The 57,671-nt window shown below is 72.8% G+C and carries 43 protein-coding genes, 3 tRNA genes and 1 pseudogene (1 of these 47 running past the window's edge); 13 read left to right on the top strand and 34 right to left on the bottom strand.

All coding sequences use genetic code 11. The annotated features are described in order from the left end of the window. The 6 genes from IF651_RS06440 to IF651_RS06415 form a co-directional block, all read right to left on the bottom strand. Positions 1 to 2,073, bottom strand: partial view of a GH92 family glycosyl hydrolase gene (locus IF651_RS06440; RefSeq protein ID WP_206715203.1) — the beginning only. 3,384 nt of this gene lie to the left of the window's left edge; 2,073 of the gene's 5,457 nt are visible here — the first part of the coding sequence; its start codon is at positions 2,071 to 2,073; the stop codon falls past the left edge of the window. Positions 2,074 to 2,233: 160 nt separating this feature from the next. Then, the gene (locus IF651_RS06435) at positions 2,234 to 3,343 is read right to left on the bottom strand and encodes a LacI family DNA-binding transcriptional regulator (RefSeq protein WP_206715201.1); all 1,110 of its coding nucleotides are present in this window, start codon (positions 3,341 to 3,343) and stop codon (positions 2,234 to 2,236) included. A 1-nt stretch (position 3,344) separates the two neighbouring features. Continuing rightward, complete coding sequence (locus tag IF651_RS06430; RefSeq protein WP_191828285.1) at positions 3,345 to 4,556, bottom strand: sugar ABC transporter permease; 1,212 nt, start codon at positions 4,554 to 4,556, stop codon at positions 3,345 to 3,347. Beyond that, positions 4,553 to 5,380 carry an ATP-binding cassette domain-containing protein gene (locus tag IF651_RS06425; protein ID WP_191828284.1) on the bottom strand — a complete coding sequence of 276 codons (828 nt, stop codon included), beginning with the start codon at positions 5,378 to 5,380 and terminating at the stop codon, positions 4,553 to 4,555. Before IF651_RS06425 ends, IF651_RS06430 begins: the two co-directional genes overlap by 4 nt. Then, positions 5,377 to 6,501 carry a substrate-binding domain-containing protein gene (locus IF651_RS06420; RefSeq protein WP_191828283.1) on the bottom strand — a complete coding sequence of 375 codons (1,125 nt, stop codon included), beginning with the start codon at positions 6,499 to 6,501 and terminating at the stop codon, positions 5,377 to 5,379. Before IF651_RS06420 ends, IF651_RS06425 begins: the two co-directional genes overlap by 4 nt. Then, the gene (locus tag IF651_RS06415; RefSeq protein ID WP_338403806.1) at positions 6,498 to 7,619 is read right to left on the bottom strand and encodes an ROK family transcriptional regulator; all 1,122 of its coding nucleotides are present in this window, start codon (positions 7,617 to 7,619) and stop codon (positions 6,498 to 6,500) included. Before IF651_RS06415 ends, IF651_RS06420 begins: the two co-directional genes overlap by 4 nt. A 361-nt stretch (positions 7,620 to 7,980) precedes the next feature. Here IF651_RS06415 and IF651_RS06410 point away from each other — a divergent pair, with 361 nt between their 5' ends. The 5 genes from IF651_RS06410 (at position 7,981) to IF651_RS06390 (ending at position 19,214) form a co-directional block, all read left to right on the top strand. Beyond that, complete coding sequence (locus tag IF651_RS06410) at positions 7,981 to 9,273, top strand: ABC transporter substrate-binding protein (protein ID WP_191828281.1); 1,293 nt, start codon at positions 7,981 to 7,983, stop codon at positions 9,271 to 9,273. Between the two features lie 118 nt (positions 9,274 to 9,391). After that, positions 9,392 to 10,294 carry a carbohydrate ABC transporter permease gene (locus IF651_RS06405; protein ID WP_191828469.1) on the top strand — a complete coding sequence of 301 codons (903 nt, stop codon included), beginning with the start codon at positions 9,392 to 9,394 and terminating at the stop codon, positions 10,292 to 10,294. Next, positions 10,291 to 11,199, top strand: a complete 909-nt coding sequence (locus IF651_RS06400; RefSeq protein ID WP_191828280.1) for a carbohydrate ABC transporter permease — start codon at positions 10,291 to 10,293, stop codon at positions 11,197 to 11,199. Before IF651_RS06405 ends, IF651_RS06400 begins: the two co-directional genes overlap by 4 nt. 91 nt (positions 11,200 to 11,290) lie before the next feature. Beyond that, positions 11,291 to 15,001 carry a glycoside hydrolase family 97 N-terminal domain-containing protein gene (locus tag IF651_RS06395; protein ID WP_191828279.1) on the top strand — a complete coding sequence of 1,237 codons (3,711 nt, stop codon included), beginning with the start codon at positions 11,291 to 11,293 and terminating at the stop codon, positions 14,999 to 15,001. 214 nt (positions 15,002 to 15,215) lie between these two features. Continuing rightward, entirely contained in the window at positions 15,216 to 19,214 is a 3,999-nt protein-coding gene (locus tag IF651_RS06390; protein WP_191828278.1) for a discoidin domain-containing protein, read from the top strand. A 169-nt stretch (positions 19,215 to 19,383) separates the two neighbouring features. Here IF651_RS06390 and IF651_RS06385 read toward each other — a convergent pair whose 3' ends face one another. The 6 genes from IF651_RS06385 to IF651_RS06360 form a co-directional block, all read right to left on the bottom strand. Continuing rightward, positions 19,384 to 20,373, bottom strand: coding sequence for an SDR family NAD(P)-dependent oxidoreductase (locus tag IF651_RS06385; protein WP_191828277.1), 990 nt, complete (start codon positions 20,371 to 20,373; stop codon positions 19,384 to 19,386). A 53-nt stretch (positions 20,374 to 20,426) separates the two neighbouring features. After that, the gene (locus IF651_RS06380) at positions 20,427 to 21,062 is read right to left on the bottom strand and encodes a GyrI-like domain-containing protein (protein WP_191828276.1); all 636 of its coding nucleotides are present in this window, start codon (positions 21,060 to 21,062) and stop codon (positions 20,427 to 20,429) included. Positions 21,063 to 21,231: 169 nt separating this feature from the next. Then, the gene (locus IF651_RS06375) at positions 21,232 to 21,639 is read right to left on the bottom strand and encodes an ectoine synthase (protein WP_191828275.1); all 408 of its coding nucleotides are present in this window, start codon (positions 21,637 to 21,639) and stop codon (positions 21,232 to 21,234) included. An 82-nt stretch (positions 21,640 to 21,721) separates the two neighbouring features. Further along, complete coding sequence (gene ectB, locus IF651_RS06370) at positions 21,722 to 23,020, bottom strand: diaminobutyrate--2-oxoglutarate transaminase (RefSeq protein WP_191828274.1); 1,299 nt, start codon at positions 23,018 to 23,020, stop codon at positions 21,722 to 21,724. A 124-nt stretch (positions 23,021 to 23,144) separates the two neighbouring features. Further along, positions 23,145 to 23,684, bottom strand: a complete 540-nt coding sequence (gene ectA, locus IF651_RS06365; RefSeq protein ID WP_191828273.1) for a diaminobutyrate acetyltransferase — start codon at positions 23,682 to 23,684, stop codon at positions 23,145 to 23,147. A 154-nt stretch (positions 23,685 to 23,838) separates the two neighbouring features. After that, a complete protein-coding gene (locus tag IF651_RS06360; protein WP_191828272.1) occupies positions 23,839 to 24,285 on the bottom strand; it encodes a MarR family winged helix-turn-helix transcriptional regulator in 447 nt (148 codons plus the stop codon). Between the two features lie 72 nt (positions 24,286 to 24,357). Between IF651_RS06360 and IF651_RS06355 the strand changes: the two genes are divergently transcribed. Then, positions 24,358 to 24,834: a helix-turn-helix domain-containing protein gene (locus IF651_RS06355; RefSeq protein ID WP_191828271.1), complete on the top strand. Its 477-nt coding sequence runs from the start codon at positions 24,358 to 24,360 to the stop codon at positions 24,832 to 24,834. On the opposite strand, the gene IF651_RS06350 is transcribed toward IF651_RS06355, so the two are convergent. Further along, a tRNA-Arg gene (locus IF651_RS06350) sits at positions 24,800 to 24,872 on the bottom strand. The two genes, IF651_RS06355 and IF651_RS06350, sit on opposite strands and share 35 nt — an antisense overlap. Before the next feature lie 268 nt (positions 24,873 to 25,140). On the opposite strand from IF651_RS06350, the gene IF651_RS06345 reads away from it, so the two are divergent. Both IF651_RS06345 and IF651_RS06340 read left to right on the top strand, forming a co-directional pair. Next, on the top strand, positions 25,141 to 25,902 hold the full coding sequence (locus IF651_RS06345) for an ABC transporter ATP-binding protein (RefSeq protein ID WP_191828270.1): 762 nt from the start codon (positions 25,141 to 25,143) through the stop codon (positions 25,900 to 25,902). Beyond that, positions 25,899 to 27,269 (top strand): FtsX-like permease family protein, encoded by a 1,371-nt coding sequence (locus IF651_RS06340; protein WP_191828269.1) that lies wholly within the window; start codon positions 25,899 to 25,901, stop codon positions 27,267 to 27,269. The genes IF651_RS06345 and IF651_RS06340 overlap by 4 nt, the downstream gene beginning before the upstream one ends. Positions 27,270 to 27,375: 106 nt before the next feature. Here IF651_RS06340 and IF651_RS06335 read toward each other — a convergent pair. From IF651_RS06335 to IF651_RS06305, 7 genes are all read right to left on the bottom strand, one after another. Continuing rightward, positions 27,376 to 27,467, bottom strand: a tRNA-Ser gene (locus IF651_RS06335). A gap of 139 nt (positions 27,468 to 27,606) precedes the next feature. Beyond that, on the bottom strand, positions 27,607 to 28,080 hold the full coding sequence (locus IF651_RS06330; protein ID WP_191828268.1) for a VldE C-terminal domain-containing protein: 474 nt from the start codon (positions 28,078 to 28,080) through the stop codon (positions 27,607 to 27,609). Positions 28,081 to 28,309: 229 nt separating this feature from the next. Further along, positions 28,310 to 28,394, bottom strand: a tRNA-Ser gene (locus tag IF651_RS06325). A gap of 113 nt (positions 28,395 to 28,507) precedes the next feature. After that, positions 28,508 to 29,212 (bottom strand): GTP-binding protein, encoded by a 705-nt coding sequence (locus tag IF651_RS06320; protein WP_422110459.1) that lies wholly within the window; start codon positions 29,210 to 29,212, stop codon positions 28,508 to 28,510. A 40-nt stretch (positions 29,213 to 29,252) separates the two neighbouring features. Beyond that, entirely contained in the window at positions 29,253 to 29,669 is a 417-nt protein-coding gene (locus tag IF651_RS06315) for a DUF742 domain-containing protein (protein WP_191828267.1), read from the bottom strand. A gap of 10 nt (positions 29,670 to 29,679) precedes the next feature. Next, on the bottom strand, positions 29,680 to 30,129 hold the full coding sequence (locus IF651_RS06310; RefSeq protein WP_021483502.1) for a roadblock/LC7 domain-containing protein: 450 nt from the start codon (positions 30,127 to 30,129) through the stop codon (positions 29,680 to 29,682). A gap of 36 nt (positions 30,130 to 30,165) precedes the next feature. After that, positions 30,166 to 33,951 carry a sensor histidine kinase gene (locus IF651_RS06305; protein ID WP_191828266.1) on the bottom strand — a complete coding sequence of 1,262 codons (3,786 nt, stop codon included), beginning with the start codon at positions 33,949 to 33,951 and terminating at the stop codon, positions 30,166 to 30,168. A gap of 232 nt (positions 33,952 to 34,183) precedes the next feature. On the opposite strand from IF651_RS06305, the gene IF651_RS06300 reads away from it, so the two are divergent. Further along, positions 34,184 to 35,161, top strand: a complete 978-nt coding sequence (locus tag IF651_RS06300) for a zinc-binding dehydrogenase (protein WP_191828265.1) — start codon at positions 34,184 to 34,186, stop codon at positions 35,159 to 35,161. 78 nt (positions 35,162 to 35,239) lie between these two features. Next, the gene (locus tag IF651_RS06295) at positions 35,240 to 35,869 is read left to right on the top strand and encodes a bacterial proteasome activator family protein (RefSeq protein ID WP_191828264.1); all 630 of its coding nucleotides are present in this window, start codon (positions 35,240 to 35,242) and stop codon (positions 35,867 to 35,869) included. Here IF651_RS06295 and IF651_RS06290 read toward each other — a convergent pair. The 5 genes from IF651_RS06290 to IF651_RS17980 form a co-directional block, all read right to left on the bottom strand. Continuing rightward, positions 35,849 to 36,757, bottom strand: coding sequence for an EamA family transporter (locus IF651_RS06290; RefSeq protein ID WP_191828263.1), 909 nt, complete (start codon positions 36,755 to 36,757; stop codon positions 35,849 to 35,851). The genes IF651_RS06295 and IF651_RS06290 overlap by 21 nt on opposite strands. A gap of 60 nt (positions 36,758 to 36,817) precedes the next feature. After that, a complete protein-coding gene (locus IF651_RS06285; protein WP_191828262.1) occupies positions 36,818 to 37,759 on the bottom strand; it encodes a carbohydrate ABC transporter permease in 942 nt (313 codons plus the stop codon). Continuing rightward, a complete protein-coding gene (locus IF651_RS06280; RefSeq protein WP_191828261.1) occupies positions 37,756 to 38,742 on the bottom strand; it encodes a carbohydrate ABC transporter permease in 987 nt (328 codons plus the stop codon). The genes IF651_RS06285 and IF651_RS06280 overlap by 4 nt, the downstream gene beginning before the upstream one ends. Positions 38,743 to 38,873: 131 nt before the next feature. Further along, complete coding sequence (locus tag IF651_RS06275) at positions 38,874 to 40,274, bottom strand: ABC transporter substrate-binding protein (RefSeq protein WP_191828260.1); 1,401 nt, start codon at positions 40,272 to 40,274, stop codon at positions 38,874 to 38,876. A gap of 202 nt (positions 40,275 to 40,476) precedes the next feature. Then, positions 40,477 to 41,514: a substrate-binding domain-containing protein gene (locus IF651_RS17980; RefSeq protein ID WP_191828259.1), complete on the bottom strand. Its 1,038-nt coding sequence runs from the start codon at positions 41,512 to 41,514 to the stop codon at positions 40,477 to 40,479. 139 nt (positions 41,515 to 41,653) lie between these two features. On the opposite strand from IF651_RS17980, the gene map reads away from it, so the two are divergent. Continuing rightward, positions 41,654 to 42,445, top strand: coding sequence for a type I methionyl aminopeptidase (map, locus tag IF651_RS06265; protein ID WP_191828258.1), 792 nt, complete (start codon positions 41,654 to 41,656; stop codon positions 42,443 to 42,445). Between the two features lie 61 nt (positions 42,446 to 42,506). On the opposite strand, the gene IF651_RS06260 is transcribed toward map, so the two are convergent. From IF651_RS06260 to serS, 4 genes are all read right to left on the bottom strand, one after another. Next, positions 42,507 to 43,754 carry an RNA polymerase sigma factor gene (locus IF651_RS06260; RefSeq protein ID WP_422110458.1) on the bottom strand — a complete coding sequence of 416 codons (1,248 nt, stop codon included), beginning with the start codon at positions 43,752 to 43,754 and terminating at the stop codon, positions 42,507 to 42,509. 26 nt (positions 43,755 to 43,780) lie between these two features. After that, positions 43,781 to 44,221: a YciI family protein gene (locus IF651_RS06255; RefSeq protein WP_191828257.1), complete on the bottom strand. Its 441-nt coding sequence runs from the start codon at positions 44,219 to 44,221 to the stop codon at positions 43,781 to 43,783. A gap of 155 nt (positions 44,222 to 44,376) precedes the next feature. Further along, entirely contained in the window at positions 44,377 to 45,168 is a 792-nt protein-coding gene (locus tag IF651_RS06250; RefSeq protein WP_191828466.1) for an HAD family hydrolase, read from the bottom strand. A gap of 20 nt (positions 45,169 to 45,188) precedes the next feature. Beyond that, a complete protein-coding gene (gene serS, locus IF651_RS06245) occupies positions 45,189 to 46,472 on the bottom strand; it encodes a serine--tRNA ligase (RefSeq protein ID WP_191828256.1) in 1,284 nt (427 codons plus the stop codon). Positions 46,473 to 46,550: 78 nt separating this feature from the next. On the opposite strand from serS, the gene IF651_RS06240 reads away from it, so the two are divergent. Both IF651_RS06240 and IF651_RS06235 read left to right on the top strand, forming a co-directional pair. Continuing rightward, entirely contained in the window at positions 46,551 to 47,702 is a 1,152-nt protein-coding gene (locus IF651_RS06240) for a diacylglycerol/lipid kinase family protein (RefSeq protein ID WP_191828255.1), read from the top strand. A 72-nt stretch (positions 47,703 to 47,774) separates the two neighbouring features. After that, the gene (locus IF651_RS06235; RefSeq protein ID WP_191828254.1) at positions 47,775 to 52,415 is read left to right on the top strand and encodes a hypothetical protein; all 4,641 of its coding nucleotides are present in this window, start codon (positions 47,775 to 47,777) and stop codon (positions 52,413 to 52,415) included. On the opposite strand, the gene IF651_RS06230 is transcribed toward IF651_RS06235, so the two are convergent. The 5 genes and pseudogenes from IF651_RS06230 to IF651_RS06210 all read right to left on the bottom strand — a co-directional run. Continuing rightward, positions 52,366 to 53,259 carry a glycosyltransferase gene (locus tag IF651_RS06230; protein WP_338403805.1) on the bottom strand — a complete coding sequence of 298 codons (894 nt, stop codon included), beginning with the start codon at positions 53,257 to 53,259 and terminating at the stop codon, positions 52,366 to 52,368. The genes IF651_RS06235 and IF651_RS06230 overlap by 50 nt on opposite strands. A gap of 105 nt (positions 53,260 to 53,364) precedes the next feature. Next, positions 53,365 to 54,189, bottom strand: a complete 825-nt coding sequence (locus IF651_RS06225; RefSeq protein WP_191828253.1) for a DUF5926 family protein — start codon at positions 54,187 to 54,189, stop codon at positions 53,365 to 53,367. A gap of 9 nt (positions 54,190 to 54,198) precedes the next feature. Further along, positions 54,199 to 55,302 (bottom strand): pirin family protein, encoded by a 1,104-nt coding sequence (locus IF651_RS06220; protein ID WP_191828252.1) that lies wholly within the window; start codon positions 55,300 to 55,302, stop codon positions 54,199 to 54,201. Positions 55,303 to 55,868: 566 nt separating this feature from the next. After that, the gene (locus IF651_RS06215) at positions 55,869 to 56,900 is read right to left on the bottom strand and encodes a hypothetical protein (RefSeq protein ID WP_191828251.1); all 1,032 of its coding nucleotides are present in this window, start codon (positions 56,898 to 56,900) and stop codon (positions 55,869 to 55,871) included. 361 nt (positions 56,901 to 57,261) lie between these two features. Further along, positions 57,262 to 57,549: pseudogene (locus IF651_RS06210) on the bottom strand (integrase core domain-containing protein); the annotation flags it as partial. Positions 57,550 to 57,671: the final 122 nt, after the last annotated feature.

Raw genomic sequence — 57,671 nt, 5'->3', positions numbered from 1 at the left:
CTCGACCTCGATGACGCCCAGCTGGTCGTTCCACGCGGTCGTCGCGGCGTCCTTCACGTCGTGGAAGGTCGTCGCCTCGTCGCCCGGGTAGAGCTCCATCTCCAGGTTCGCCCGCGCCTGGTCGAGGCTGATGAACGACGTCGCGACGCGCAGCTCGACGGTGTCGTCCGCCGACGTGTCGAACGTGGCGTAGCGCGCGTCCGCTCGGTTCCCGGCGGCGTTGCCGACCGCCGTCGGGCTGCGGTCGAACGTGCCGGTGACGAACATGCGGGAGCGGCCCGCGGACAGCCCGGATCCGTTGTCGACCCAGCCGGACAGGGTGCCGGCCGCAGCGTCGAGCGTGATCTTGGACGACCCGTCGACCTTGTCCACCAGGACGTGCCCGACGTCGCCGGGGTAGGTGAAGCGCAGCACGGCACCGTGGTCCGTGGGCGTGGCCTCGAGAGCGGCCTCGTTCGTGAACGTCACGCCGTAGTAGTCGGGGCGCGCGGTCTCGTCGGCGTGGTCGAACTCGAGCGCTCGCGCGGAGAGCGCGCCGCTCGGTGTGCCCGACGCCGTCGACGGGAGGAACGTCAGCTGGTTGCGGTCACCCATCCAGGGGCTCGGCTCGTGCGAGATGCCGAAGCCCTCCATGACGGGCTTGTTGTTGGCGTTGTTGCCCTTGTGGTACTCGTACAGCCAGCTCTGGGAGTCCGCGTTCGTGAACGGGACCCAGAAGTTGAAGCCGTTCGGCACGGCCGTCGCGGGGATGTTGTTCCCGCGCGAGAAGCTGCCCGTCGCCATCGTGCCGCGACGCGTGTCGACGTAGTTCGCGAGGCTGGAACCGTCGATCGTCGCGGGCGAGGCCTCGATCGCGACGTCGTCGAGCCAGCCGGCGAACTGCGTGCCCGCGTCGCCGCCCGGGTTGTCGTAGCCCACGAGGACCTTGTCGACCGTCTTGCCGGCGGCGACGTCGCCGAGGTCGACGCGCACCGAGTTCCACTGGTCGGCGTAGAGGATCTTGCCCTCGCCCTGCTCCTGCGCGGAGGCACCCGTGCCGTGGGCGTCGCTCGCGTCGAGGTCGGACAGGAAGGTGCCGTCGGTGAACTCGAGGTCCACCGCCGCGAAGGTCGACGGGTACTGCAGGTCGTCGAGCAGCTCGGGGAAGATCTTCCAGCTCAGCCGGGTGTCGTCGCCGACGGCGACGTCCACGTCGTCGTACAGGACGTTCGTCGCGTTCGCCTCGCCGTCACCCAGGTGGGACCCGTCGTAGCGCAGCGAGTGCGTGCCGGTGAACCCGACCCCGGGCTTGTTGGTGAAGTTCACGGCCGGGCCGGAGCCGACGGCTGTGTGCATGGGCGCCGCCTCCGGCAGCGCGTCGAGATCGGCCGACAGGTCCCACTCCGCGAGCTGGACGATGCTGTCGCCGGAGTTCGCCGTGATGCTCAGCCGGTAGGAGGAGTACGCCTCGCTCATCGCGTCGAGCTCGAAGATCCGCTGCTGGCCGCGGTCGGGGAAGTCCTCGTCCGTGCGCTGGTCGACGGGCTCCCACGTCGTGCCGTCGTTCGAGCCCTCGATGGTCCAGGCCTTCGGGTCGCGGCCCGCGGCGTCGCCGCCGGAAGTCATCGCGTACGCGGAGATCGCGACCGGCTCGGCGAAGTCGTAGCGCACCCAGCCGGTGCTGGCGAACGCGAGCCACTTGGTCCCGGCGGAACCGTCCGTGAGGTTCGCGGCGCCCTCGTTCGGCAGGTTCTGCGCGCTCGCCGTGACGGCATCGAGGCCGCCCAGCACGCTGCCGGGCAGCCCGGCCTGACCGGACGCGATGTTGTCCTGCCAGGGCGCCCCGTCCCGCTGTGCGACGGTGGACTCGAGCGGCGCGGCGTCACCGTCCTCGAACGACGACGAGAAGTCGCCCGGCTCCGCGGCGGCTGCCGGCTGAGCGAGGGCGATGCCGCCGAGGGGGGCGGCGAGAGCGAGGGCGAGCACCGCGGCGACCGGGCGGGCCCGACGACGTCCCGGCAGCTCTGGTGCGGATGGTCTGGCGTCCCCGGGCTGACGGGGTTCCCGCACGGCGCGGGCTTCGTGATGGTTCATCGCGGCGCGATCTCCTTCGATCGGTCTCGGTCGCAGGGTGGTCCTCCTGCGTCGAGGGGCGCTGGTAAGCGCTGTCAGTCGTGGTGTGAACTTACGTCCCCTCCACGGGGCTTGTCAACGGGACTGCTACCCGGTTCTGAAAGGCGGTCCGACCACCTGCTCACGCCGACCCGGGGCCCGCGATCTCGCCCGTACCCCGCACCACGAGTCGCGTCGGCACGACGACCATCCGGGGTGCGAGATCGGGGTCCTCCCGGCGGGAGACCGCGAGCGACGCGGCCTGTCGGCCCATCTCGACCGCGTCGTACCCGACGACCGTGACGTCCAGGAGGTCCGCGAGCGCGAAGTCGTCGAACCCGACGAGCGCGACGGGCGATGCGTCCGGACGCGCGGACGCACGGTCGCGGAGCGCGTGCAGCGCACCGACCGTGATCTTGTTGTTCGCGGTGAGCACGGCCGTCGGCGGCTCCGGGAGCGCGAGGAGATCGGTGACGAACGCGTGGGCGAGCGTGTCGTCGTGCGCCCCGTCGCGCACGTAGCGGGACGGGTCCTCGATGCCGGCGTCGCGCAGGGTCGCGACGAACTCGTCGCGACGCTCCTGGAACGTCCACAGGCGCGACACGTCGCCGACGAGGGCGATGCGCCGGTGCCCGTGCGCGAGCAGGTGCGTGACGGCGTCGCGGACACCGCCCCGGTTGTCGAGCACGACCGTGTCGGCCTCCACGCCCTGCGCCGGCCGGTCCACGAACACCACCGGCAGGTCGCTGTCGATCTCGGTCTGCAGGGACGCGTGGTCGGTCGACGTCGGGGTCACGACCAACGCACCGACGCGACGCTCGACGAGCGCCTCCGTCACCGAGCGTTCCCGGTCCGGCTCCTCGTCGGAGCTCGTCGTGATGAGCTGGAGCTCGTGCCGGCGCAGCTCACGCTCGATCCCGCTGGCGAGCGCGGAGTAGAACGGGTTGGCGAGATCCCCCGTGACGAAGCCGACGAGCCGCGACGAACCGCCGCGCGCGAGGTCTGCCGCGACGGCGTTGCGCCGGAACCCGAGCTGCTGCGCCGACGCGCGCACGCGCTCACGGGTCGCGGTCGCGACGTTTGGCTCGTCGTTGAGCACGCGCGACGCCGTCTTGAGGCTCACGCCCGCGAGCTCGGCGACGGCCGCGAGCGTGGGCCGCCGACCCCCGCGCCGGGGCGCGCCGTCAGCGGCGGCGACCGGACTCGGCGCTGCGCCGTCGGGCCGCTCCTGGGCCATCTCCTGCGTCGCCATCTCAGACCTCTCGACGTCCACGGATCATCATGTCCACGACGATAGCGAGCAAGAGCACCCCTCCGGTGACGATGTATCGCGTGGCGAGATCGAGATTCAGCATCGTCAGGCCGTTCGCGATGGACTGGATGACCAGCACGCCGACCAACGCGGACCACGCGCTGCCCCGCCCGCCGAACAGGCTGGTCCCGCCGATCACCGCCGCGGCGATGGCCAGGAGGTAGGTGTCCGCGCCCCCCGTCCCCTGGTTGGCGGCCGCCAGCCGGCCCGCCGCGAGGACGCCGCCGAGCGCGGCGAACGTCGAGCACGCGACGAAGCACGAGACGACGACGCTGCGGACGGGGACCCCCGCGAGCAGGGCCGAGCGCCGGTTCCCGCCGACGGCCCGGACCGAGCGTCCCCAGCGGGTCCGGCGCAGCAGGACGTCGACGACCACGACCAGGACGACGAACAGCGCCACCGTGTACCCGACGCCGCGTGCGGTACCCAGGTAGGCGACGGTCACGGAGAGTACGGCCGCCAGGACGGCGGTGTGCACCGCGATCCGCGCCAGACCGGGGCTGGGAAGCTCGGACCGTACGCGACGGACGTGGTCGACGACCCGGGTGCCCGCGTACACCACGACGGCTACCACGACGACGGCCCACGCGGCGGCGGGCGACAGGAACCCCTGCTGGACCGTGCGCACCAGCCACGACTCGAACGGCAGGTTGATCGACCCGTCCGGACCGAGCACGCGCAGCTGGACGCCCGCGAGGACCAGGAGGCCGGCGAGGGTGAAGACGAACGACGGCAGCCCCAGGCGCGTCGACAGCACGCCGTACGCGAACCCGACCAGGGCGCCGATCACCAGGACGGCGACGACGGCGAGCCCGACGGGCCAGCCGAGCGTGACGGTCCCCACCGCCAGGACCGCGGCGGCGAGCCCGCTGACCGAGCCGACGGACAGGTCGATCTGACCCACGAGGAGGACCAGGACGACGCCGAGCGCGATGATCCCCGTCGGGACGCTCTGCAGCGTCAGGTTGACGAGGTTCTCGGCCGACAGGAACGCCGGGTTGATCGCCCCGAGCACCGCCCAGATGAGCACGAGCGCCACCACGATGGGCAGCATCCCGAGGTGGGCGCCGCGCACCCGCGCGACCACGGCGCCGGAGAACGAGGCCGACGTCGAGACGCCCGAGAGCCCGCTCGTCCGTCCGGGAACGCTCATCGCAGGACACCACCCTCGGTGCGCGGCGACCCGGTGCCGGGTCCGCCGCCACGCGGTGCGCGGCCCGGCCGGACCGCCCCGGTCATGGCCGCGAGCAGGTCCTCGTACGAGGTGTCGCCGTCGACGATGCCGTGCACGCGCCCGAGGCGCAGGACGACGATCCGGTCCGCCACGGCCTGCAGCTCGCCCGCCTGGTGGCTCACGAGCACGACGGCATGACCGCGCTCGCGCAGCTTCTCGATGAGGTTGAGGACCTCGGCGGTCTGGCGGATCGCGAGGGAGGACGTCGGCTCGTCGAGCACGAGCACGCGCGGTGAACCCAGCAGCGCACGGGCCACGGCCACGACCTGCCGCTGCCCGCCGGACAGCGTGCGCACCGCCTGCCGGACCGAGGGGACGGACGCGGCGAGCTGGTCGAGCAGCCCCCAGGCCTCGCGCTCCATCGTGATCTCGTCCAGGAACGGACCGCGCTGCGGCTCGCGGGCCAGGAAGATGTTCTCGACCACGTCGAGGTCGTCGACGAGCGCGAGGTCCTGGAAGACCGCGGCGATGCCGTGCGCGCGGGCGGCCGCAGGCGAGCCGAGGACGACGGGAGCGCCGTCGAGCAGCACCTGGCCCTCGTCCGGCCGGTACACCCCCGAGAGCAGCCCCGCGAGGGTCGACTTGCCGGCGCCGTTGTCCCCGACGACCGCGAGCACCTCGCGCTCGTGGACCTCGAGGTCGACGTCGACGAGCGCGCGCACGCCGCCGAAGCTCTTGGACACACCGCGCAACGACAGCACGGGCCCGTCCGGGACGCTCGGGGCGTCGTCGTGCTCGCTCATGGCACCTCCTCCAGCAGCCCGGCCTCGACGCACGCGTCGACGTAGTAGCGCGTGCAGATCTCCTCGGTCGTGTACACCCCGCCCTCCACGATCACCCGTTGCACGTCGTCGACGCCGACGGCGCGCGGAGCGAGCAGGAGCGTCGGCACGCCGCCGATCGTCGCGGTCGCGCGCGGGTCCTCGCCCCGCAGGATACGCACCGCCAGCTCCGCCGCGGTGCGTGCCTGCTGCGCGGTCGCCTTGTAGACGGTCATGTACTGGTCGCCCGAGACGACGCGCTGGACCGCCGCGAGCTCGCCGTCCTGACCGGTCGTCGGCGGCACCGGGTCCAGCCCGGCCGCCTTCATCGCGGCGATGGCACCACCTGCGATGCCGTCGTTCGCGGCGAACACGCCGTCCACGCGGCCGGAGTACTGGATGAGCTGGCCCTCGACCCAGTCGGTCGCCTTGTCAGGGCTCCAGTCGGGGGTCTCGTACTCCGCGAGCACGTCGATCTCCTCTCCGTCGAGTGCGCGATGGACACCGGCCGCGAACTCGGCCGCGTTCGGGTCGGTGGCCGCGCCGTTGACGAGCAGCACGCCGGGTCGCCGCCCCCCTGCGTCCGGGTGCGCGGCGGCCCGCTCGAGGACCGCACCGACCAGCGACTCCCCCATGAGGTAGCCGATCAGCTCGTTGTCGAACGAGACGTAGTAGTCCGCGCCCTCGACGAACCTGTCGTAGGCGACGACCGGGACGCCGAGCCGCTGGGCCTCGGCGACGATGCTCGTGGCGGCGATCGCGTCGACGGCGTCGAGCACGAGGACGTCGGCGCCGCGGGCGAGCATGGACTCGGCCTGGAGCTGCTGGTCGGCCGCGTCCTGCCCCGCGTTGGCGTAGAGCATGTGGCACGTCGGGCAGCGGCGCTCCACGACGGACTCGAACGTGGGCCGGTCGGTGGTCTCGTAGCGTGCGGACTTCGCCTCCGGCAGGAGGAGGCCGATGGTCCCCTCGGAGGGGCCCGTGGGCGCGTCGCCGCCCGGGGCGTCGACGGCGCAGCCTCCGAGCGCGACCGCGACGGCGGCGACGACGGCCGCCGTCGTCGCGCGCAGCCTGCGCCCGCGTCGTGCCCATCGGTGCGTCATGCGCCCACCACCCCCAGCGCGCCGCCGACGCGGACGCTGTCGAGCGCGACGGCGAGGGCCCCCCGGACCTCCGCGGCCGAGCCGAGCTCGGACGCGACGACCTGGACGGGGCCGGCGATGCTCGGCACGGTGCGCTGCTGCAGCACCGTGCGCAGCGGGTCGAACAACGTCTCGCCGGCCTCGGCGAGCTGCCCGCCGACGACGACGATCTCGGGGTCGACGAGGTTGCACAGGTTGGCCGCCGCGACGCCGAGGTGCTGACCGGCGTCGAACAGGACGCGCCGGCAGCCCGGGTCGCCCTCACGGGCGCGGGCGATGACGTCGCGCAGGGTGAGGTGCCCCCGGCTCTCCGAGAGCATCCCGAGCAGGACGTTGGCGCCGACGAACATCTCGAGGCAGCCGCGGTTGCCGCAACGGCAGATGGGTCCGTTCTCGTCGATCGTGACGTGCCCGATCTCGCCCGCGACCCCTGCTCGCCCGTGCACCAGCCGCCCACCCAGCACCAGACCGCCGCCGACGCCGTGCGACACGCGCAGGTAGGCGACGGCCTCGTGCCCGACGGCGGCGCCGAAGCGCGTCTCGGCGAGGGCGCCGAGGTTGGCGTCGTTGTCCACGGTCACGGGAGCGCCGAGCTCGGCCTCGAGGATCTCCGGCACCACCACGCCGTCCCAGCCGCGCAGCATGCCGACGGTCGCGATGCGGCCGGTGCGCACGTCCACGGGGGCCGGGACGCCGACACCGACCGCGAGCAGCTCCTCCGGGCCGGCGTCCACCGAGGCGACGAGCTCGGAGACCAGGAGCGCGGCCCGCTGGAGCCCGGTGTCGGCGCGGTGGTCGGGGGCGAGCGGCATGCGTTGGTCCGCCACGACGCGCATGGACGCGTCGGCGAGCGCGACGCGCAGGGAACGGGTGCCGAAGTGGACGCCCGCGACGAGACCGAGGTTGCGGGCGAGGGTGACCAGGAGCGCGCGGCGCCCGCTGCGTGTCGACGGCGACGTGTGCAGGACGCCCGCGGTGCTGAGCTCCTTGACGATGTTCGACACCGTCGCAGGCGACAGCCCGGTCACGCCGGCCAGCTCGATCTGCGTGAGGGAGCCACGCTGCTGGACGGCGCTCACGATCCGGGCTCGGTTGGCCTCACGTAGTGAAGTCTGCGAGCCCGGGGTCACCCGGTCAGCGCGCACAGCCGCCACGATAGCGTTGCCGGGAGCAGACGGCGGTGCGGGGGCCGCGGGTCGCAGGAAGACAGCGGTATCACTCGGCGCGCGCAGCGCGGTGCTCACGGTGGTTGTGTCCATGACGTGATGTGAAGATCACAATTCGACGACGCTTGCGTTCACTTCTTGACACCAACGCCCGAAAGACCCTTGTATGGGGGTCGGGTTCGAGGGCGCACCGATGCGCCCGGCCGGGCGTGAAGCTGGTGACGGTGCAGCGCCCCGGCCCCTGACGACCGACGAAGGACGTAGGGAAAAGACGATGCGACTCACTCGCAGGACGAGCGCGACGGTGGCTGGTGCCGCCCTCGTGGGAATCGCTCTGGCTGCATGCTCGGGCGGCTCCGACGACGACAACGGTGGCGGCGGCGACGCCGGCGGCGGCGGCGAGGTGGAGGTCTTCACCTGGTGGGCCGCAGGTTCCGAGAAGGCCGGGCTGGACGCGCTCGTGGGCGTGTTCAACGAGCAGCACCCCGACACCGAGTTCGTGAACGGCGCGGTCGCCGGCGGCGCCGGCTCCGCCGCGAAGGACCTCCTCCAGACGCGCCTGCAGGCGCAGGACCCGCCGGACACGTTCCAGGCGCACGCGGGTGCCGAGCTCCAGGACTACATCGACGCCGCGCAGATCGAGGACGTCTCGGACCTGTACGACGAGTTCGGCCTCACGGACGCGTTCCCCGCCGACCTCATGGACCGCCTCACGTCCGAGGACGGCGCGATCTACTCGATCCCGTCGAACATCCACCGCGCGAACGTCGTGTGGGCGAACACGCAGGTGCTCGAGGACAACGGGATCGACCCGAACGCCGAGTACGCCGACCTCGACGCATGGATGGCCGACCTCGACACGCTGCAGGACGCGGGCGTCACGCCCCTCTCGGTCGCGACCACGTGGACCCAGGTCAACCTGCTCGAGACGGTGCTCATCGCCGACCTCGGCCCCGAGGCCTACTCCGGCCTGTGGGACGGCTCGACCGACTGGAACGGTGCCGAGGTGACGTCGGCTCTCGAGGACTTCGAGAAGCTGATGAGCTACACCAACACCGACCGTGACGGGCTCGACTGGCCCGAGGCGACCCAGATGGTCATCGACGGCACCGCCGCGTACAACGTCATGGGCGACTGGGCCGTGGCCGCGTTCGAGGAGCAGAACAAGGAGCTCGGCACCGACTTCGTCGCCTTCCCGGTCCCGGGCACGGACGGCGTCTTCGACTTCCTCGCCGACTCGTTCACGCTCCCCGTGGGCGCCCCGCACCCCGACGGCGCCAAGGCGTGGCTCGAGACCGTCGGCTCGCTCGACGGCCAGGTCGCGTTCAACAAGGCCAAGGGCTCCATCCCCGCCCGTACCGACGCCGAGCCCGGCGACTTCTCCGAGTACCAGCAGACCGCGATGGAGTCGTTCACCAGCGACACGATCGTCTCGTCGCTGGCGCACGGTGCCGCCGCCCCGGTGGCGACGCTCAACGCGATCTCCGACGCGACGAGCAAGTTCACGACCGGCGCGTCCGACCTCGCGACCTACCAGTCCGAGCTCGCCACGGCCGCCCAGGGCTGACCCGCTGACCGGCCGTGCGCCGTCGGGAGACTCCCGGCGGCGCACGGCCCGGTCCGGCGTCGGACACCCTCCATCTGTGTCGCGCGACCGCGACCTCCCCACCGGGAAGTACCTCACCATGCTCAAGTCACTGCGCCGGGCCGGGCCGCCGCTGCTCATGCTCGCGCCCTCGCTGATCCTCGTCGGCGTCTTCGTCTACGGACTCATCGGGGCCAACTTCCAGACCTCGGTCACCGACAACCACACCGCCGCCCAGGCGACCGGGCGCGAGCCCTCGCTCCTGGTGTGGTTCCAGAACTACACCGACCTGCTCGGTACCGAGGCGTTCCAGCACTCCCTGACGAACCTCGTCCTCTACACCGTCGTGTTCCTCGCGGGGACGATGATCATGGGCTTCGCGTGGGCGTGGATGCTCGACAAGCCGATCAAGGGCGAGGGGATCTTCCGGTCCATCTACCTCTTCCCGATGGCCGTGTCCTTCGTGGCCTCGGGAGTCGTGTGGCGCTGGCTGCTCAACTCGAACCAGGGCGAGAACGCGAGCGGGCTGAACCGGCTGTTCCAGATCGTCGGCCTCGACTTCCTCCAGAACAACTGGTGGAACAACGTCACGTTCGGGATCATCGCGATCTCGATCCCCGCGATCTGGCAGCTCTCCGGGTACGTGATGGCCCTGTTCCTCGCCGGGTTCCGCGGCATCCCCGAGGAGCTGCGCGAGGCCGCCCGGATGGACGGGGCGAGCGAGTGGAAGCTGTACCGCCACGTGCTCTTCCCGCAGCTGTCGCCGATCGCGCTCTCGGCCCTCATCATCATCGGTCACATGTCGCTCAAGGCGTTCGACCTCATCATGTCGATCTCGAAGCCCGCGAACTACCAGACCAAGGTCCCGGCGGTCGACATGTACGTGTTCAAGTCGAGCTTCGACTACGCGAACGCCGCGGCCGTCGGCTCGATCCTGCTGATCATCGTCGCGCTCGTCATCGTGCCGTACCTGATCCGCACCAACCGTCAGGAGAAGCGATGACGACCGCCACCACCGAGCCGGCCGCAGGCGCGCCGACCGGCACCAGCGGCCGCCCCGTCGAGCTGCGGCCCGACGGCGGCAAGGAACGCTTCGGCGTCGCGCGCTCCGTGCGCTACCTGGGCCTGCTGCTGTTCGTCGTGATCGTGATGATCCCGGTCTACGTGCTGTTCGTGACGAGCTTCAAGGGGGCCGGCGACGCCGCACCCAGCCGCGCGTGGTCGCTCCCGCAGACCTGGACCCTGGACAACTGGCAGACCGCGTGGACCAGCCTGTCCCCCGCGATCCTGCGCTCGCTCCAGATGGTCATCCCCGCGGCGGCCATCTCTGCGATGCTCGGCTCGCTCAACGGCTTCGTGCTCGCGCGCTGGACGTTCAAGGGCGCGAACCTCGTCTTCACGCTCATCCTGTTCGGGATGTTCATCCCGTACCAGGCCGTGATGATCCCGCTGACCCAGCTGGTCCTCGACCTGGGCGTTCCCAGCGGCATCCCGACCCTGATCCTGCTGCACGTGGTCTACGGCATCCCGATCACCACGCTCATCTTCCGCAACTACTACCTGACGCTGCCGCACGAGCTCATCGAGGCGGCGCGGGTCGACGGCGCCGGGATGCTGCGGACGTACTGGTCGGTCGTGCTGCCGATCTCGATCCCGAGCTTCGTGGTCGTCCTCATCTGGCAGTTCACGAACGCGTGGAACGACTTCCTGTTCGCGGTGTTCTTCTCCTCCAGCGGCAACGGCCCGGTCACCGTCGCCCTCAACAACCTGGCCAACGGCGCGCTGCTGCAGAACTATGGCGTGTCGATGGCGGGGGCGCTGTTCGCGTCCCTGCCGACCCTGGTCGTGTACATCATCCTCGGCAAGTACTTCGTCGGTGGACTGATGTCCGGCTCGGTCAAGGGCTGACCACCCCGACCACCCCTGGCGGCAGGGCCCCGGCCAGGCCGGGGCCCTGCCGCCCGCTCACACCGACGACGACGTCGAAGGAGACTCACGCATGAGACGCAGCACCCGCCTCCCCTCCGCCACTCACGACCCGACGACGGCGGGGCGCGTCCCCGCGCGACGTCTCCTCGGCGTCGGGCTGGCCCTCGCCCTCCTGGCCCCGGTCGGCGGAGTCGCCCCGGCGCTCGCCGTCCCCGCGGCACCGGGCGCGGCGGAGACCGCCGCGCCGCAGGTCGACGGGGAGGACGTCGTCTCGCCGGACGGCAGCCTGGACCTGACGCTCGGGGTCGTCGACGGGCGGCTCACCTACGACGTCGTCCGGGACGGCACCACGACCGTCGTCGGCGCGTCCGGGCTGGGCCTCGTCCTGCGCGACCCGGACGTCGACCTCACGTCGGGCATGACGATCGAGTCGGTCGAGCGCGACGAGGTCGACGAGACCTGGACGCCCGCGTGGGGGACCGAGTCGTCCGTGCGCAACCACGCGAACGAGCTCACGGTGCACGCGCGCCACGAGTCCGGTCTCGAGATCGACGTCGTCGCGCGCGTCTTCGACGACGGCGTCGGCTTCCGCTACGTCTTCCCGCAGCAGCCCGCGCTCGACGGGCCGTTCGTCGTGACGCAGGAGAGCACCGAGTTCGCGCTCCCCGACGACCTCACGGCGTACTACCTCGAGGCCGGCAAGGACTGGCGCGCGGACGAGAAGCACTACAAGACCGCGCCGATCGGCGTCGTCGCGACCGCCCAGACCCCGATCACGTTCTCGCGCGGCGGGGACCTGTTCCTCGCGGTGCACGAGGCGGACCTCACGGACTACGCGAGCATGAGCCTCAAGCGCGTCAGCGGGGAGCCCGGCACGTTCGTGAGCGAGCTGAACTCCTTGCCGGACGGGACCAAGGCGGTCCTGGACGCGACCGCGGACGACTTCGCGACGCCGTGGCGGACCGTGCAGGTCGGCCGCGAGGCAGGCGACCTCGCCGAGTCGCACCTGATCCAGAACCTCAACGACCCGTGCGCGATCTGCGACGTCGACTCCGACGGCGACGGTGTCGACGACACGACGGACTGGATCGATCCCGCCACGTACACGGGCGTGTGGTGGGAGCTGCAGCGTCGTGACACGACCTGGAACTCCGGTCCCAGGCACGGTGCGACGACCCAGCGCATCAAGGACTACGTCGACCTCGCGGCCGACGCGGGAGCGAAGTACGTGCTCGCCGAGGGCTGGAACACCAACGCGGGCGGGTCCTGGACCAACCAGGACTTCGTCACCCCGCAGGCCGACGTCGACATCGACGAGGTGCTGGACTACGCGGAGTCGAAGGGCGTCGGGTTCATCGCCCACAACGAGACGCGCGGGTACGTCGACTACTACGACACGCACATGGAGGAGATCTTCAGCCAGTACGAGGAGTGGGGCGTCCACGCGATCAAGACGGGCTACGCGACCCGGTTCGAGCTCGGCGGCGTGAACCGCAGCACCTTCGACCAGGAGGCGGTCAAGCACTTCCAGCGTGTCATCGACGCCGCGGCACGGCACAAGATCTCGATCAACGCGCACGAGGCGATCAAGCCCACCGGCAAGGAGCGCACCTACCCGAACATGATGACGGGCGAGGGCGTCGCGGGCATGGAGCAGCAGAACTACATGGGCTCGGGCGGCAACCCGCCGGAGCAGGCCACGATCCTGCCGTTCACGCGCTGGATCGGCGGTCCGGCGGACTACACGCCGGGCGTGCTCGACGTGCTGTGGGACCCGGCCAACCTGGGCACGCGCGTGCAGACCACGACCACGACGCAGCTCGCGCTGTACACGACGTTCTACAGCCCGCTGCAGATGCTCGCGGACACCCCGGAGAACTACGCGAAGCACCCCGAGGCCTTCGAGTACCTGAAGGACATGCCGGCCACGTGGGACGAGTCGCACGTGGACGCGGAGATCGGTGACCACGTGACGACGGCACGCCGCAGCGGCGACGACTGGTACGTCGGCGTCGTCACGGACGAGAACGACCGCACGATCGACGTCCCGCTCGACATGCTGGACGACGACGTCACGTACGTCGCGGAGGTCTGGGCCGACGCGTACGACGCGAGCTGGAAGGGCAACCCGACCTCGGTCGAGGTCACGCGCTCCCTCGTCACCTCCGACGACGTGCTGAGCGCGTCGCTCGTCGGTGCGGGCGGGCAGGCCGTGCGGCTGCGCGCGGCGACGGACGACGACGTCGCGACGCTCGCGCCGTACACGCGCCCGAGCGTCGAGGCCGTCGGTGCACCGGCGGCGTCGTACGACCCGGTGACGCGCACCGTCACGGTGACTCTCGAGGCGCACAACGCCGGCACGTCGGTCGCGGACGTGCGGCTCGTGCTCGACGGCGAGCCCGCGGACGTCCCGGCCGCGCGCATCGCCGGCGGCGGTTCGCGCGACCTCGTCTACACGCTCGCCGCCGACGACGTCCCGTACGTCGCGTCCTCGTCGCTCGCTCTCGTGGCGGGCGACGCGGACGCCGGCGAGCCCGTCGACGTCGCGCTCCTGCCGTTCCCGGACGGCGCCGCGCTGACGGCGCTGCTCGAGGACGCGCAGGCGGACGGCGCGCTGTCGTCCGCGACGGCGCGGGTCCTGCGCGACCGTGCGGACGCGCTCGTGTCCGCGGCGGCGGACGGCGACCTCGCGGCGACGGAGCAGGCGGCGCAGAGCATCCGCACCGTCGCCGTCACGCGCGGCCCGTCCGACGTCGACGCCGCGACCCTCGCCGCGCTCGAGGACACGGTCTCACCGTGGCTCGGGGACGCCGTCGGGCTGCCGGAGGTCCTGTCGGACCTGAGTGCGGCAGAGACGGACGGCGGGATCGACCCCGCATCGGCGACGCAGGTCCGCGAGCCGCTCGCCGCAGCGCTCCGGGCAGCGGTCCGGGGCGACGACGAGGCCGTGGACCGCACGCTCGGTCGTGCGGTGGACGCCCTCGACGCGGCGGACGGCGACGCGGTCGCCGCGCTCACCGCGACGGTCGAGGCGCAGCGCGTCGACCTCGTCCTGGAGGCGGAGAACGGCACGCTGTCGGGCGGAGCGATCACGACGAAGGAGCACCCGGGCTACACCGGGACCGGGTTCGTGCGCACCCTGTCGAAGCTCGGCGCCGCGTTCCACGTGGACGCCGACGTGGCGGCGGGGACGACCTACGACGTGTCGTTCCGCTACGCGAACGGCATGGTCGTCGCGCCGCTCGACCGTCAGCTCTCGCTCACGGTCGACGGCGAGAGCGTCGGTCCGCAGGCGTTCCCGAACCTCGGCCAGGACGCCGACCGGTGGCGGCGCTGGGACTACTCGCCGTCGGCGCGCGTCACGTTCGACGACGACGCGGGTACGGTCGGCCTGCTGTACGCGGCAGGCGACACGGGCAACGTGAACGTCGACCACGTGCGGCTCGTCCCGTCGCGGGGCGTGCTCGTCGCGTCCGTGGACGACGCCGCGGCGGTCTCGGTCGAGGCGCAGCCGCGCTGCCTGGCCGGCAAGGCCTACGTGGCGCTGCGCGCGCTGAACGCGGAGGACGCGCCCGTCGACCTGTCGCTGTCGTTGCAGACGTCGGTGGGGTCGCGCACGGTCGACGCCGTCGCGCCGGGTGCGTCCGCCTACCAGTCGTTCGCGACCCGGCAGGTGGCCGTCGAGGCGTCGACCGCGACGGTGGTCGCTGACGGCACGCTGGGTGGCGAGGAGCTCCACGCGGAGCTCGCGGTCGACGTCCCGGCGATCGACTGCGCCTGACCCGCCCGCCGAACCCCGGGTTGCACCCCGTTCCGACACCGGATCGGGGCGCGACCCGGGGTTCGGCACGTGACGAGCCTTCACCCGCCGACCGGCTAGCCTCGGATCGAGTTCGTCTGTTCTAATAGACACCGCTGTCATATCTACGCTCGCCGTGACTGCCACCCGAGGACGACCCGCCACCAGCGACGGTGGCCCCACGAGAGGGATGTCGATGCCGACTCCGAAGCACCGCAGCGGACGACGGGGCGCCTCGCTCACCACGACCGCCGCGTTCGTCGCGACCGCGGCACTGCTGGTCCCGAGCACGAGCGCGCAGGCCGAGCCCGCGCCGTCGGGCATCGGGACGACCGTCGCGACGGCCGCCGAGCACGGCGCGCCCGACGAGATCGCCGCCGACTACTACGAAGCGCTGCTGCGGCACACGCGCTGGGTCGAGACCGTCTGGGACGAGGGCGCCGGCGTCTATCAGGCGAAGGACATGAACTTCGCGGTGGTCCTCGGCAACGCGGTCCTGCTGACGCACGGCGAGTACGACGCCGAGCTCGCAGGCGTGTCCGAGGACGTGCTGCGCGAGCAGACCATCGCGACGATCACGCGCTACGCCGCGACGAACAGGTTCGTCGACCCCGCCGGCACCTGGGGCAAGCAGCTCTTCTGGGACTCGACGTTCCAGTCGTACTTCCTCGACGCCGGACGCCTGATGTGGGACGAGCTCGACGCGACGACGCGCGAGAACCTCACGACCATCGCGACGGGCCAGTCGCGCTACACGGCCGACCTCGACTTCGGCAAGGACCCGATGTCCGGGAGCTGGACCGCGGACTGGCCGACCGGCAAGCACGTCGGCGACACGGCGCAGGAGGAGGCGGGTGTCTACACCCAGGCGCTCGCGCCGGGCCTCGCGTGGGCGCCGGACGACCCCGACGCCGGACGCTGGGCGGACCAGCTGGACGACTGGGCCCGCAACGCGGCCGGCCAGCCGACCGCGGACGCGAACAACCCGGCCGTCGTCGGCGGCAAGCCCGTGTCGAGCAACACGATGCAGACCATCTACGACACGTACCTCGTGGAGAACCACGGCTCGTTCGGCCCGCACTACCAGTCGGACATCTGGCGCTCGGGCGGACGCAACGCGATCCAGTTCGTCCTCAACGACCAGCCGGTCCCCGAGATCCTCACGCACCAGCCCAACTCCGCCGAGCTCTGGGAGTCCATCAAGCTCGTCATGTCGGACCAGGGCGAGCCGTTCATGCCGATGGTGAACGACCGCGAGTTCCTCTACGGGCGCGACGTGCTGCCCATGGCCTACCTCGGCCAGGTCCTGCGCGAGCCCGACGCCGTCCGCGCGGAGGCCGGCCTGGCCGCGGCGCTCGAGGACTACCAGAACTACGCGCCGCAGTACCGGCTCACCAAGTTCTCGGGCGAGCCCAAGTACGAGCCCGAGGCGCGGGCCGAGATCGCGATCTCCTACCTGCTGCACGTCGAGGCGGCGGAGTCCGCGCAGGGGCCGGTCGAGCCCACGCCGGACGACGAGTTCTTCGCCGGGCTCGCCGGCGTGCGCGACTTCGGCGAGGGCCCCGGCCTGACCGTGCAGCAGTCGGAGACGGCCTGGGCCGCGGCGTCCAGCAAGAAGGGCTTCGTCAAGTTCCCGTGGGTCCCCGGCCACGACTCGTGGCTGTTCCACGTCTCGGGGTCGACCCCCTACCTGTACCCCAGCACGGGCGCGACCGTCGCCGAGCGGAACGTCTCGACGTACACCACCCCGCGCGACGGCTTCGAGGGCACGTCGTCGATGTTCCGCATCGGTGACGGCTACGCGGGACAGGTCACCCTCCCGACCGGCTCCGCGCTCTACGCTTCGAGCGGCGCCGGGCCCGACGACGCGAGCCTGTCCGTGCGCAACCTCGACATGGACGGCTACTCCGGGCTCGACGGCTCTCGCACGTACACGACCGCCGAGGGCGAGACCACCGCGACGCTGCCCGTCACGCGACCGGCCGACCCGGCGGACGCGAAGGCTGCGCGCGTGGACGACCTGTCGTTCGCCCCCGTCACGGCGCGGTACGTGCGGATGCAGGGCCAGCAGGGCAACGCGCAGTACGGCTACTCGATGCACGCGTTCCACGCGTACGCCGACGGCTCGGACGCCGACCTCGCGGCCGGCCGGCCCGCCACCGCCTCGAGCCAGGACAGCGCCAACGGCCGCACGGCCGCACGCGTCACGGACGGCAACGCGTCGACCCGCTGGGCGGTCGCCGTCTCCGAGCGCACGCGGCCCGACTCCTGGGTCCAGGTCGACCTCGGCGACGAGACCACGGTGAGCGGCGTCCGGCTCGCGTGGGAGGCGAGCGCGGGGCTGCGCTACCTCGTGCAGACCTCGACCGACGGCGAGACGTGGACCACCGCGACCGCCTACGGCAAGGCACCTGCCGACGTGAACGTCGCGCGGCTCGACACCGTGGACCTCACCCCCGAGGGCGCGGACTCCCCCGCTCCGGTCACGACCCGTTACGTCCGCATGCAGGGCGTGCGCGGCAACCCCGAGTACGGCTACTCGCTGTACCACCTGCGCGCGTTCTCGCCCAGCGGCACCGACGTCGCCGCCGGTCGTCCGGCCACCGCGTCGAGCGCCGACGGCGGGAATCCTGTGAGCGCCGTGACCGACGGCTCCGCCAGCACGCGCTGGGCCGTCTCCCGCGCCGACCGCACACGGGCCGACTCCTGGGTCCAGGTCGACCTCGGCAGCGCCGTGGACGTCTCGCAGGTCCAGCTCGGCTGGGAGTCCGCGGCGGGCCAGGAGTACCGGGTCCAGACGTCGCTCGACGGCGAGACGTGGTACGACGCCGCGAGCTTCCGCTACACCGGTGACGAAGTCCTGCGCGACGACGACGGCTCCTGGCTGAACGTCGAGGGCGAGGCCGGGTTCGTGGTGCGGGGAACGAGCGAAGACCACGGCACCGTGAGCGTCTCCAAGGCGACCGAGCAGCGCCACGTGGTGCGCCTGGCCGACGGGTACACGGGTCCGCGCCTGGTCGAGATGATGCCCGGAGACGCGGCGGCCACGGCCGAGCAGGCCGTGCGGCCCGTGCCGACGGCGGACGCCGACGACGTGCTCGTGAGCGCGCTCGACGGCTACCTCACGGCCTTCAACCTCTCGGGGTCGGACGTGACGACCACCGTCTCGGTCCCCCACGAGGGCTCCGATGTGGCGCTCTACGCCGGGACGCAGGTCGTCGGCGCGGACACGTCGTCCGTCGAGGTCACCGTGCCCGCGGGCTCGGCCGTCGTCCTGGCGCCGCGGGCCACGCTGTCCGCCGGGCACGGCGCGCCGGACGGCGTGACCGGCGGCGTGACGGCGACCGTGCCCGACGCGCGGACGGTGCGCCTCTCGGTCGAGCGCGGTTCCGCGTCGGTGGAGGTGCGCAACAGCGAGACGGGCGAGGCCCGCGAGACCCAGGTCTCGGCGTCGGGCACGACCGTGCGGTTCCCGGACGCGACACCGTTCCCGGTCGCCGACCACGCGCTGAGCACGCTCACGTTCCCCGCCTCGGTGCTGCCGGAGGGCATGACGTCGCCGTCGCTGGCCGTCGACGGTGACCCGGCCACGGCCTGGGTCCCCGGGACGGACGGGCGGATGGTCACCGACCTCGGCGCGCCCCGCGAGATCGGGGACGTCGTCACGACCTGGGACGGTCCCGCTGCCCCTGACGCCGTCGTGTCGGTGAGCGACGACGGGCTGACGTTCACGGACGTCGGCACGATCGCGGGAGGCTCCGCAGGTCAGGCGGCCCGCGGCTCGCTCGCCGTCGACCGGACGGCACGGTACGTCGCGCTCACCACGTCGTGGGCCGACGGCGACCCCGGTCTCGCGGCGCTGCGCGTGCTGGCGCCGGGAGCGAGCGACCCGGACCTCCCCGCGCCGGTCGCGGTGACCGCGACGGCCGAGGTGCGCTGCCTGGCCGGGAAGCCGTACGTCGCCGTGCGCGTGGTCAACGACGACGACGCGGCCCTCGACATCGAGGTCGCCACGCCGTTCGGTTCGCGGACGTTCACGCACGTCGGACCCGGCAAGAACGCCTACCAGTCGTTCGCGGTCCGTGCGGCCGACGCACCGGCAGGCGCGGCCACCGTCACGGCACGCCCGTCCGACACCACGGACGAGCGCGAGACCGTCGCCTCGCCGGAGTACGACCAGCCCACCTGCGGCTGACCCGCCCGGCTGCCACACCCGCCGAACCCCGGGTCGTGCCCCGTTCCGACACCGGATCGGGGGCCGCCCCCGGGGGGGCCCCCGGGCCCCCCCCCGGCGGGGGCCACGACCCGGGGTTCGGCGACGGAGTGGGGCCGACGGCCGACCTCCCACCGCTCGGCACGGCCCGCTACACGACGTCGGTGGAAGCGAGCCCGACGACGTCGCTCGCCCACTCCCACGCGCTGCGCCCGAGCCCGGCGGCGAGCGTCTGCGGGGCGGGGCTCGACAGCCCGCGCGGGGTCCGGCCCAGACCGCCGTGCGGCGTCGGGACACCGCGCACCGGGCTGCGCGGGCCGTAGAACTCTCCGCCGCGCGCGCCAGGGTCCGTGACTGCGCGGACGAGGGGCCACGCACCCTGCTCCTTCGACTGCGCGAACAGCGTCTCGGCTCGGTTCACGAGCGTGCGCCCCTCCGGGACGATGCCCGGGACGGGCGGGTCCATCGCGCTGATCGCGTAGCCCGGGTGCGCGACGGTCGACAGCACGCGCGCCTCCCCCGCCGCGTCGAGGCGGCGCTGCAGCTCGAAGGCCAGCACCTGCACGAGCGCCTTCGACTGCCCGTAGGCGTGCCACGCGGACGCCCCACGCGCGAGCCCGAGGTCGTCGCGGCGCACACGCACGAGCCGCGCGGACATCGACCCCATGGCCGCGACGCGCGACGGTCGCGCCACCGTGCCCGAGCGGGCGAGCGCCGGCAGCAGGAGCCGGGTGAGCAGGAAGGGGCCGAGCACGTTGGTCGCGATCGCCCGGTCGTGCCCGTCCGGCCCGACGACGCTGCGACCCGCGACGTCGACGAGGCCGGCGTTGCTGACGAGCGCATCGAGGCGGTCCAGAGCGGCGAGCTGGTCGGCGCCCTCGCGGACCGCGTCGAGGTCCGCCACGTCGACGAGCACCGGGGCGTCGACGTCCGCGCCCGGGACGCGCTCGCGCAGCGCGGCCAGCGCTCGGTCGGCCCGCCGACGGTCGCGGCACACGAGCAGCACACGTGCGCCGGCGCCGGCAAGCTGCTCGGCCGCCCAGAACCCGATGCCCGAGCTCGCCCCCGTCACGGCGACCACACGGCCCTGCTGGCTCGGCGGTCGCCGCGGGTCCCAGCCGTCCGGCGTCGTCGTGCGCATGCAGGTCTCCTCCTCGTCGGGACGGCCGTCGTGCGGGACGGCCGGGTGCGACGCTACCCCGCGGCGCGCACCGGCTGGCGCAGGATGGTCCGCAGCCGCTCGGGTGCGGTGCGCCGGACGTCGCTCAGGTACACCTCGTGGTGCGGTCCGGCGAAGGTCAGGTCGTGTGCCGGGAGGTAGACGTCGTGCAGCTCGGCGAGGACGGGCGCCTCGTCGTCGTAGGAGCCCACGTGCAGGGTCTGGACCGAGCGTCCCTCGGTGAGCGTGCGCCGCTCGACGAGGTCGAGCGCCGGCAGGTCCTTCGTCGCGCGGACCGACGCCGTCACCTCGTCGACGAGGTTCGCACCGACCCAGTCGGGCTGCAGCACGAGAAGCGTCCAGCGCCACGCGCCCTTCTCGCGGCGCACGAACGAGCGCGGGTCCTCGGCCGTCCACAGCCCCTCGAGCGGCCCGACGACGTGGTCCCGCCCGAGCCGCTTCCTGCTCGCGAACTTCACCGCGTAGGACAGGCCGAACAGTGTCTCGACCGCCTCGCGGTACGACGTCGCGCTGTTCGGGTCGCCCTCGCCGTCGACGGCGAGGTAGGTGAGCTCGGGGACGTCGACCTCGACGAAACGGCCGCGGGGCGGCGCGTAGAGCTCGCGGTGCAGCACCTTGAGGTCGACCTTCTCCGTGGCGTCGGCTGCCATGCCCCGACCTTACGACGGCCGAACCCCGTGTTGCCGCCCGATCACCACCGGGCAGGGCGTGAGCGTCGTCGGTTGTGTGCCACACCCTCGGGCAACGCCGAACCCGTGGTCAAGGATCGGTTCAGCACGCTGAACGGTCCTTGACCACGGGTTCGGTGGGAGAGGCGCCTCAGACCGTCGCGGGCGCCGGCTCCTCCGTGATGAGCGGGTACACACCGTTCTCGTCGTGGACCTCGCGGCCGGTGACCGGCGGGTTGAACACGCACACGCACGTGATGTCGGTGCGCGGGCGCACCTTGTGCTTGTCGTGGTCGTTCAGCAGGTAGAGCGAGCCGGGAGCGAGCTGGTGCACCTCGCCGGTGGCCAGGTCCTCGATCTCGCCCTCGCCCGAGGTGATGAACACGGCCTCGACGTGGTTCGCGTACCAGAAGAAGCTCTCGGTGCCGGCGTAGAGCGTGGTCTCGTGGACGGAGAAGCCGACGCCCTCCTTCGCGAGGATGATGCGCTTGCTGCGCCAGTTCTCGCTCTTGACGTCGGCGTCGGTGTCGGTGATCTCGTCCAGGGTGCGTACGAGCAAGGAAACCTCCAGGGTCGGGTCGTGCCGGGATCCGCGCGCGCACCGGGTCGGTAGGACCCGGCGCGCCGCGACGGAAGGGGAGTCAGGCGAGAGCGGCGGCGAGCGACTCGTCGATGATCGCGAGGCCGCGGCGCAGCTCGGCCTCGGTGATCGTCAGCGGCGGGAGCAGCTTGACGACCTCGTTGTCGGGGCCGGAGGTCTCCATGAGCAGGTGGCGCGCGAACGCCTCCTTCGCGACCTTGCCGGCCAGCTCGCCGTCGGGCATCTCCAGCCCGCGGGCGAGGCCACGGCCCTTGTTGACCAGGTTCAGCTCGGGGTACTTGACCACCAGCGAGTTGAAGTGCGACTCGATGAGCGCACCCTTGGCCAGGGTCTCCAGCTCGAACGTGTCGTCCGACCAGTAGGTGCGGATGGCCTCCGCCGCGGTGGCGAACGCCGGGGCGAACCCGCGGAAGGTGCCGTTGTGCTCGCCGGGCTCCCAGATGTCGAGCTCGGGGCGCACGAGGGTGAGGGCGAGCGGCAGGCCGTAGCCGGAGATCGACTTGGAGAGGCAGATGATGTCGGGGACGATCCCGGCCTCCTCGAAGCTGAAGAAGCCACCGGTGCGGCCGCAGCCCATCTGGATGTCGTCCAGGATCAGCAGGATGCCGTGGCGCTTGCACAGGTCCGCGAGGCCGCGCAGCCACTCGGCGCGTGCCGCGTTGATGCCACCCTCGCCCTGGACCGACTCGACGATCACCGCAGCCGGCTCGTTGAGGCCGCTGCCGCCGTCGCCGAGCAGGCGCTCGAGGTAGACGAAGTCGTCCACGTCGCCGTTGAAGTAGTCGTCGTACGGCATGGGCGTCGCGTGCACGAGCGGGATGCCGGCGCCGCCGCGCTTCATCGAGTTGCCCGTCACGGACAACGCACCGAGCGTCATGCCGTGGAACGCGTTGGTGAAGTTGATGACGGACTCGCGCCCGGTCACCTTGCGTGCGAGCTTGAGGGCGGCCTCGACGGCGTTCGCGCCACCGGGGCCGGGGAAGACGACCTTGTGGTCGAGGCCGCGCGGCTCGAGGATCGTCGAGTGGAACGTCTCGAGGAACTCGCGGCGCGCGCTGGTGAACATGTCCAGCGTGTGCACCATGCGGTCGTCCGCGAGATAGTCGATGAGCACCTTCTTCAGGCGCGGGTTGTTGTGGCCGTAGTTCAGCGAGCCCGCGCCGGCGAAGAAGTCGAGGTACTCGGTGCCGTCCTCGGCGAAGACCGAGGACCCGACGGCACGGTCGAACACGACGGGCCACGCGCGCGAGTAGCTGCGCACCCCGGATTCGAGCGCGGAGAAGCCGGTCGGGTCGTCCGCGGTACTGGGCGCGTCGGTGGGAACGGTCGAGGCTGTCACGAAGGACACTCCTTCAGATGGTGCGCACGGGCGCGATTCGATTCGGAGGCTGCGACGTCACCCGCGCGCTGGACCAGCGCAGCCAAGGTCCGGGAACGAGGCCGTCGGCCACGACCCGGGAAGGTCAGGATGGACGAACTCCGTCGATGACGAGCATCGGCTCGTCGACGTGGGAGTCCGGGAACTGGTCCGCCGTGAACAGCGGCTGCGACGTGATGGTCGCGCCGCGCTTGGCGGCCCAGCGGACGAACAGCCGGCGCGAGGACACGTTGTCCTCCGCGACGGTGGTCTTGACGGTCGTGATCTCGGGTGCCGAGTCGACGAGGTCGTCGAGCAGTCGGCCGGCGACACCCTGGCCCCGCACCGACGCGTCGACGGCGACCTGCCACACGAACAGGTGTGCCACGTCGTCGGGCAGGAGGTAGCCCGTGACGAAACCGACGACCTCGTCCCCGTCGAGCGCGACGCGGCACGTGTCCGCGAAGTGCTGTGCGAGGATCAGGTACGCATAGGACGAGTTCAGGTCCAGCTCACCGGAGTCGCGAGCGACGCGCCACATGGCAGCGCCGTCTGACGCCGTCGGTCGGCGGACCGTGATCCGGTCCCGCCGGTCGGGCGCTGGAGGGGTCGTAGGGGCTGAGGGCGCGGCGTTCGTCGTGTCCATACCGTCGTCGACCATAGGCACATCGCGCGGAGATTCCCACCTGACCATGACCCAGTCATGGTGGAACGGCCCTCCTGGCGACACCAGGATCGGCACGATCCTGCGGAATATCGGACCCAGGTGTCGATTGGGTCACGATCGGGACGTGCATCTCTCATGGTGAGACGCAGTCGTCCAGGCGACCGACCAGCTCGGTGAGAACACGGGCCTCCGCAGGGTCCAGCGGAGCCAGCAGCTCGTCCTGCACGTCCTGCATCACCTGCTCGAGGCGGGTCCACTCCTGCCGCCCGGCGGGGGTGAGCCCGACGCGGACGAGTCGCGCGTCGGTCGCGTCCTGGGCCCGCTGCACGAGGCCGCGCTCCTCGAGGGCGCGGACGGTGTGCGTGACGTCGCGCCGGTCGAGCGCGACGGCCCGCCCGACGTCGGCCTGGCTCTGCACGCCGTGGGCGGCGAGCGCCGCGACGACGCGGTACTCGTAGCCGGTCGACCCGGCGGCGCGCAGATGGCGCTGGAGCACGCGGTGCGACCGCGCGGCCGCGCGGCTCAGCAGCCAGCTCGGCAGGTGGTCGAGCGGACCGGCAGGGGACGTCGTGCCGTCCATCGTGCTCCTTGTTGGTCTGACCAACGATCCACTATCGTTGGCTCTCCCAACGATAGTCGAGGATGGTGCGAGATGAACGGTCGACCGTTGCCCACCGTGGTGGGACCCACCGAGAACGCGCTGCGCGCGTTGCTCGTGCGCACCCTGCGCGACACGGAGATCCGGGGGTACGACGAGTGGGTGGTGCTCAGCATGACCGCGGGCGGCGCGCCACCCCACGCCGTCGTCCGTGCCCTGGGAGCGCCTGACGCCCACGTCTCCGCGGTCGCCGATGCGCTCGCCCGTCGCGGCCTGCTGGCCGATCGCACGACCCTGACAGCGCGCGGCCACGACGTGCTCGACGCCGCACGCGCGCTCGTCGGGCACGCGACCGCGCCGCTGAGCGCCGGCATCGCACCCGAGCACGTGCAGATCACCACGCAGGTGCTCGACACCCTCCGCACCCGGGCCGAGCACGCCGTGGCACACGAGCGAGGCCCCGGAACCGTTGCGGTTCCGGGGCCTCGTGATGGTGTGCGCCCGAAGGGATTCGAACCCCCAACCTTCTGATCCGTAGTCAGATGCTCTATCCGTTGAGCTACGGGCGCTGGTCGTGCTGATCGGCCGGCGATCGCTCATCGGCCGTCGAGAAGACTACCGCGTCCCCGCGCTGTTCCCAAACCGACAGCGGCACGCGACGGCTCCGGGTGACCGACGCCACGGCGGCCGGCACGCGGACCGCCGACCCGGCGCGCCGCCGTCGGGCACGGTCATCCCGACGCTGCACGCGCCGTCCACCCCTGGTCGTACCCCGGCCCGACGACGTCCCGTCCCCGGCCCGATGCGGCCCGGTGGGCCACGGCACAGGATCGGGGGATGACACAGCCCGCTCCCCCGCCCACGCCCGGCGGCTCGCCTCTCGTCGCGACCGCCCTCACCAAGGTCTACGGGACCGACCAGGCCACGACGCACGCGCTCGCGGGCGTGAGCCTGACGATCCACCCCGGGGAGTCGCTCGCGATCATGGGACCGTCCGGCTCCGGCAAGACGACGCTCCTGCACTGCCTCGCCGGGATCCTCACGCCCACGTCCGGGACCGTCGCGTGGCGCGGCGAGGACGTCGCGACGCTCTCCGAGACCCGGCGCACGGTGCTGCGCCGTCAGGACTTCGGGTTCGTGTTCCAGTCGGGCCAGCTGCTGCCCGAGCTGCCCGCCGTCGAGAACGCCGCCCTGCCGCTCATGCTCGCGGGCACCACGCGCGCCGAGGCGACCGCCGTCGCGGCCCGCTGGCTCGCACACCTGGGGCTCGCCGGGATGGAGCAGCGCCGACCGGGCGAGCTCTCCGGCGGGCAGGCGCAGCGCGTCGCGATCGCCCGCGCGCTCGTCGGCTCTCCCGGCGTCGTGTTCGCCGACGAGCCCACCGGCGCGCTGGACCAGTCGACCGGCGCCGAGGTCCTCGACGTCCTCACGCACGCGACGCGTGCGTCCGGGGCAGCACTCGTCGTCGTCACGCACGACGCCGGCGTCGCCCGGCACTGCTCGCGCACCGTCACCATGCGCGACGGCCGCATCTCCGGCGAGTTCCGCGCCGACCCCACCCGCTCCGCCTCCCCGACGGACCAGGGGGCCGTGCGATGAGGACCGTCGACCTCTGGTGGCTCCTGCGCCGTCGCAGTGCGGACGACCGCGACCCGCAGGGCCTGACGACCGTGCTGGCCGTCATCGCGTTCGCCACCACGACGGCGATCCTGCTCGTCGTCGTCGGGGGCTTCGGCGCCTTCCTCGCGCGGGCAGGCGGGATCGACGGCATGCGCACGGGCCTGGACGACACCGTCACGTCCTTCGACACCCAGTACCCGGTGCTCGCCGGGATCGCGTCGCTCCTGCTGCTCGTCCCGCTCGTCACGCTCGGTGGCGCGGCCGCGCGCCTCGCCGTCGCACGGCGCGACGCCCGGCTCGCCGCGCTGCGCCTCGCCGGCGCGACGACCGGCCAGGTCACGACCCTCACCGTGCTCGACGCCGCCGCGCAGGCCGTGACCGGCGCGCTGCTCGGGATCGTCGGCTACGCGGCGCTCCTGCCGCTCGTCGCGCAGCTCCGGTTCCAGGGACGCACGTTCGGCCTCGGGGAGCTGTGGGTCGGGGTGCCTGCGCTGCTCGGGGCGGTGCTGCTCGTCGTCGTGATCGCGCTCGTCTCCGCCCTCGCGAGCCTGCGCCGGGTCGTCGTCACACCGCTGGGGGTCGCCGCGCGCGTGACGCCTCCCGGGCTGCGCGCGGTCCGGCTGCTCGGGTTCGGGCTGGCGTTCGTCGCGCTGGTGATCGCGACGAACCTGTCCTTCGGGTCGGTCGCCGTCGTGGTCACCGTGCTCACCGTGATCCTGCTGATCGGGTTCGCGACGCTGAACCTCGTCGGGCCGTTCGTCATCTGGCTCGCGGGGAAGGCGACGGCGCGCGGGGCGCGGGGCGTGCCGACGCTGCTGGCGGGGCGGCGCATCGTCGACAGCCCGCGCACCGCCTGGCGCTCCGTGGGCGGCGTCGCGCTCGCGACGTTCATCGCCGGGCTCACGAGCATCTTCGCGCTGCTGGGTGCGGACGCGGCGCCGAACCCCGACGAGGCGGTGTTCGTCGCCGACCTACGGACCGGCGGGTTCCTGACCCTGGCGATCGCCGGCGTGCTCGCCGCCGTGTCGACCGGGGTCATGCAGGCGGGCCGGGTGATCGACCAGCGCGCCGAGTACCGCACGCTCGTCCTCGCCGGCACGGACCTGCGCACGCTCGACCGGGCCAGGTTCCGCGAGACGCTCGTGCCGCTCCTCGTGAGCGTCGGCGTCGCGACCCTCGGCGCGCTCATGTTCATGGTCCCCGTCATCGGGATCAACGCGTTCGCGAACGTCGATGTCGTCGTGCAGTTCCTGCTGTGCGTGGTCGCAGCCTCGGCGCTCGTCCTCGCGGGAGCGGGCGCGTCCCGGTTCGTCGTCCGGGCGGCGCTCGCGACGTCGGGCACCTGAGCCCACGAGCTGTCAGCGCCACCTGGGCCCCGGCACTCACCACGCGCTGACAACTCGGATGGTGGCAACAGAAAAGGCCCCGGGCTCGAGGCAGCCGGGGCCTTCCTGGCGGAGACGGAGGGATTTGAACCCTCGAACGGGTTGCCCCGTTACCACCTTAGCAGGGTGGCGCACTAGACCTGACTATGCGACGTCTCCTCGCGGTGCGCTTCACAGCACCCCGCGACGCCAGAGTACCGGCGGGTCCGCGCACGACCAAACCACGTCGCCCCCGGGATGGTTCATCGGTGTGTGGACCGTCCCGCAGCGGCCGCCCGTGCCGGCCGACAGGTAGGGCTCAGGTGTCTCGCACGGTGACGTGGACGTGGTCGAAGTGGCCGCCCGTGACGTCCTCGGGATCGTGCATGCCCCCACCGTCGTAGGGCCGCCACTGCGCACCACGCCATCGCGAGGACCAGATTCCGCCTTGCCAGATGACGTAGTCCGTCCCGAGCACCTCCGCGTGGGTCTGCAGCCAGGCGACCAGCGCCCACCCCTGCTCCAGCGCACCGCCCGACGCGGCCTCGCCGAGGGAGTTGCCGTACGTCACGTCGCACGCACGGCCCAACGGATGCTCCGACCGGGTTCCGGGCCGCGGCGACCAGCACGACCAGTCGGCGTCAGGAAACGTGGACCGGGCAAGATCCATGACCTGCGCCGTGCGCGCGGTGATCCGCCCGTCGGACGTCGGGTCGTCGAGCATCCGGTTCGGCTGGTCCAGAGCAGGCACGACGGGCGGTTCCGCGGCCAGGCCGGCCTCGATGCCCGCCACGCAGGCATCGTGGTCGGCTGACCCCCCGGGTCCCGGCACGGCGTCCGCGGGGTGCATCGTCGTGCACAGCTCCACGCTCGGGACCGACGACGGCGCCGCGCACCCTCCGAGCGCCACCACCGCGACGCACAGCGCGAGGACGACGCGCCGCCGCACCGGGACCTCACGCGTGCGGGGCCGCGTCACCGAAGGTCTACGTCCCGTCGTCACGGTGCCCATGATCTCGCAGCGGAGGGCGAGGGATTCGAACCCCCGGTTCCTTGCGGAACAACGGTTTTCAAGACCGTCACATTAGGCCGCTCTGTCAGCCCTCCTCGAGCCTGACGGCTCGACCCGCCATTCTGGCACGTCCACCGGTGCACGACGACGGTGGGCCTCGTCGGGCGGCGTCCTGTCCGAGGTCGTGGCTCGGTAGGTGCGAGAACGGTCAGGCCGTGCCGCGCAGCTGGCGCATCGCAAGCTGGACGAGGGCGATGAGCGTCTGCTTGGTCGCCGCGCGCGAGCGGGCGTCGGTGTAGAGCATGGGGACGTGGGCGGGGATCTGCAGCGCCTCGCGCACGTCCTCGAGCTTGTGCTTGGCCACGCCGTCGAAGCAGTTCACGCCCACGACGAAGGGGATGTTGCGGGACTCGAAGTAGTCGATCGCGGGGAAGCACTGCTCCAGGCGGTCCGTGTCCACGAGCACGACCGCGCCGATCGCGCCGCGCACCAGGTCGTCCCACATGAACAGGAAGCGGTCCTGACCGGGGGTGCCGAACAGGTAGAGCCACAGGTTCCCGGGCAGCGAGACGCGACCGAAGTCCATGGCCACCGTGGTGGTGGTCTTGCGGTCGGACACCCCGCCCGCGTCGTCCACGCCCACCGAGTGCTCCGTCATCGCAGCCTCGGTGTTGAGCGGCTCGACGTCGGAGATGGAGCCGATGAACGTCGTCTTGCCGACGGCGAACCCGCCCGCGACGACGATCTTCACGACCGTGGGAGCCGCACGGCGCTCAGCCGCGGCCGGCCCCTGCGCGGGAGCACCCGGCTGCGCGCCGCGCGCCTGCGTCGCGACCGAGCCCGGCGCCGGACGCGCAGCGGACTGACCGGCAACGGTTCCCTGCGCGGGCTGACCCGGTGCGCCACCGATCACGCCGGACGGCTGCCCGGCCGGCCGCGCGGGGACGCCGCCCTCAGAGGGTGGAAATGCCATTGAGAACACTCTCCAAGACGCTCAGGGACATGCCCGAGTGGTTGCCGCCGTGACCGGTGTGGACGTTCACCGGGGTCGACGTGTGAACGGTGATGTACCGGTCCTCCTGCAGGTCCGCCACGAGCACCTTCGTCACGCCGAGCGGCAGCCGCAGCAGCGCGGAGAGCTCGGCGATCGAGACATAGGTGTGCGCGGCGTGCTGCAGGATCGCACGCTTCTCCGGCGGCAGCCCGTAGCTGTTGACCGCCCCGGGCATGACCTCGACGAGCGCCTCGAGCGGAAGGTCGGACGTCGCCGACCGCACGCGGCCCCCTGTGACGGCGTACGGCCGTACCGTGGCCGTCTCGTAGCCGTCGGAGCCGTGCGCTCCCACGCTTCCAAAAGGTACGTTCGTCATCGATCAGACCTCATCCCACCGGCGTCCGGGTAGCTCCGTCCACGGGGAGGCTACCCCGCATCTCGGAGATCAGCTGCGGCGTCAGGGTCGCCTCCGTGCGGGAGACCAGGAGCGCCATCTCGTACCCGATCAGGCCGATGTCGCAGTTCGCCTCGGCGACGACCCCGAGCACCGACCCGTTGGACACGTTCATCAGGAACAGGAACCCGTTGTCCATCTCGATGATGGCCTGCCGGACGTTCCCGCCGTTGAGCTGGCGGGCCGCACCCCGCGTCAGGCTGGACATGCCCGAGACGATCGCCGCCAGCTGGTCACCGCTCGTGCGGTCGAGCTGGTCGGACATCGCCATGAGCAACCCGTCGGCCGACACCACGAGCGTGTGCCGACTGCCCGGGACCGTACGCACGAAGTTGTCGAGGAGCCACCCGAAATTCGTGGCCTCGGTGCTGAGCGCGTTCACACTTCCTCCTCGTCAGTTGCCGCGGACGGCAGCTGGTCACCGCGCCTGGGGCGCTGAATCAGGGACATAATCCATGCTCTGGGGGGTCCAGGTCGAACTCGTCTCGTCCTGGACCTCGACGCGGCCACGGGCCGTGGCCGACTGGAATGCCGAGAGACGGGCACGAAGCTGCTCGGGATCGCGGTCGATCCGTGCCGTGAAGCGGTCGACGTAGCCGTCGCGGTCCGACCCGCGAGAACGTCGTGCGAGCCCGCTCGTCGTGGTCGAGTCCACCCTCGCGGGCTGGTACGTACCGTCGTCCGGGTCCGCCAAGGTACCTTCCTGGAAGTTGTTGCTGCCCTGGAGCAGCGTCGACATCTCCTCGTACAGGACCGCCGAAGCCATCCAGTCCGAGCGAGCCTCGACGGAGTCGGCGATGTACTCGGGGTCGAGGGGTTCCAGCGGCTCCGGGTTGCGCCGGGCCAGGGGTGCCCGGCCGGCGGGCACAGCACTCCCGGGCGCACCGGTCGCGCCGACGGGTGGGTGCGCGGAGGACGTCGCAGCGTCCGGGGCCGCCGCAGCGTCCGGGTTCCACGGCCCAGCCACGGTCGGAGGCGCGAAGGCCGACATCTCCGCGTCGGCCCGCCCCGATCCGGCGGGCGCGACCGCGGGTCGCGTCGCCTCCGGGCTCTCCTCCGCACGGGCGACGGCGGGCAGAGCCGCCGGCCGCTGGCCGAACGCGGACGTCCGTGCCGGCACAGCCGGAGCCGACTCCGCCGGCCTGGGCTGCGTCCCGTGGGGCGACTCGTGGGGCACCGCGGCAGCGGACGCGGTGCTCGGGGCCGCACCGCGCGCAGGCACGGACCCCACGGCGGGGGTCGCGTCCGGGCCGGAGTCCGGACGCGGACGGCGGCCGAAGAGGCCGCGCTTGCGTGCCTGGCTCTCACGCAGCGAGCGGCGCGTGGGCAGGTCGGCCATGAGCTCGTCGAATCGAGGGAGCGCCTCGAACGTGAGCTCGGGCGGGACCTCGCCCCGCTCCTCGTCCACCGGCTCCGGTGACGCCTCGGACGCCGGGCCCGGCTCCATGACCGGGACGTCCGTGTGATGAGCCCGGGCGGCGTAGGACTCGTCCGGGTGCGTCTCGTCCGCCGGTGCCGGCGCGACGGGAGGCACGATGCGCGTGGCGTCGTCGAGCTCCTCGTAGCGGTGCTGCTCGGGAACCCACTGCTCGGCAGCCGGGGGCGCCGGTGCCCACTGCTCCGCCGCAGCCGGCTCCGGTGCCCACAGGTCGGCCGACGAGACGGGCTCGTAGTCGGCTCGAGCGTCGTCGACGACCGGCAGGTCGGTCGCCGTGACGTCGGGTGCCGCGGCCAGCTCCACGGTGTGACCCTCCGACGGGTTGGCACCCATCGGCCGGAAGCTGGAGAACAGCGCGCTGCGGGTGCTCACGTCGAGGACGGGAGACTCGGTGGACGAGGTGTCCTCGACGACGGGCGCAGGCTTCGACCTGCTGGGCAGGGTGGCACCCTGTGCGGCGATCCCGGCCGGCGGCCTCCAGGACTCCTCGGCCTGCGGAAGGTCGTCCGGCAGCGCCGGGGTCGCGAGCGGGGGCAGCACGATCGCACCCGTCTCGGGGCCCGAGGCCAGCGAGGCGCTCGGCGCGGACGCCGCCGCGTCGGCCGTCCGTGGCCGACGTCGGGGCATCCCCGTCCCCGTGGTCCCGTCCGTCAGCGCCTCGATGTCGACGGGCACGGCCAGCGGCGGCTCCGCGACGACCGGCGTCGACTGGGTCGTGCTCGCCACGGGGGCGAGCTGTTCGACGGTCGGGTTCTGCGCCGACACGGCGGGAAGCTCGGCGGACGCGCCGGCGGTGGACGGCGCGAAGACCGGCGTCTGCCCGGTCCCGGCGCCGATCTGCTGGGTACCCTGCCGCGCGACCTCGAGCGGGTCGGTCGGTGCCTGCAGCGGGACGTTCGAGTCGGGGACGAACAGCGCGGCGGGGAACGAGACGACGACCTCGGTCCCGGCACCCTCGCCGACCGCGCTGAAGCGCACCTTGGTGCCGAGCCGGTCCGCGAGGCGTCCGACCACGAAGAGGCCGAGGCGCTGCGCACCGACGACGTCGGTCGCGGCGTTCGTCGCGACCCGGCGGTTCGCGTCGGCGATCTCGGCCTCGGTCATACCGAGCCCGTGGTCGCGGACCGTGACGTAGACGAACCGCTCGTCACGTCCCGTCGTGACCTCGACGGGTGTGTGCGGCTCGGAGAACATCGTGGCGTTCTCCAGCAGCTCGGCGAGCAGGTGCGCCGCGTTCAGCGCGTTGTGCCCGAGCATGAGCGGGTCCACCACGAGGTTGAGCCGCACCCGGTCGTAGAGCTCGATCTCCGAGGACGCGGTACGGATCACGTCGGACGCGGGCATCGGCTGGCGCACACGGCGTCCGGAGTCGATGCCGGCGAGAACCAGGAGCGACTCCGCGTTGCGGCGCATCCGGGTCGCGAGGTGGTCGAGCCGGAAGAGGTTCGAGAGCGTGCCGGGGTCCTCCTCGGACCGCTCGAGGTCGTCGAGGAACGCGAGCTGACGGTTGAGCAGGACCTGGTCGCGTCGGGCGACGTTGACGAACATCTCCGCGATGGACCCGCGCAGCGCGGCCTGCTCGCGCGCGACGGTGATCGTCGTCGAGTTCACGTCGTTGAACGCCGTCGCGAGCTGGCCGACCTCGTCCGTGGACTCCACGGAGATCGGGGTGATGTCGATGCCCGGGCCCTGACCCGGCACGGCGACCTGCTCCACGAGCATCGGCAGCCTGTCCCGCACGTCCTCCGCCGCGGTCGTCAGGCGTCGCAGCGGGTTCACGATGGTGCGCGCGACGAGACCGGCGATCAGGATCGACAGGACGACCGCGGCGAGCGTTGCCGCGATGGTGACGATCGCCTGCGTCGTGGCCGCGGTCGAGAAGTCCTGGGCCTTGTCGTCGGTCTGGGCACGGACGTCGTCGCGCACCGGGAGGACGTTCTGCCGGTCCGCGGCCGCGAGCTGTTCCCACTGGGCGGCAGCCGCCGCCGGGATGGACTCGGGACGGGCGGACGTGACGTTCCGGCGCAGCTGCTGGTAGCCGGGCCCGGGGGGCGCGAGGAGCATGTCGCCGGGCAGACCGCGCACCGCGGTCCGTGCCTCGTCGGCGAGCGCGTCACCCGAGGCGAGGAGCGAGGCGGCGGTCTGGGACTCGGAGATGTTGACCGGCCCGACCTGTGCGGCCTGGATGACACCGGCGGCGACGGGGAGCTCGAGCGCCTGCTGCGCGAGCAGCTCGTCGACGACCACGTACGTGTCGAGGTACTGCGCGAGGTCGCGGTCCTCCGTGGTGTCGGCGAGGGTGCGTGGGACGTCGAGCGCGCCGTCGATCAGGTTGGTGTAGAAGTCCGTCCGCGGAAGCTCGCCGATGCCGCCGGAGCCGTCGATGGCGGTCCGGACGGCGTCGAGCTCGGCCCGGTCGGCGATGGTCTCGTCGACCGCGGTCTGCACGCGCGGGTCGAGCCCCGACAGGTCGAGGCGCTTGAACCGCGCGTCGCGCTTGTCCAGCTCGTCGTCCGTCACGTCGCGCTGCGCGAGCATCTGCTCGCGAGCGCCCTCGACCCCCTTGGCCTCGAGGATCGACAGGGCCCGCTCCTCCGCGATCGCGGTGCCGGCGACGTCCTGGACCGCCAGCGCGGCGGTGAGCGCGCTCGTCTGGCTCGCGGCCCGAGCGGCGGTGATGGCCTGCCCGGAGATGACCGCGGCGGCGAGGAAGAGGACGAGAACGGGCACGGCGAGGGCCGCGAGGACCTTCCCGCGGACGCTCAACCTACGGAGCATGTGAACCTGCCTCCAACACCCTGTTCCACCCGGTCCGACGGCGGCCGCGCTCCTGCGCGCTTGCGCCGGTCGCCCGGTCGTGCGTACTAACTATCGGTGCACATCCCCCGGACGCCTAATCCGTGACCGCGCTTCCATCGCGGTCCTGGACGACCGTCCGGTACCGCCGCTGACAGCTCGACCGGCACCCCCCAGATCCTGCAGGCGTAGCCTCGGAGATGTGCGAGGCGTCACGACAACGAGCCCTGGTGGCCCTGAGAAACTAACCGTTTCCGAGCTCCCTGACCAGACCCCCGGACCCGACGAGGTCGTCATCGACGTCGTGTCTGCCGGCGTGAACCGCGCTGACCTGCTGCAACGCGCCGGTTCGTATCCGCCACCGGAAGGTGCGCCGGAGTGGCCGGGCCTCGAGGTCGCGGGCACCGTCGCCCTCGTGGGGGACCGTGTCTCGGGCTGGTCGCCCGGTGACCGGGTGGTGGCGCTGCTCGACGGCGGCGGCTATGCCGAGCAGGCCCGGGTCCGGGCCTCGCAGGTGCTGCCCGCACCGGACGGCGTCGACCTCGTGGACGCCGCCGCCCTGCCGGAGGCGGTCTGCACCGCGTGGAACAACCTGGTCGACGTCGGCCGGCTGGCCCGCGACGAGTGGCTCGTGGTCCACGGCGGGTCGGGCGGCGTCGGGACGGTCGCGATCCAGCTCGGCGCGGCGCTCGGCGCGCACGTCGTGACGACCGCAGGCGGACCGGACCGTGCGGCGCGCTGCCGGGGGCTGGGAGCGACGGTCGCAGTCGACCACCGCGCGGAGGACTTCGTCGCGGCGGTCCACGCCGCGACGGCGGGCCGGGGGGCGGACGTGGTGCTCGACGTCGTCGGCGCTGCCTACCTGGAGAGGAACCTCGACGCGCTCGCGCCGGACGGACGCCTGGTCGTGATCGGGATGCAGAAGGGTCGTCGCGCCGAGCTCGACCTGGGACGGCTCCTGACTCGGCGCGCGACGGTCGCCGGGACGACGTTGCGCTCGCGGCCGGCGCACCAGAAGGCGCAGATCGTCCGGGACGTGCTCGCGCACGTGTGGCCGATGGTGGAGGACGGCCGGGTCCGACCCGTCGTCCACGAGCGGCTGCGGCTCGACGAGGCACCACGCGCGCACGAGCTCCTGGAGTCCGGCGAGGTGTTCGGCAAGGTGCTGCTCGTCCCGTGAGGGCCCGGAGCGCCCTTCCGGGCCGTCCGACGACGCCCAGGCCCTGCGCGCGTGGGCGGGTCGCGCCAGACTGTCCCCATGCCCGACGAGACCCGTGACCAGCAGCCAGAGGAACGTCCCGCCGCGTCCGCCGGGACGGGCGGTGCGCCGTCCCGCGGGTCGGGCGACCCTCCCGAGCGGGTGACGGTGGTGACCCCGGACGGGACGGGCGTGAACGTCGTCGCGAGCGACGACTCGCCCGACCCCGACCGCAGCCCGTCGGCGGTGATCGAGGAGCCGGCGAAGGTCATGCGCATCGGGGGGATGATCAAGAAGCTGCTCGACGAGGTCCGGGACGCCCCGCTCGACGAGGCTGCCCGCACGCGCCTCGCGGAGATCCACGAGCGGTCGCTCGCCGAGCTCGAGGACGGTCTCTCGCCCGACCTGGTGGACGAGCTGCACCGGATCACCCTGCCGTTCACGGACGAGGTCGTGCCGACCGACGCAGAGCTGCGCGTCGCCCAGGCCCAGCTCGTCGGGTGGCTCGAGGGCCTGTTCCACGGCATCCAGACGGCGCTCGTCGCGCAGCAGATGGCCGCTCAGTCGCAGCTGTCGCAGATGCGACGTGCGCTGCCACCGGGAGCGATGCCCGCGGGGCCGGGCGTACCGGGGGTCGGCGACGCTCCGGAGGGACCGGACCGCCGGCCCTCACCCGGGCAGTATCTCTGACACGTCGGACGCGGCCGACCCGTCTCGGCGCCGCGCCGTCATGGCGATCGCACCCGAGACGAGCAGGAGACCCGCGAGCTCGAGCGGCGTGGGGAGCTGGGCGAGGACCACGGCACCGACGACGGCCGCCGTGGCGGGCAGGAGCGCGAGCAGGACGGAGAACGTCGCCGCGCTCACCCGACCGAGGATCAGCTGCTCGAGCGCGTACGGCACGACGGACGAGAACGCCGCGATCGCGATCACGGCGAGGACGTGCCGCCAGTCGGCGAGCACGGGGAGCGACGGCAGCGCGAGGAGCGGTGCGAAGACGAGCGCCCCGCACGTCATGGCCACGGACAGCGAGGTCACGCCGGCCCCGGCGCCCGCGACCCGGCGGCCGAGCACGATGTACCCGGCCCAGCAGGCGGCCGCGACGGCGATCGCCACGAAGCCGACGACGAGGTCCGCCCGCGGGATCCCCGACCCGACGGTGACGCCCGCGAGGAGCACGACGCCGAGCGCCGCGACGACGATCGCACCGCGCTCGCGCCACCCGCGCCCCGTGATCGCGGCGACGGCGACCGGCCCGCAGAACTCGATCGCGACGGCGGTCCCGAGCGGCAGGTGGTCGATCGCGACGTAGAACGCCAGGTTCATCGTGGCGAGCACGACGCCGAACACCACGACCCACGCCAGGTCGTGCCGCGACCATCGCGCGCGCCAGGGCCGGCGCCACACGAGCAGGAGCACGGCCGACGCCGCGATCCGCAGCCAGCCGACCTCGACCGCACCGGCGACGGCGAACAGGCCGACGGCGATCGCCGCGCCCAGGTACTGCGTCAGCCCGGAGACGACGAACAGCGCCGGCACGGGGACGCGTTCGAGCGCTCCGGAGGGTCGGTCGGTCACCCGACGACTCTAGGCACGCGCCGTCGTCGGGCACCGGGTCAGGGTGCCCGACGACGCCGCTCAGCCCTTGACCGAGCCCGCGAGCAGACCGCGGACGAAGTAGCGCTGGAGGAGGAGGAACACCACGAGCGGGACGACCATCGACACGAAGGCGCCTGCCGTGAGCAGGTGCCACGCGTTGCCGCGCGTGCCGGCGAGGTCCGCCACGGCGACGGTCAGGGGCCGCGAGTCCTGGTTCGCGAAGGTCAGGCCGACCAGGAGGTCGTTCCACACCCACAGGAACTGGAAGATCGCGAACGAGGCGATCGCCGGGACCAGCAGCGGGAGCAGCACCTGGAAGAAGATCTTCACGTGCCCCGCGCCGTCCACCCGGGCGGCCTCGACGAGGGACGCGGGGATGTCCTTCATGAAGTTGTGGAGCAGGAAGATCGCCAGCGGCAGGGCGAACATCGAGTGCGAGAGCCACACCGTCCAGAACGTGCCGTTGATGCCCCAGTCCACGTACTGCGACAGGAGCGGGATGAGCGTGATCTGGATGGGGACGATCTGCAGCGCGAAGACCGCGACGAACAGCATGTTGCGGCCCTTGAAGTCGATCCACGCGAACGCGTAGGCGGCCAGGAGCGCGACGGAGATCGGGATGACCACGGCGGGCAGCGTGATGACGATCGAGTTGACGAAGAACGAGGCGAGGTCCGCCCCGCCGAAGAGCACCTCGTCGTAGTTGTCCAGCGTGAGCTGCGGGTCGCTGAACGTGGTCCACCAACCCGAGCGACGGATGTCGAGCGGAGGGCGGAACGACGTGACGAGGAGCCCGATCGAGGGGATGGTCCACAGGAGCGCGATGATGATCGCCGCCGCCGAGCCCCAGGGCGACGCGAGCCTGCCCTTGGCAGCGATCGCGCGCTTCTCCGCGCGCGAGATGCGGCCGACGGGACGACGGCCCGTGCCCTTGGTCTCCTCCGGTTCGATGAGCTCGGTCGACGGGATCGGCGCGGTCATCGGGACTCCTCCGAGATGCGGAGCTGGCGGACGTTGTAGGCGACGATCGGGATGACGAGGATGAAGAGGATCACGGCGAGCGCCGCCCCCAGCCCGATGTTGTTCTGCCGGAAGCTCTGCGTGTAGAACTCGTTGGCGACGACGGAGGTGCCGAACTGCCCGCCCGTCATCGTGCGGACGATGTCGAAGACCTTGAGCGTGCCCATCGCGATGGTCGTCACGACGACGACGAGCGCCGGGCGGATGCTCGGCACGGTGATGTACCGGAACATGCCGATCCCGTGGAGCCCGTCGAGACGCGCGGCCTCGACGATGTCGTCCGGGATGGCCTTGATCGCCGCGGACAGCACCGTCATCGCGAAACCGGTCTGGATCCAGATCATCACGACGATGAGGAAGAAGGTGTTCCAGGGCTCGCCGATGAGGAACTGCTGGGGCGGGATGCCGAGCCAGACGAGCACCTGGTTCAACAGCCCCGTCTGCTGGATGTTGGCCTGGTCCGGACGGAACTCGTAGACGAACTTCCAGATGATCGACGCGCCCACCATCGAGATCGCCATGGGCAGGAAGACGAGCGTCTTCGCGAGCTTCTCGAACCGGGTCCGATCCACGAGCACGGCGTAGACGAGCCCGATGAAGGTCGCGACGACGGGCACGGTGATCACCCAGATCGCGGTGTTGCGGAGCACGACCTGGAACTGGTCGGTGGTGAACGCGGTGACGTAGTTGTCGAGGCCGACGAACTCCGAGTTGTTCTCGTAGAAGGACGAGAAGATCGTCCGGATCCCCGGGTAGACGAGGCCGAAGATGACCAGGAGCACCGCCGGGCCGAGGAAGCCGACCGCGACCGCCCAGCGCGGGATCCGCTTGGGCCGGTCGACGGCGAAGAGGATCGCGCCCATCACGAGGACGAACGCGAGGATGGCGATCACCATCAGCCCCAGCTTCTCGGCGGGGGTCGACGGATCGGTCAGGAAGTCCATGCGAAGGCTCCGTTCTGCCCGACGGCGGTGTCGCGCGGGCGGTGCGCGGGGTGCGTGGGTCGGGACGCGCTGAGCCGGGGCCGCCGTACGACGGCCCCGGCTCGCGTGTCCCGCGGGGTTCCCGCGTCAGGTCAGGAGGTCGGCCAGGAGTCCTCGACCTGGTCGACCACCTCCTGCGTGCTCGAGCCCGTGAGCCAGTTGACGATCGCGGTCCAGAACGTCCCCGACCCGACCTCGCCCGGCATGAGGTCGGACGCGTCGAAGCGCGTCACGGACGCCGGGTCTCCGAGGATCTCGGCCGAGAGCTTGTCGAAGTCGGTCGCGAGGTTCTCGGGGTCGAGCTGCTTGTTCGCGTTGACCCAGCCGCCGTTCGGCGTGGCCAGCGCCTTGGCGTTCGCCCAGTCCGCGCTCGAGATGTAGGTCTGGAACGCCTGGACCTCGGGACGGTCGTCGAACGCCGCCGCGAACGTGCCGCCGATCTCCACGGGCTTGATGTCGGTCTGGTCCGTGGGGAGGTAGAACGCGAAGACGTCGCCGTCCTCGGACACGTCCGTGCCCTCGGGGAACTGCGTCTGGTAGAAGTTCGCGGCACGGTGCAGGTAGCAGCTGCCGTCCAGGAGACCGAAGCCGGCGTCGGTCCACGGCGTGGTGGCGATCGAGTCGACGCCTCCGAGGCCGGCGTTCACGTAGTCCGGGTTCTTCAGGACCTCGCCGGCGGCGTCGAACGCCGCGACGACCTGCGGGTCGTTGAACGGGATCTCGTGGTCGACCCACTGGTCGTAGACGTCGGGCCCGGCCGTGCGGAGCATCATGTCCTCGACCCAGTCGGTCCCGGGCCAGCCGGTCGCGTCGCCCGACTCGACGCCCGCGCACCACGGCGGCCCGCCGATGTCGCTCGCCATCTGCTCGGTGAGGTCCATGAGCTCGGTCCAGGTCTGGGGCACCTCGTACCCGGCGTCGGCGAAGGCCGTCGGCGAGTACCAGACGTAGGACTTGACGTTGGCGTCCATGGGCGCCGCGTAGAACGTCCCGTCGACCGTCCCGTACTCCTTCAGGGCGGGGTCGAAGAACTCGTCGACGTTCGCCGCGACGGCATCGGGCGCGGGCACGACCGTGCCGGTGTCCTCGACGATCGTGCGCAGCAGCCCCGGCTGCGGCAGGAACGCGACGTCGGGCAGGTTGCCCGCCTGGATGCGCACGAGGAGCTGCGCCTCGAACTCGCGCGACGCCTCGTAGTCGACGTCGACGCCCGTGCACTCCGTGAAGGGCTCGAACGACGCCTGCATCGTCGCCCCTTCCGGGTCGACGATCGAGGTGTAGACGTGCACCTCGGTCCCGTCGATGTCGCCGAACTCCTCGTAGGGGGCGCAGTCGATCTCCGCGGCCGAGGCGTCGCCGTCACCGCCGCCGCCGTCGCCGCCGTCGTCCCCGCCGCCGCACGCGGCGAGGACCAGTGCGAGGCTCGCGCCGCTCGCGGCGACGGCGAGCGCCCGGCGCCTCGGCCGGGTCCTCGTGATCGTGCTCCTGGTCATGTCAACCCTCCACCTCGTCGTGTGCGCGGACGCAGCGGGCACCGGCCGGTCCGGCCTGGTGGGTCGCGACGTCGCGAGCGCGGGTGCGCTCTCGCCCGTGAACCATGCAAGCGTTTACATAGGCGTTCTGCAACCACAGGACGGCACCCATCCGGTAACGATTTCGTCACAGGCGCCGCACCGTCGGGACCGCCCGGAGCGTTCACTCGCCGCCGCGAGCCGCCGCGGCGGGACCCTCCTGCGTGGGCGGGCCGGTCGACGCACGCTGCACGAGCTGCGTCGGGTAGGTCAGGCTCGCTGGCACCTCGGCACCGCCGATCATCTCCATGAGGAGCAGCGCCGCGTCCGCGCCCTGCTGGTACGCGTCCTGCACCATCGTCGTCAGTCCGGCGAGCTCTCCGAGGTCGTGGCCGTCCACGCCGATCACCGACAGGTCCTGCGGGACGCGTCGCCCCAGGTCGCGCGCCGCGAGGATCGCACCCATGGCCATCTCGTCCGACGACGCGAACACGGCCGTCACGTCGGGTCGCGCGCGCAGGAGCGCCGTCGTCGAGGCACGCCCGCCCTCGACGTCGAAGTCGCCGTCGACCTCGAGGCTCGGGTCGTACCGGACCCCCGCGTCCTCGAGAGCGCGTGCGTAGCCTCGCGAACGCCCCACGGGCGGGGTCCACGGCGAGTCCCGGTCCGGGACACCCGTGACGTGCCCGATGACGCGGTGCCCCAGGTCGACGAGGTGCTGCGTCGCGGCACGACCCGTCGCCACGTCGTCGAGCCGGACGGTCACCTGGTCCGCGGGCCCGGAGCCGACGAACGCGAGCGGGCGCCCCAGACCGACCAGCGATCGCACCTCGTCGTCGTCCAGCCCGAGCCCGACGACCAGCGTCCCGTCGACACGGTGGCGCAGCACGTGCGGGTCGACCCGGCGCCGGACCGCGGACCGGCGCACGTCGAACGTGTAGAGCAGCACGTCGAACCCGAGGTCGCGCAGCGCGCGCTCCGCCCCCTCGATGACGTTCGCGAAGAACCACCTGCTGACCCACGGGGTCAGCAGCCCGATCGTGCGGGTCCGACCGGTCGCGAGCGAGGACGCCGACGGCGTCGGGACGTACCGCAGCCGGGCCGCCTCGGCCAGCACGCGCGTACGCGTCGCCGCCGACACGTTCGGCAGACCCCTGAGGGCGCGCGAGACCGTCGCCGTGGATACCCCGGCGGCTCTCGCGACGTCGTCGATGCCTGCCACGAGGGGTGATTCTCCACCCTCCCGGTGCGACCCGCGAGGCACGAGCACCGGCCCGGGGACCGCTCTCCGGGCGTCCCGGCCGGAGGGCGCCCGATATCGTGGACCACGCGACCGCACCCCCTGCCCCGGAAGGACACCGATGATCGAGCTGAGGACACCCCGCGAGATCGAGCAGATGCGACCGGCGGGCCGCTTCGTCGCGGACGTCCTCACGACGGTCCGCGCCGCCGCGAAGGTCGGCACGAACCTGCTCGAGCTCGACGAGGTCGCGCACCGCATGATCCGCGAGCGCGGTGCCGAGTCGTGCTACGTCGACTACCACCCGTCCTTCGGCGCGATGCCGTTCGGCAAGGTGATCTGCACGTCCGTCAACGACGCCGTCCTGCACGGACTGCCGTTCGACTACGCGCTGCGCGACGGCGACCTGCTGAGCATCGACTTCGCGGCGTCGGTGGACGGCTGGGTGTCGGACTCGGCGGTGTCCTTCGTCGTCGGTCAGGCTCGCGCGGGCGCCCTCGGCGAGGCGGACCGCAAGCTCATCGAGACGAGCGAGCGCGCGCTCGAGGCCGGGATCGCGGCGGCCCAGGCCGGCAAGAAGGTCGGCGACATCTCTGCTGCCATCGCGGACGTCGGGCACGCGGCCGGATACGAGATCAACACCGACTTCGGCGGGCACGGCGTGGGGCGGACCATGCACGGCGAGCCGCACGTACCGAACGACGGCCGCCGCAAGCGCGGGTTCCCGCTCAAGCCGGGGCTCGTCATCGCGATCGAGCCCTGGTTCCTCGAGACGACCGACGAGATCTTCACGGACCCCGACGGCTGGACCCTGCGCTCCGCCGACGGATCGCGCGGCGCGCACTCCGAGCACACGATCGCCATCACCGACGCCGGCCCCGTCATCCTGACCGCACGCGAACCCCGCGACTGACCACCCGCCGAGATCGACCTGCACGCGTCGAGATCGACCTGCCGAGGGTCGATCTCGCGACCTATGGGTCGATCTCGCGGGTCGGCGTCGCGGTGAGGCGGGCAGCTCGTGACATGAGGTCCCGTTGGTGTGCCAGGTTCGTCGCACGGCGCGCCGCCGCGCGGTAGTGCTCGACGGCGCCCGGTACGTCTCCGGCCATCTCCAGCAGGTGGGCACGGACGGCATCGACGCGGTGCAGGTCGGGCAGCCGGTCGGCGGCCGCGTCCAGCAGCGCGAGCCCGGCCTCCGGTCCGTCGACCATGGCCGCGGCGAGCGCGCGGTTGACCGTGACGACGGGGTTGCCGGTCATGGTCTCGAGCAGCCCGTACAGGGCGAGGATCTGGGGCCAGTCGGTGTCCTCGGCCCGCGAGGCGCGGTCGTGGAGCGCCGCGATCGCCGCCTGGAGCTGGTACTCCCCCACGGCGCCCGTACCGATCGCGGCGTCGAGCAGCCCGGTGCCCTCGGCGACGAGGTCGCGGTCCCACAGCGCGCGGTCCTGCTCGGCGAGCGGCACGGGCGCGCCGTCCGCGTCCGTGCGCGCGGGGCGGCGCGCGTCGAGCAGGAGCAGGAGGGCGAGCAGCCCCGAGACCTCCGGGTCTGCCGGGAGCGCACCCCGCAGCATGCGGGCGAGGCGCACCGCCTCGGCCGTGAGGTCGGCGCGCTGCGGCGCGGTCCCCGCGCTCGCGGCGTAGCCCTCGTTGAAGATCAGGTAGAGCACGCGCTGGACGCTGCGCAGCCGGGCGTCACGCTCGTCCGGCGTGGGCAGCTCGAACCTCGTGCCCGACGCCGCGATCCTGGCCTTCGCCCGGGAGATCCGTTGCGCCATGGTCGCCTCGGGGACGAGGAACGCCGCGGCGATCTCCGCCGTCGTCAGGCCGCCGACCGCGCGCAGCGTGAGCGCGATCGCCGACGCCGGGGTGAGCACCGGGTGGCAGCACAGGAACAGCAGGACGAGCGAGTCGTCCGCGTCGCCGCCGCCCGTCCCGGGCTCCAGCGGCCCGAGCGGCCCGAGCGGCTCGGCACGGGCCTCGACGGCCTCGCGAGCCGCGCGGACCTCCCGGTCGCGGCGAGCGGCCTCGCTGCGCCACCGGTCGACGAGCCGACGCTCGGCCGTGCGGACGAGCCAGGCCCTCGGGTGATCCGGGACGCCGTCGGCCGGCCAGCGCTGCGCCGCCGCGAGCAACGCCTCCTGGACGGCGTCCTCGGCGGCGCCGAAGTCGCCGGTCCGGCGGGCGAGCACGCCGAGGACCTGCGGCGCGAGGTCGCGCAGCAGGTCCTCGACGGCGGCGGGGACGTTCAGCGCTCGCCCCGGGCGGTGTCCAGGTAGCCGGCCATCTCGACCGCGTCGAGCGGCGAGTCGTCCATGACCTGCCGCACCTGGATGGGCTGCTGGGTCGGCACGCCGTCGCGACCGGGCACGGCCGAGACGAGTGCCGCGATCTCCAGCGCGCGCTCCTGCGACTCCACCTCGACGATCTGGTACCCCGCGACCCACTCCTTGAACTCCTGGAACGGACCGTCGGTCACCACGGTCGCGGCGCCGTCGGAGCGCACGACCTTCGCGAGGTCGGGTCCCGTGAGGATCTCGCCCCCGACGAGCTCGCCGCTGCGGGTCAGCTCCGCGGTCAGCGCACGGTAGTAGTCGAGGTGGGCCGTGATCTCCTCGGGCTTCCACTCGTCCATCGGCGTCTCGTCGGGGCCGGACTGGAAGTCGGTGACGAGCAGGTACCGGGTCATGATGTCTCCTCAGTTCTCGCGTGCCGCGGCTCGGCACTCACACCCCCACGACGGAGCCGACCCCGGTTTCTCGACACGGTCGAGCCGAGACCCGCGAGAGAGAACGGCACGTCGCGAGGCAGGACGCCGCGAGCTCTGTCTCGCGACGGGCGGTTCTATCTCGCGGTGACGAGGCTGCGCAGGACGGCGGCGGCGCCGTCGTCGGCGATGCTGCCCGTGACCTCGTCCGCCGCCGCCTGGACCGCGGCGTCGGCGTGGCCCATCGCGACGCCGCGGGCGGCCCACTCCAGCATCTCGACGTCGTTGTGCCCGTCGCCGATCGCCACGGTGCGGTGCGGCTGGACGTGCAGCGCGCGGCGCACCTGCTCGAGCGCGGTGGCCTTGGTGACGCCCAGCGGCGCGAGGTCCATCCACGCCGTCCACCCGACGGCGTACGTGACGTCGTCGAGCCCGAGGTGCTCGACGAGCTCGTGGAAGTCCGCGCTCGTGGACTCCGGCGCACGGACCACGACGCGAGTCACCTCGTGCGTCCACAGCTCGTCGAACGGCACGACGCGCAGCGTGCCGCCGAGCTCGCCCTCCGGGAACGCCTCCGTCACGCGGAAGCCGACGCCCACCTCCTCGACGGCGTACCGCGCGTCCGGCAGGTGCTCGTGCAGCAGCCGCAGGGCCGGGCCCGGGTCGAACGTCACGACCTCCTCCACGACGTACCCGTCCGCGGCCCCCGGGTCGAGCCGGACCGTCACCGCGCCGTTCGACGCGACGACCCACCCGCGGTCGATCCCGAGGACCTCCGCGACACCGGTCATCGCCACGACCGAGCGGCCCGACGCGAGGACCACGTGGTGGCCCTGCGCGCGGAGGTCGCCGACGGCGTCCTGCACCTCCTGGGACAGCTCCTGGTCGTACGACAGGAGCGTGCCGTCGATGTCGAGCGCGACGAGCATCGGCTCCTCGTGGCCACCCGTCACGCGCGCACCGGCTCGAGCACCTCGAGGCCGCCGAGGTACGGGCGCAGGCCCTCGGGCACGCGCACCGACCCGTCGGCCTGCTGGTGGTTCTCGAGGATCGCGACGATCCAGCGCGTGGTCCCGAGCGTGCCGTTGAGCGTCGCGACGGTCCGCGTCTCGGTCTTGCCGTCGGTCTCGACGCGCTCGCGCACGTTGAGGCGCCGAGCCTGGAACGTCGTGCAGTTCGAGGTCGACGTGAGCTCGAGGTAGCGCTCCTGCGTGGGCAGCCAGGCCTCGCAGTCGAACTTGCGCGCGGCGCTCGACCCGAGGTCCCCGGCGGCGGTGTCGATCACGCGGTACGGGAGATCGACGAGCCGCAGCATCTGCTCCTCCCAGCCGAGCAGGCGCTGGTGCTCCGCCGCGGCGTCGGCCGGGTCGCAGTACGAGAACATCTCCACCTTGTGGAACTGGTGCACGCGGATGATGCCGCGCACGTCCTTGCCGTGCGAGCCGGCCTCGCGGCGGTAGCACGCGCTCCAGCCGGCGTAGCGCAGGGGTCCGTCGGACAGGTCGACGATCTCGTTCGAGCGGTAGCCCGCGAGCGCGACCTCGCTGGTCCCGACGAGGTACAGGTCGTCCTTCTCGAGGCGGTAGATCTCGTCGGCGTGCGCGCCGAGGAAACCGGTGCCGGCCATGACCTCGGGGCGCACGAGCGTCGGCGTGATGACGGGCGTGAACCCGGCCGCGAGCGCCGTGTCCATCGCCGCGTTGAGCAGCGCGAGCTCGAGCCGCGCACCGATCCCGGTGAGGTAGTAGAACCGAGCACCGGACACCTTGGCACCGCGCTCGGTGTCGATCGCGCGCAGCCCCTCCCCCAGGTCGAGATGGTCACGCGGCGTGAAGCCCTCGGTGGCGAAGTCGCGGATCGTCCCCTCGGTCCGCAGGACCACGTAGTCGTCCTCGCCCCCCGCGGGAGCGCCCTCGACGATGTTCGAGATCCGGTACAGCAGGTCCTTGATCTCGTCGTCGGCGGCGCCGGCGTCGGCCTGACGGGCCTTGACGTCGGCCGAGAGCTGCTTGGTGCGCGTGAGCAGCTCGGCCTTCTCCTCGCCCTGCGCGTGCGCCACCTGCTTGCCGAGCGACTTCTGCTCCGCCCGCAGGGTCTCGAACTCGGACAGCGCGGCACGGTGCCGCGCGTCGGCGTCGAGCGCGGCGTCCACGAGCGCCGGGTCGTCGCCACGGGTGACCTGGCTGGCACGGACGAGGTCGGGGTTGTCGCGCAGGAGGCGGAGGTCGATCACGCCGTCAGCCTAACGAACGGCGTCGGCGGACGGCGCAGGCGCCGCGACCGCGACGCCCGCACCGCTACGGTGTGCCTCATGGAGTGGGAGCTGTGGATCGGGATCGCCGCGCTGGTCGTGGCGCTCGCCGCGCTCGCCGTCGCGATCGGCCTGCACGCGCAGACGGCACGGCTGCGACGCGCGGACAACGCCCACCTGACGGACGCGGCCGAGCACGAGAAGGAGCCCGGAGAGCTCATCGCGTTCGTCGCCAACCCGTCGAAGCCCGACGTCGTCGGGCTGCGCGCGACCGTCCGCGCGGCCTTCGCGGAGGCGGCGCTCCCCGAACCCCTGTGGTTCGAGACCACGGTCGCCGACCCCGGGGTCGGCCAGACCCGCGAGGCGCTCGCGCGCGGCGCGGCTGTCGTCGTGGCCGTCGGCGGGGACGGGACGGTCCGGGCCGTCGCGGAGGCGATGGTCGGCAGCGGCCGCACGATGGCACTCGTCCCGCTGGGGACGGGCAACCTGCTCGCGCGCAACCTCGACCTCCCGGTCTCGGACCCCGCCGGCGCGCTCCGGGTCGTCATCGCCGGGTCGGACCGACCGGTCGACGTCGGGTGGGTGCAGGTCCTCGAGTACGCGCCGGGCGGTGCGGACGGTGCGGGCGGTGCGTCCGACGACGCCCCCGACGTCGCCTTCGACGCGCTCCCCCGCGACACGGGCGTGGAGCACATCTTCCTGGTGATCGCAGGCCTCGGGTTCGACGCCGCGATGGTCGCCGACACCGACGCCAGGCTCAAGGCGAAGGTCGGGTGGATGGCCTACTTCGTCTCGGGCATGCGCCACCTGCACGGGCGGCGCATGCGCGCGCGGATCCGGATCGACGACGCGGAGCCGGTCGACGCCCGTCTGCGCACCCTGCTGATCGGCAACTGCGGCAGGCTCCCCGGGGGCATCACCCTCCTGCCCGACGCCGTCATCGACGACGGCGTCCTCGATGTCGCCGCGATCGACACGCGCGGCGGCGTGGTCGGCTGGGCCCAGCTGTTCGGCGAGGTCGTGATGCAGGGACTGGGCCTGCGCAACGACATGCCGGCGAAGATCGGCCGCATCGACCACACGCGCGCGCGACGCGTGCGGGTTCGGGTCGAGGGCGGCGAGCAGGCCCAGGTGGACGGCGACATGCTCGGCTCCGCCGTCGAGCTCGAGGCCCGCGTCGACGCGGGCGCGCTCGTCGTGCGGACCGCGTGAGCGGCCCGTGCGGAGGCTGTGACCGGCCTCCGAACCGGCCGTCCTGACACCTCGCCACCGTAGGCTGGTCGCGTGACGTCCCCGGCTGCCGACCCCGCGCGCCGTCCGCGCGTTCCCGCACGTCGGGGGCGTCGGTCGACGGCTCGCACGGTCGCGCTGGCCCTCGCCCTCCTCGTCTCGTCGACCGTGCTGCCCGGTGCCCAGCCCGCCGAGGCGAGCGAGGCAGCCGAGACGGCCCTGCCACGCTCGGCGCAGTCCTCGACCGCGGGACCTGCCGCCCAGCCCGCCCCCGCCGCCAGGACCGGCACCGCGACAGGCACCGCGGTCGGCACTTCGACCGACGCGTCGCCCGTCGTCCTGGTGGCGCTCGCAGGGCTGTACTGGAGCGACGTCTCCCCGTCCGCCACGCCCACGCTGTGGCGGATGATCCGCACCGGCTCGGTCGCGTCGCTCAGCGTCGGCCGCACGAGCTGCACGGCCGACGCGTGGCTCACCCTGTCCGCCGGGCAGATGGTCTCGACGCCGTCGCCCGAGGAGGACCGGGACCCGGCCGACGTCGACCCGGAGACCGCGACGTCGGGCTGCCCGACCGTGCCCGACCCCACCACGGACGCCGCCGCGGACCTGCCCACGAGCGCGACCGTCCCCGGCTGGGAGACGTTGGTCGCGCCCCCGGACGCCACCGCGACGTCGGCGACCCATCTCCCGCCCGGGACCGTCGGGTCCCGGCTCGCGGACGCGAGCGCGTGCACGACGGCGGTCGGCCCCGGCGCCGCCCTCATGCTGGCCGACGCGGACGGGCAGGTCGACCGCTACGTGCCCGATCTCGCGGACCTCGCCGACGGGTCGCTCGCCGAGTGCGGTGTGACGGTGATCGACCAGGGCGAGCTGATCGACACGGGCACCGACCGGGGCACGAGCCTCGACGAGCTCGACGACGCGCTGCGACGCGTCGTCGACGAGGCGCCGCGCGGGTCGCGCGTCCTCGTCGCGGGGGTGTCCGCCGACCCGGTCGGCGAGCCCGGCCTGCAGGTCGTGGTGGACTGGCGCCCCGGGGACGCGAGCACGCGCTGGCTGCACTCGCCGAGCACGCAGAAGGACGGGATCGTCCAGCTCGTCGACCTCGCCGCGACCGTCGTCGCGGACGCGGGCGGCGACACGGAGGGGCTCGACGGCGCGCAGCTCAGCCTGGGCGACGACCGCCGCATGGACGTCGCCCGCACGGTCGAGAACCGTCAGTACGTCAACGTCCTGACGAGCACGATCCCCACGATCTACCCGGTGCTCGTCGGGCTGCTCGTCGCGACGCTCGTCGTCGCGCTCGGCGGTGCCCTGTGGGTCCGGCGCGCCGCCGCGCGCCGAGGAGGCCCGCCCCGCCCCGGCGCGCGCGGGACGCGGCTCGTCACAGCCGTCTCGTGCGTGGTCGCCGCCGCACCGGTGGCGGCGTCGCTCGCGAGCCTGTCGCGTTGGTGGGTGTGGAGCTCGCCGGCGGCCGCGCTCACGCTCGCGCTGGCGGTCAGCACCGTGGTCGTCGCGCTCGTCGCGTGGTTCGGTGCCCGGCTCCTGCCGCGCAGCCCGTGGGCGCTGCCCTCAGGCCTCGCGGGCGTGACGTGGCTCGTGCTCGGCGTCGACGGCGTGACCGGCACGACGCTGCAGCAGGCCTCGCTGCTCGGGACGTCCGCGGTCGTGGGCTTCACCCGGTTCTACGGGTTCAACAACGTGACGTTCGCGGTGTACGCGGTCGCCGGTCTCGTGCTGGCGGCAGGCGCGGCGTCTGCGGCGGTCGCGCGGGGGCGGACGCGGCTCGCGCCGTGGCTGGTCGTCGCGGTCGGCGCGGTCACGGTCGTGATCGACGGCTGGCCCGCGTTCGGCGCGGACTTCGGCGGGATCCTCGCCCTCGTGCCTGCGTTCGCCGTGCTGGCCCTCCTCGTCGGGCGCGTCCGCATCACCTGGCTGCGCGCCCTCGCCGTCGCGGGTGCGACGGTCGCCGTCGTCGCCGTCGTCGCCGTCGTCGACTGGCTCGCGCCCGGGGACACCTCGCACCTCGGCGGGTTCGTGCAGACGTTGGTCGACGGTGCCGCGCTCGACGTCATCGGTCGCAAGGCGGCCGGTGCGTGGACCACCGTGGCGAACCCGGCCGGCGCGGTCGCGCTCGTGCTCGTCGCGCTCGCGGCGTTCGCCGTGCTCCGGCCGGACCGCTGCCGCCTGCCCGAGGTCGCGCGCGCCTACGACCGGTGGTCGCTGCTGCGTCCGCTCGTCGTCGCGCTCGTCGTGGTCGCCGGCGTGGGGTCGGTCCTCAACGACTCCGGCGTCATCATCGGGGTCATGGTCGCGGTCGTCGCGACGGCGATGATCGTGCCGGGCTTCACCGCCGCCGCGGACCCCGCCCAGCAGCCGCGTCCGCGCGAGGCCGGCGTCCAGCGCGTCCCGACGATGGTCGTCGCCGTGGGGGGCGCCCTGATGCTGGTCGTGCTGCTCGCCGGGAGCGTCGCCGGCGGCGGGAGCGTGCGCTCGGCCACCGCCGCGACCCAGGCGGGGGCGGAGGCGGACGCGACGAATGCCGACGCCATCGCCACGGACCGACCGGTGGTCGTCATCGGCACGACCGGGTTGTCGTGGTCCGACGTCGACGAGGGCCGCACCCCGACGCTCGCCCGGCTGCTGACGGACGGCGCGGGTGCCGGTGGGCTCGCGCAACCCACCGGCGGGTCGAGCCGGTGCGCGGTCGGCGGCTGGCTCGCGCTCTCCGCGGGTCAGCTCACGGAGGTCGCGACGGATCGCACCGCCGACGGCTCGTGGGACTGCCCGACGCCGGAGGCCGTCCCGGAGGCGGACGCGGCGCGGGTGTCCGGCTGGGACGAGCTCGAGACCCTGCAGGCCGAGGCCGGCGACCGGACGCGGCTGGGTGTGCTGGGCGACGCGCTGGCGAGCGGCGGCGGCGCGGCGTGCGCGACCGCCGTCGGCCCCGGTGCGGCGGTCGCGCTGGCCGACGCCGACGGCCAGGTCGCGCGCTACCGCGACCTCGAGGTGGCGACGGGCCCCGGGGACGCGTTCGCGTGCCCCGTGACGGTGGTCGACGCGGGGGACGCGACCGCCCCGCCCCTCGACCCGACGCTGACGGTGGCCGACCCGGCCGCGGAGCGCGAAGAGCTGCGGCTCGATCGCGTCGCGTCGGTCGACGCGACGGTGGGCGCCGTGCTGGACCAGGTCCCGGCCGGGACGACGGTGCTGGTCGCCGACCTCGCCGGCACCCCCGGGACGCGGCCGGTCCTGGGCGTCGCCCTCGCCCTGCCCACGAGCGACGGGCCGGACCAGGCGCGGTACCTCACGAGCGCGGCGACGCGCACGGACGGCGTCGCGCGCGTCCTCGACGTCCCCGCCACCGTGCTCAGGGCCGCCGGCACGGACGTCCCGGAGCCGGTGCAGGACACGCCGCTCGCGTGGGGCTCGGCCCGCCCCGCCGACGCGACCTCCACGGCCGGCGCCCTCGCCGACCTCACGACGCGCGACCACGTGCGCCGGACCGTGTACTCGTGGTTCGTCGAGGGTCCCTTCTACGCGGGCCTCGCCGTCGCCGGGCTCTGCCTGCTCCTCGGCCGGTCGGCCGCCCGGGCGAGCGGGGACGACGCGCAGCGTCGCTGGGGCCGGGCCCGGTCGTGGGCGTACGGGGCCGCGCTGGTGATCGCGTCCGTCCCGGCGGCGTCCTTCCTCGTCTCGCTCGCCGGGTGGTGGCGGTTCTCGGGCCAGATGCTGGCCATGGTCCTCGCCACGGTGCTCGCCACCGCGACGGTCGCCGGGATCGGAGCGCTCGCTCCCCGCCGTCCCGCGTGGGCCGGCGCCGGGATGATCGCGGGCATCACGTTCGGTGTCCTGACGCTCGACGCGCTGATCGGCACGCCGCTCAACCGGGCGAGCCCGCTCGGCTCGGCGCCGACGTTCGGCGCCCGGTTCTACGGGTTCGGCAATCCCACGTTCTCCGTCTACGCGGTCGCCGCGCTCGTGCTCGCCGGGGTGCTCGCGCAGTGGCTCGTGGTGCGGGGACGACGCGGCCTGGCCGCGACCGTCGTCGCCGCCATCGGGGCGGTCACGATGGTCGTCGACGTGTGGCCGACCCTCGGCGCGGACCTGGGCGGCGGTCTGGTCGTGGTGCCGGCGTTCGCCGTCGTCGGGATCGTCGCGTCGGGCGCGCGCGTCACGTGGCCGCGGTTCCTGCTGGTCGGGACGGTCGGGGTCGCTGCGGTCGCCCTGGTCGGGGTCCTCGACTACCTGCGCCCGTCCGACCAGCGCTCCCACCTGGGCCGCTTCGTCGGGGAGGTCGTGGACGGGTCCGCCTGGGAGACGCTGGCCCGCAAGGCGGGCTACGCGCTGCGCTCGGTGCTGGGCGGTGTCCCCGTGTGGATCACGGTCCTCGTGCTGGTCGCGGCCGCGCTCGTGCTGTTCGCGCCGCACCGGTTCACCCCGACGTGGTTCGCGCGCACGGAGGAGGCGTGGCCGCTCGTGCGCCCGACCCTGCTCGGGCTCTGGATCGTGTGCGTCGCCGGGTCTCTCGTGAACGACTTCGGGGTCCGCATCGCGCTGGTCGCGCTCGTGCTGGCCGTCCCGCTGCTCACCGTGGCCGCGCTGGACGCGGCGGTCCCGCGCGACCGCGGCGAGCCGGACGTCGTCAGCCCGGTCGAACCTTCTCGACCGCGGAGCGCACCCGCCGCGCGTTGACCGCGACGAGCACGTCGCGGTACTGCGCAGCGCGGTGCATCTGTCCCTTGAGGTCGTTGGTCGACGCGCGGTGGCGCAGGTCGCACGGCACCTCGACCGCGACATAGCCCTTGCGCAGCAGGTCGATCGTCATGCCGGTCTCCACGCCCCAGCCGCGTGCCAGCGGTGTCGCGGCCTCGAACGCCTCCCTGGTCAGGCAGCGCATGCCCGACAACGGCTGCGTGGGCGTCCACCCCGTCATCGTGTGGACGGCGCGCCGCGCCGCGCCGACGACGATCCCCCGGCCGCCGGCACCGGGCTGGGGCGGGAGGAGGGCGATCGCGACGTCGGCGTGCCCGTCGAGCACGGGCGGGACCAGCGGCGCGGTGTTCACCGCGGTCTCCCCGAGGTCGCCGTCGATGAACAGCAGCAGCCGCGGGGCGCGGTCCGGGGCGTCGCGCATCGCGACGACGGCCGCGCCGGTCTCCATGGCCGCGGCCTTGCCCCGGTTGTGGGAGTGGCGCACGACGACGGCGCCCGCCTCGCGCGCGACGTGCTGGGTCTCGTCCTCGCTGCCGTCGTCGACCACGAGCACGAGGTCCACGTACGGGATCGCCCGGGCGGCGCGGACCGTCGCGGCGATGCGCCGCGACTCGTCCTTGGCGGGGATGATGACGCCGACGCGCTGCCGCGGTCCGCGCCCGCCCCGCGCCCCGGCGGCGGCAGGGCGCGGGGTGCGCGCACGCGTGCCGGAGGCCGTGAGGAAGGTGGGCGGCTTCTTGTCGGCCGTCCCGGTCGTCGAGTCTCGTTCCGCAGCGGGCAAAGGTGGGGTGTCCTCGTCAAGAGCCGGATGGTCGCCGTTCACGCCCCTAGCCTAATAGGGCAAAGAGTTGCCCGCAGACGACGCCGGAAACTCTCCGTACCGCGTCCCGAAATCCCCCACGGGACCCCCGCGCCTTCCGCGGGGCGATCAGCGCAGCGTGACCTGGCGCGAGACGATCCCGGCCCGCGCGCGTCGCTCGTTCGCGTCGAGCGGCTCCTCGACGGCGAGCGCCTCGGTCAGGCGGGCGTCGAGCTCGGCGAGCGGCTCCTCGAGCTCGTCCGCCTCGGTCCCGCGGGGCAGCTCCCACACCGGCACGAGCAGCCCCGAGGACCGGAACGCGCCGACGAGCTTGCCGCCGGCCAGACCGGACTCGCGACGCGCGTGGAGGCGCGAGATCGCGTCGATGAGCGCGTCCTCGGGCTCCGGGCGCGCCCAGCGCAGGAACTCGCGGGACATGCGGCACCAGTAGGCCGACGGCACGGCGTCGATCTTGACGGTCGGCACCATGGACTCCGCGGCCTGGTCGAGCGACGCCTGGACGTCGTCGGTGATCTCGGTGTCCGGGTCCAGCCAGTAGGCGAAGTCCTCGTGGACGGTCACGTCGAAGGGGACGTCGGGGTCGAGGACGTCCTGGAGGCGCGGTCCCGCGTCGGGCAGCGCGCTGGTCTCGATCGAGGTCCCGGGCTCGGCGTCGATCGCCTCGAGCAGCGCGGCCGCGAGGTCGCGGCTCGTGTCGCCGGAGCCGGCGAGGGTCTGGACGGCGAGCAGGACGGTGCCGTCCTGGCGGTGCAGCGCGGCCCAGCCGGCCGGCAGGACCGTCACGACGACGACGTCGCGCGAGCCGTGCTCGGCGGTCGTGCGGGCCGTCGCGGTGGCCGACGGGACCACCTCGCGCATCGCGACCCAGTCGGTCTCACCGGGGAGTCCCTCGAAGGGGCGCAGCACGAAGTCGGGCGTGGAGTTCTTGGCCATGCGGGCAGTCTACTGACCGTCGCCCGCAGGGTGGGATCGCGGGCCGGCGGCCGGCCTGCTGCGCGGGCGCAGGCGGACGTCCGGCAGCACCGGAGCGGGGAGCGGCCCGCCGTCGTACCCCTCGACCTCGCCGTACCGGCCCGACGACGCGTCGGCCGCGTAGCGCGTCCCGCCGTGGTGCGGGCCGTCGTCGCCCGTCACCACGAGCTGCGCCTGCCAGTCCGCGCGGGCCCGCGCGACGTCGTCGTGCGAGCGGCCCACGAAGTTCCACCACATGACCACGTCCTCGGCGAACGGCTCGCCGCCCACGAGGACGGCCCGCCCCGGGCCGTCGCCCCCCGCCTCCACCGTGAGCGTGCGCCGACCGGGGGCCAGGTACCCGAGGGACGACGGCGGGACGTCGTCGCCCTCGAGCCGCACCGCGCCGTCGTCCACGAGGAGCGCGTGCTCGAACCGTGTGTCCACGTCGAGCGTCACCCGGGCACCGGGCTCGAGGTCGAGCTGCGCGCCCACGAGCGGGGTGTACGCGGTCGCGGGCGAGCGCAGCGCCTTGCCCGCGACCGTGAGCTCGCCGAGGAAGACCTGCACGCGCGCGCCGCCGCTCGTCGCGACCGGGAGGTCCGCGTGATGCTCGAACGCGGGCGGGTCCGTGAGCCGGTCGCCGGGCAGGGCGACCCACAGCTGCACGCCGTGCAGGACGGGAGGCCGCTCACCGCGTGGCGTCTCCTCGGAGTGCGAGATCCCCCGGCCGGCGGTCATGAGGTTCAGCTCGCCCGGCCGCACGGTCTGCAGCGAGCCGACCGAATCCCGGTGGAGGATCTCCCCGGCGAACAGCCACGAGACGGTCTGCAGGCCCGTGTGCGGGTGCGGCGGGACCTGCATGCCGTCGGTGCCGTCGCCGATCGCGGGGAGCGGGTCGGGACCGTAGTGGTCGAGGAAGCACCACGCGCCCACGAGCGAGCGGGCCCGCTGCGGGATCGTGCGGCGCACCCGCATCGCGCGCGTGCCGCCCAGCGGCACGTCCCGGTGGGTCAGGACCTCGACGCGGCCCGCGTCCTCGCTCGTGGCGGCACTGCACACCCGCTCGGCCGGCCGCGTCTCGAGGTTGCTCATGTCCCGAGCGTAGACGCGTGCGAGACATGGGACGAGGCCCCTCGGAGCAGGATCCCGAGGGGCCTCGCCGTCCGCCGCGAGCCCCCCGGGCCGATGGCCCGCAGGGTGCCGCCCGACGACGAGGCAACCCGACACCTCACGCGGGAGCAGGTGGATCCCTACCCGTCTCCTGGCGGTGTCGGTCACGGTCGGCCTTCCGGGTCCGGCAGGGACCTGCGCCGTCGCGCACAGCCCGCGGTCCGTGACCGCGGAGCCCCTGCCGTTCTCCGTCGACCGTGCCCTGGCGCGCGCACCACCAGAACGGGTCCCGGCCCGACGGCAGGACTGCTCGCCCTCGCCTCGTCGCCGATCGTCGTTGCTCGTGGTGTGCCCGTGCGGGCCGATACGGTCGTTTCTAGTCCCGCCTCGGGACACCTGCAAGACCTCACACGGGTGTCATTCGCCGGGACCCGGCCTCCACAGGTCTACCCACAGGCTGTGGCGCAGGACCCCCACGTTGCCCACAGCCCTGTGGATAAATTCTGTGGACAGGCCATCGCCGCGACACGCCCGGTTCACTCTGCGTGCTACCGCGACCGCACAGCCTGCGGAGGCCGCGGTGGGCGGGTGTGGACGGACGCCGACTCCGAGAGCCGCTCGTCGAGGTCGAGCTCGTGCACCACGAAGCCGCCGTCATCGACCAGGGTTCCCGCAATCCTGCCCTGGAGCATCGCCGCGAGGCGGGCCACGAGCACCCGGACCCGCGCTCGCGCGATCACGTGCAGGCCCGTCGGGCGCTCCGCGTCGAGCTCGTCGGGGTCGAGCGGCTGCCACGTCAGCCCGTACGCGAAGGGCCCGTAGTCGCGCCAGTCCAGCGCCCCGAGCGCGACGGGCACCTCCGCCACACGCCGGATCGAGAGCTGCACCCCGCCGTCGTACGCCGTGGCGCCGGCGAGGACCGCGTCGGGTGGTCCCGAGTCGCGCGGCTCGACCGACTGGACGCGACTCGACGGCACCATGGTGCCCAGGACGCGCAGCGCGTCCTCGGGCGAGAGGGGGTGCGCGCTGTAGAGGGTGAGGTCGACGCCTGCGGCCGGCTCCGGCGTGAGCACGGCGCCGGTACCGGTGACGACCGCACCCCGGCCCCGGCGGGCGGCCGCGAGGGCCCAGCCGAGCGCGTGCAGCTCGACACCCTGCGGAAGTCCGTCCCGGAACGCCCGGGCGAGCCCGTCCCGGTCGTCGGTCCGGCCGGGCGGAGCCCCGCGCGGGGAGACGTCGTCGAGCCGGAGCGCGAACGCCTCTGCCGTCCCCGCGGGCAGGTCGAGCGCCTGCGTCTGCGGCGCCGTGAGCGAGAACGGTCCCACGAGGCGGATGCCGTCGGCCAGAACGAGCTCTCCGGGGCGGACCTCGTCGGCCGGCACCAGGCCGCGGAAGCGCGCTCCCACCATGGGCCGTGCCGCTCCACCGCCACCGGGCGGCGTGAGCCATGTCGCGGACGGGAACCACGCGCGCGCGAGCGTCTCCACGGACGTGCGCGCCACCCCCCGCGTGCGGGGCAGCGCGAGGACGTGCGTCCCGGCGTACTGCTCGGGCACGAGGCCCGCGACGACGGCTTCCATGCGCAGGAGTGTAGGACGCCCGGAATGCGTAGATGTTTCGGCCATGTCACGTCCGTAACTCGGCTGTCCTCGCCAGTTCAGGGGTGGATCGCCCTCGGGGCACTCAGGAGCCGTCCAGGGCCAAGGGTCGACGAACGTTGGTGGAGAGGCCGCCTCGAAAAGGGACTGTACGGTTTTCGGTGCAACTCCTGATCAGGTGTGATGTTCCTGAGACTTCACAAACAACCCGAGTTACACCGAAAACCGGACAGACCCCGCCACGGGCTACCGCTGATCGGTGGAGGGTTTACGGTTCACAGACGCGAGGCCTTCCAGTTCGGGGTCTGCCCCCGGTCTGGTTGACGGTCGGGGTGTGCGGTAGTCAGGCCGCTTCTGCGGCCGAGTAGATGGTCTCAAACTCGACGGGGGTCAGTCTGCCGAGGCGGCGTTGGCGGCGTCGACGGTTGTACTTGGTCTCGATCCAGGTCACGATCGCGAGGCGCAGGTCCTCGCGGGTGGCCCAGCGGCGGGTGTCCAGGACGTTCTTCTGCAACAGGGAGAAGAAGCTCTCCATGCTGGCGTTGTCGCCAGCGCCGTAGGAGCGGCCCATCGAGCCGACCAGGTCGTTGTTGGTCAGGAGGCGCTGGACCTTCTTCGCTCGGAACTGGGCGAGTTCAACGGGTCGACGCAACACCGGGCTCTTGGAGCGAGAGTAGCTGCTCGGCGAAGACCTCGGCGGGGGTCTTCCAGCCGAGGACCTTGCGGGGCCGGTCGTTGATCGCCAGGGCGACG

Source organism: Cellulosimicrobium arenosum, from assembly GCF_014837295.1.
Lineage (GTDB): Bacteria > Actinomycetota > Actinomycetes > Actinomycetales > Cellulomonadaceae > Cellulosimicrobium > Cellulosimicrobium arenosum.
This window is presented reverse-complemented; position numbering and strand designations above follow the sequence as displayed.

Coding starts and splice junctions, on each gene's coding strand:
- IF651_RS06435 (WP_206715201.1), bottom strand. CDS start 3,343: ATGGCGACGCAGGAGATGGCCCAGGAGCGGCCCGACGGCGCAGCGCCG.
- IF651_RS06430 (WP_191828285.1), bottom strand. CDS start 4,556: ATGAGCGTTCCCGGACGGACGAGCGGGCTCTCGGGCGTCTCGACGTCG.
- IF651_RS06425 (WP_191828284.1), bottom strand. CDS start 5,380: ATGAGCGAGCACGACGACGCCCCGAGCGTCCCGGACGGGCCCGTGCTG.
- IF651_RS06420 (WP_191828283.1), bottom strand. CDS start 6,501: ATGACGCACCGATGGGCACGACGCGGGCGCAGGCTGCGCGCGACGACG.
- IF651_RS06410 (WP_191828281.1), top strand. CDS start 7,981: ATGCGACTCACTCGCAGGACGAGCGCGACGGTGGCTGGTGCCGCCCTC.
- IF651_RS06405 (WP_191828469.1), top strand. CDS start 9,392: ATGCTCAAGTCACTGCGCCGGGCCGGGCCGCCGCTGCTCATGCTCGCG.
- IF651_RS06400 (WP_191828280.1), top strand. CDS start 10,291: ATGACGACCGCCACCACCGAGCCGGCCGCAGGCGCGCCGACCGGCACC.
- IF651_RS06395 (WP_191828279.1), top strand. CDS start 11,291: ATGAGACGCAGCACCCGCCTCCCCTCCGCCACTCACGACCCGACGACG.
- IF651_RS06390 (WP_191828278.1), top strand. CDS start 15,216: ATGCCGACTCCGAAGCACCGCAGCGGACGACGGGGCGCCTCGCTCACC.
- IF651_RS06385 (WP_191828277.1), bottom strand. CDS start 20,373: ATGCGCACGACGACGCCGGACGGCTGGGACCCGCGGCGACCGCCGAGC.
- IF651_RS06380 (WP_191828276.1), bottom strand. CDS start 21,062: ATGGCAGCCGACGCCACGGAGAAGGTCGACCTCAAGGTGCTGCACCGC.
- ectA (WP_191828273.1), bottom strand. CDS start 23,684: ATGGACACGACGAACGCCGCGCCCTCAGCCCCTACGACCCCTCCAGCG.
- IF651_RS06360 (WP_191828272.1), bottom strand. CDS start 24,285: ATGGACGGCACGACGTCCCCTGCCGGTCCGCTCGACCACCTGCCGAGC.
- IF651_RS06355 (WP_191828271.1), top strand. CDS start 24,358: ATGAACGGTCGACCGTTGCCCACCGTGGTGGGACCCACCGAGAACGCG.
- IF651_RS06345 (WP_191828270.1), top strand. CDS start 25,141: ATGACACAGCCCGCTCCCCCGCCCACGCCCGGCGGCTCGCCTCTCGTC.
- IF651_RS06340 (WP_191828269.1), top strand. CDS start 25,899: ATGAGGACCGTCGACCTCTGGTGGCTCCTGCGCCGTCGCAGTGCGGAC.
- IF651_RS06315 (WP_191828267.1), bottom strand. CDS start 29,669: ATGACGAACGTACCTTTTGGAAGCGTGGGAGCGCACGGCTCCGACGGC.
- IF651_RS06295 (WP_191828264.1), top strand. CDS start 35,240: ATGCCCGACGAGACCCGTGACCAGCAGCCAGAGGAACGTCCCGCCGCG.
- IF651_RS06285 (WP_191828262.1), bottom strand. CDS start 37,759: ATGACCGCGCCGATCCCGTCGACCGAGCTCATCGAACCGGAGGAGACC.
- IF651_RS06280 (WP_191828261.1), bottom strand. CDS start 38,742: ATGGACTTCCTGACCGATCCGTCGACCCCCGCCGAGAAGCTGGGGCTG.
- IF651_RS06275 (WP_191828260.1), bottom strand. CDS start 40,274: ATGACCAGGAGCACGATCACGAGGACCCGGCCGAGGCGCCGGGCGCTC.
- map (WP_191828258.1), top strand. CDS start 41,654: ATGATCGAGCTGAGGACACCCCGCGAGATCGAGCAGATGCGACCGGCG.
- IF651_RS06255 (WP_191828257.1), bottom strand. CDS start 44,221: ATGACCCGGTACCTGCTCGTCACCGACTTCCAGTCCGGCCCCGACGAG.
- IF651_RS06250 (WP_191828466.1), bottom strand. CDS start 45,168: ATGCTCGTCGCGCTCGACATCGACGGCACGCTCCTGTCGTACGACCAG.
- IF651_RS06240 (WP_191828255.1), top strand. CDS start 46,551: ATGGAGTGGGAGCTGTGGATCGGGATCGCCGCGCTGGTCGTGGCGCTC.
- IF651_RS06225 (WP_191828253.1), bottom strand. CDS start 54,189: ATGGCCAAGAACTCCACGCCCGACTTCGTGCTGCGCCCCTTCGAGGGA.
- IF651_RS06220 (WP_191828252.1), bottom strand. CDS start 55,302: ATGAGCAACCTCGAGACGCGGCCGGCCGAGCGGGTGTGCAGTGCCGCC.
- IF651_RS06215 (WP_191828251.1), bottom strand. CDS start 56,900: ATGGAAGCCGTCGTCGCGGGCCTCGTGCCCGAGCAGTACGCCGGGACG.